The sequence below is a fragment of the Roseomonas sp. WA12 genome, assembly GCF_054165765.1.
The window spans coordinates 555431-608497 of record NZ_CM135108.1 but is presented as its reverse complement, the minus strand read 5'-3'; the positions used below and the strand labels follow the sequence as shown (position 1 = coordinate 608497).

Sequence of the window (53067 nt, the reverse complement as noted above, 5' to 3'; positions counted from 1 at the left end):
AGCACCCACCAGACCGGCGGCCCCGCCCGCTACGAGACGGTGCAGGAAACCGGCCGGCGCATCGGCTTCATCACGCCGATGACCCACAACTTCTGCGAGAGCTGCAACCGCGTGCGCCTGACCTGCACCGGCACGCTCTACATGTGCCTGGGCCAGGAGGACGCGGCCGACCTTCGCGCCCCGCTGCGCGACCCGTCGCTCGGCGATGCGGGCTTGCGGGACGCCATTCTCTCGGCCATTGCGCGCAAGCCGAAGGGGCATGATTTCGTCATCGGGCGGGAACAGCGTCCCTCGGTCGGCCGCCATATGAGCGTGACGGGCGGCTGAGCCGCACGGCAGAGCGACGGGCGGGGCAAAGAGCAGGAGAGCGAGGCGCGTGCTGGATTCGGAATTCGTCCACAGGCTGGCCATCCCCGGCCTTCCGGAATGGAGCGGACTGGTCGTCCTGCTGCTCGGCCTTCTCGTGCTCGCCGCCTTTCTGATGATGCCCTTCAGCGTAATCGGCCTGAAGTCGCGCCTCGATTCCATTGAGGCTCAGCTGGACGACGTGCAGCAGGAAATCCGCAGCCTCGCCCTGCGCCTGCCCGAGCCCGTGGCCCTTCGCCGCCGCCCGGCCGGCACGGAAGAAGCCTATGAGGAGCCGCTCCCCCCGCCCCGCCAGGAAATGGTGCTGCGGGAGGACCGGGCACCGCGCATGACGCCGCCCATCCCCCCGCCACCCGCCTGGCCCGAGGCCGGGCGCGCCCGAACCGAGCCGCGGCTCGGCGCCCCTCGGCGCTGAGGCGTCACCCCACCTCGATCTTCGCGCTGCGCACGATCTCGGCCATCGCCCGCCGCTGCGCCGCGACATAGGCCGCGAACTCGGCCGGATCGGTCCCCACCGGGATCGCCCCGAGGGCATCCAGCCGCTGGCGCACCGTCTCGTCGGCCAGCGCGGCGCGGGCGGCCTCGTGCAGCCGGGCGACCACCAGCGCGGGGGTACGGGCCGGCGCGTAGAGCCCGTTCCACTCGTTCAGCTCGTAACCCGGGTATCCCTGTTCCGCGATGGTCGGCACTTCCGGCAGCGGCGGGATGCGGGTAGCCGTCGTGACACCCAGCGCCCGCAGCCGCCCGTCCCGCACCAGTTGCAGCGAGGAGGAGACGGTGCCGAAGACGAAGGCCAGGGCTCCCCCCAACACGTCCTGCAGCGCCGCAGTGCCGCCGCGATAGGGGACATGCTGGATGTCCAGCTCCGCGCGCTGCAGGAACAGCGCGGCCGCCAGATGCGCGGCCGTCGCATTGCCCGAGGAGCCGTAGGAGAGGTCCTTGCCCTTCGCCCAGGCCACGAATTCCGGCACCGTCCGCGCCGGCACCTTCGTGGGGTCCACCACCAGCAGTTGCGGCAGCACCACCACTTGGCTGATCGGGGTAAAGGCGGTGCCGTAGTCGAAGGACAGGCCCTTCAGCACGAAGGGGTTCACCACATGGGCGAGCGCATCGACCATAATGGTGTGCCCATCCGGCTGTGCCCGGGCCAGCTCGCCGGCGCCGAGACTTCCCCCCGCGCCAGGCCGGTTCTCCACCACCACGGTCTGGCCGAGCGCGGCCCCCATGGGCCCGCCCAGCAGCCGCGCGGTCGTGTCCACCCCGCCGCCCGGGGTGTAGGGCGCCAGCAGGCGGATGGAGCGGCTGGGAAAGGGCGTCTGGGCCTGGGCCGGCCGGATCTGCAACGCCGGAAGTGCGAGCAGCGCGGCGCCGAGGGCGCGTCGGGTGTGGGGCATGGTGGGTCCTCCTGCGGGGCAACCTAGCCCGTCCGCAGGATGCGCGCGCGCGGGTTAACATCCACCCATCGGCCGCAGGCCCATCGAAGCGCGCCTCGCCATGCCCTATCCTGCCCGCATGCCGCCCCGCCGCCCTGCCGACGCCGCCCCGGACGACCTCTTTGGCACCCCCGATGCCCCGCCGGATGCCGGCGCGCCCGCCGCCACGGGGCCCCGCCCGCTGGCCGACCGCCTCCGCCCGAAGACCCTTTCCGAGGTCGTCGGCCAGGACCACCTCCTCGGCCCCGAGGGCGCGTTGCGCCGCATGCTGGATCGCGGGGCGCTGGCCTCCCTCGTCCTCTGGGGTCCGCCCGGGGTGGGCAAGACCACCATTGCCCGTTTGCTGGCCGAGGAGGCGAATCTTCGCTTCACCGCCCTCTCGGCCGTGTTCAGCGGCGTCGCCGACCTCAAACGGGCTTTCGACGAGGCCCGCGCCCGTCGCGCCAACGGCCGCGCCACCCTGCTCTTCGTGGACGAGATCCACCGCTTCAACCGCGCCCAGCAGGACGGCTTCCTGCCGGTGGTGGAGGACGGCACCGTGGTGCTGGTGGGCGCCACGACGGAAAACCCCTCCTTCGCCCTGAACGGCGCGCTTCTCTCGCGCTCCCAGGTAATGGTGCTCAAGCGGCTGGACGACCCCGCGCTCGACCTGCTGCTCACCCGCGCCGAGGCCGAGGCCGGCCATCCCCTGCCGCTCGACGAACCCGCCCGCGCCACGCTGCGCGCCATGGCCGATGGCGACGGCCGCTACCTGCTCAACATGGCCGAGCAACTGCAGGCCCTGCCCGCCGGCACGAAGCCGCTCGACCCCGCCGGGCTGTCATCCCTGCTGGCGAAGCGCGCCGCGCTCTACGACAAGGATCGGGAGGAGCACTACAACCTCATCTCCGCGCTGCATAAGTCGCTGCGCGGCTCCGATCCCGATGCGGCGCTCTACTGGTTCGCGCGGATGATCAAGGGTGGCGAGGACCCGCGCTACATCGCCCGCCGCCTGCTCCGCTTCGCCTCCGAGGATGTCGGCGCCGCTGACCCGGCCTCCCTCACCCTCGCCCTCGGCGCCTGGGAGAGCTACGAGCGCCTCGGCAGCCCGGAGGGCGAGCTGGCCCTGGCGCAACTGGTGCTGCATCTCGCCGCCGCGCCGAAGTCCAACGCCGCCTACACCGCATGGAAGGCCGCCCAGGCCCTGGCCGGCGAGACCGGCAGCCTCATGCCCCCGCCCAACATCCTCAACGCGCCCACCAAGCTGATGAAGTCCCTCGGCTACGGCCGCGACTACGCCTATGACCACGACACCGAGGAGGGCTTCTCGGGCGCGAACTACTTCCCCGAGGGCATGGGGCGCATGCGCCTCTATCGCCCGACCGAGCGGGGCGCCGAGGCCCGCGTGGCGCGGCACCTCGATCGGCTGGAGGAGTTGCGAGAGGAGCTTCGCCAGGGCCGCCGCTGAGGCGCTGCCTCAGCTCCGAGACGGCTTCTTCCCGTACGACACGTCCGGCGTGCCGCGGAACAGCGACATATGCGTGTGCGTCGCCACCCAGGGATCGCCCACCCTCTCGCGTGCCAGGGCAACGGTGGCGCGGCCCGGCCGGTCGAAGGGCGTCCCGTCCGGGTGGTATCCAGTCGAGTCCCACACGCCCATGCCCGTGGCCTGCAGCCGGTCGGGCGAGACCACGGCCAGCACATTGTCCAGCCGCCAGGTGAAGCCGTCGATGGTCGGCCACACCTTGCGCCACTGGTTCCGCTCGGCCTCGTCCCGACCCGGGACGAAGTCGCTGTAGGTACCGAAGGCGATGAAGTCCTCGGCGAACAGCACGCGGGCCGGGGCAAGATCCACCGCCCGCACATGCTCGGCCAGCAGCCGGAACCACTCCCGCACGAGGGCAAGGTCCTGCGGATCAACGGGGGCTGTGGCCCTGACGGACATGATGCGGTCTCCCTCTTGGCGCGCGAAGTTCGGGAACCCGCCCCGCCCGCGCAAGCCCCGGCCTGGCCTTAACCTTCCGAAAGCGTTCCCTGCGCCATCCTGCCCGCCCGAGCCGCAGGACGCAGCGCCATGGACATCCTCCCCGCCCAGGATCCCTTCGAGGCCAAGCCGCTGTCCTTCAGCGCGCGCGAATTCCGCCTGCGGAACCTGTTCCCGACGCCGCTCCTGATGGCCCCGGTGAATGACGCCGAGGACCTCAACGCCCGCCTGCGCCCGGCCATCCTCGCCCAGGCCGGCATGTCGGATGGCGTCACCCGCAACAACTGCGGGGGCTGGCAGTCGGACGATGACTTCTGGACCTGGTCCGGCCCCGCCGGTGCCTCGCTGCTGGATGCCGCAACCGGGTTGGTGAACGGCATCACCCGCCTGCGCACCGCCGAGGGTGCGGAGCGCGAGGGGATGCCGCGCTCGCGCAGCAACGCCTGGGCCAGCATCAACTGCACCGGCCACTCCAACCACCCGCACCACCATCCCGCCGCCTTCTGGTCCGGCGTACTGGGTGGATGCCGGCGACGGGCCGGGCGGCGAGTTCGAGATCCACGATCCCCGCGGCATCCTGCCGGGCTTCTTCGCCCCGCAACTCCGCATGGCCATCCCCGGCTGCCTCAGCGCCGGGCTCACGGATTACGTCACGGCGGAGAGCGGCATGATGATCGTCTTCCCGGCCTAGCTGGTGCATGGCGTGCGCGAGTACCGGGGCACGCGCCCGCGCATTTCGGTCGCCTTCAACTTCTCGGTCTGAGGACCGGGCGGCCGTCCCGCCTCACCTCCCAGACCACCACCCGCTCGTCCCGCCCGCGCGCGGCCGCGTGGATGAGGCGCTCGCCGCCCGGCTGCATCCCGAGGGCGCGCATGACCGCGAAGGAGGCATGGTTGTCGGGCTGCGCGGCGGCCTCGATCACCGGGACATCCAGCTCTGCAAAGGCCACGGGCAGAAGCGCGGCGGCGGCCTCCCGCAGGAAGCCCTGGCCCTGATGGGCCTCGGCGCACCACCACCCCATGGCGGCGCGGGCCCGGTTGTCGTGCCGGCGAAGGGCGTGAACCCAGCCGACCAGCGCGCCGTTCGGCCGCCGTTCCACCACGCAGGGCAGGCCGATCGGGCGCCAGCAGGCGATCCGGTCCGCCATCCGCTCCGCCGTCCAGGGCATTCCCCAGGAGGCCAGTCGGGCGGAGATGGTGCCGGTCATCAGGGCCGCGAGCGGTGCGGCATCGGCGCTCTCCGCCAGGCGCAGGGCCAGGCGCGGGGTGTGAATCGGCGAAAAATCCCTGCTCATCGCGCGAGCTTGCGGGAAGGCCGGCCGCCGGCGAAGGCCTGCGGGGTGCATGCCAGGGCCGAGGGGGTGCTAGACACGCCCTGCCATGACCATTGCCCTCATCACCGTCGCCGAAGGCGAGGCCGATCTCCGCCTCGACCGCTGGTTCCGCCGCCATCACCCCCACATCAACCAGGGGGCATTGCAGAAGATGCTCCGCACCGGCCAGGTCCGCGTGGACGGCAAGCGGGCGGAGACCGGCACGCGCCTCGTCCCCGGCCAGCAGATCCGGGTACCGCCCCTGCCCGATGCGCCGCCGCCTGCCCCGGCCCACCGCGCCTTTTCCGAGCGCGACGCGGCCATGCTCGAGCGGCTGATCATCTACCAGGACGATTCGGTGATCGCGATCGACAAGCCGCACGGCCTCCCCGTCCAGGGCGGCCCGGGCATCGAGCGTCATCTGGACGGCATGTTGGACGCGCTGCGCTTCGGCCATGAGGACCGCCCGCGCCTCGTCCACCGGCTGGACCGCGACACCTCCGGTGTGCTGCTGCTCGCGCGCAACGGCGCCGCCGCCGCGAAGCTCGCTGCCGCCTTCCGCGGGCGGGACGCGCGCAAGACCTATTGGGCGCTGGTTGTCGGCCGCCCCCACCCGCTCTCGGGGCGGATCAACATGCCCCTGACGAAGCAGGGCGGTCCCCGCGGCGAACGGACCGCCCCCGCGGAGGAGGGCGATGACGCCTCAGTCGCCATTACCGACTTCCGCGTGGTGGACAATGCCCGCAAGCACGTCTCCTGGCTGGAGATGAACCCGCTGACTGGCCGCACCCACCAGATCCGCGTCCATGCGGCCTCGGCGCTGAAGACCCCCATCCTGGGGGACGGCAAGTATGGCGGCGCGGCGGCCCATCTGGAGGGGATGTCGAACCTCCTCCACCTCCATGCCCGCGCGATCGAGCTGCCGCATCCCGAGGGCGGCACTCTTTCCGTCTCGGCACCGCTGCCGCCCCATATGAACGAGAGCTTCGCCTTCCTCGGCTTCGACCGTCCTCGCACCCCGCCCGCCGGGCGGACCCGCTGAACCGCACCCCGGGAACCGGATCATGACCGAGACCTCCGGCCCCTCTCCGGTCCCACGCAGCCGCCTGCGCCGGGCACGGCCCTGGCTGATCGCCCTTGCCCTTCTCGTCGTTGGGCTTCCCCTGGCCGGCTACGCTGCCCTGCTTGCCTTCCTCCGCACCGACTCGCTGCGCCCCCGCATCGAGGCGGCGGTGGAGGCGGCGACCGGGCGGGCCCTGACCCTCTCGGCCGTCACACTCCGCCCGGCCCTGGTGCCGACGCTCTCGCTGGAAGGGGCCGTCCTCGCCAACCCGCCCGGCTTCTCTCGCCCGGAGATGCTGCGGGTCCGGCGGATCGAGGTGGAGGTGGCCCTGGTGCCACTCCTCTCTCGGCAGGTGGAGCTCCGCCGCCTCACCCTGGTCGAGCCCGACCTTCTCCTCGAGACGGATGCCGGCGGCCGGGCCAACTGGCAATTCGCCCGGCCGCCGCAGCCGGACGCCCCGCCGCCCGGCGCGGCCCCGGCCGCACCCGCCGAACCCGCGCACCCCTTCGGCCTGGAGGTCGGCGCCGTCGCCCTCGAGCGCGGCCGCGTCACCTGGCGCAGTCCGGGCCGGGAGGAAGTGCTGGAGCTCCCCCGCCTCACTCTCCGCACGGCCGAGCGCGCCATTGTCGCTGAGGGTCAGGCGGTCGCGCGCGGCGTCACCGCCACCGTCAACGGCGGCACCGGGCCGCTCGCCACCCTGTTGGCCGGCGCGGCGGGGGACTGGCCGTTTCGCCTCGGCATCTCCGCCCCCGGCATGAACGCCGAGGCGAACGGAACCCTCGCGCTCCCCCTTCGGCCGGATGCCTGGCAGGCGCGGCTCGCGGCCACGGCCGACACCGCTGCACGCCTCGCCCCATTTCTTCCCGGCACAGCTCTGCCCGAGGCGCGAAACCTGTCCCTGGTGGCCGAGGCAACCGGTGCGGCGGGCCTGACCGCCCTGCACGTCTCTGTTGCGGAGGCGGCACTCGCCGTCGCAGGCCGTCCGCTACGGATAGGCCCCGCCCAGGTTTCCGCCACACCGGACGCGCCGATCTCGCTGGACGGCACGCTTCATCTTGGCGGGCTCCCGCTCACCCTCGCCGCCCAGGGTCCGCGGCTCGCCGAGGCTCGCGCGGGCGGCGCGATCCCGCTCGCCGTCACCATCACGGGCGAGGGCCTCTCGGCCACGGCTCGGGGCGCCCTTGCCGCAGGCGGCGGAATCGAGGGGACGGAGTGGCGCTTCGGGCTGCAGGCCGCCGATCTGCGCGCGCTCGGTGCCCGTGCCGGCACTGCCTTGCCCGGGCTGCACGATGCCGTGGTGGAGGGGCAGCTGCGTGTGGTGCCCGGAGGCGGACAGATCCCTGCCTTCACCCTCACCTCAAGGGAGGCGGCCGGGGAGGCGAGCGGGACATGGCGGCAGGACGGCGCCCTGCCCCGCATCACCCTCCGTGCCCGGCTGGAGCGCGTGGACGCCGACTCGCTCCTTGCGCCTGCTCCGGCGGCGTCCGCCGCAGAAGCGGCACTGGCCGCCCCCGCACCGAGCCCTGCCCCGCCGCCTCAGGCGGCACCGCCAGCGGCCCGGCCCGATGGCCGCGTCATTCCTGACACCCCGATCGACCTTTCCGCGATCCGCGATGCCCCCTTGGCCCTGGATGCCGAAGCCACCCTCGCCGCGCTGCGGTTGCGCGGCGCCGATTGGCGGGAGGTTTCGCTTCGCGCCGTGCTGGACGGACGCGCCCTGAAAGTCGAGCGGTTCGCCGGTACGACGCCGGGCGGTCCGATCAGCGGCAGCATCCTGGCCGAGGCCGGCGCTACCCCGCCACGCCTCGCGCTCGATCTCCGCAGCGGAGAGGGTGGCGTGGACCCGGCCCCGTTGCTCGCCTCCCTCGGCGCGCACTCCCCCGTCTCCGGCCACGCGGCACTCGATCTTTCCTTACGCGGCGCAGGCAGCGGGCTGCGCGCCCTGGCAGGGAGCCTGGAGGGCCATCTCGGCCTCGCGATGACCGGTGGGCGGCTCGACCCACGGCTGCTGGCCGGCGCCACCACCGCCCTGCGCGGCATCGTGCCGGAGGGCACGACCGCCAGTGCCGCCGAGATCCGCTGCCTCGCCCTGCGCTTCGATCTTGGCTCCGGCGTGGCGCAGTCTCGTGCCCTGCTGGTGCAGACCGGAGTGGCGAGCACCACCGGCGCCGGCGCGGCCAACCTGGCGGACGAAACCCTCGCCTTCCGCCTGCGCCCGGTAATTCGGGTGGGCGAGGTATCGCTGACCACCCCACTCGGCATCACCGGCCGCTTCGGCAGCCCGCGAGTCTCGGTGGATCCGAATGCCGCGACGGCAGCGGCGGCCGGTGTGCTGGGCGGCCTGGCCCAACGCTCCGGCGATGACAACGCGGCGGCAATCGGCAATCTGGTGGAAGGCCTGCTCGGCGGCCGCAACGCGCCCCCGCCGGCGGCGGATTGCGCGGGGCAGCTTGCCCTCGCCCGTGGGGCAGCCCCTGCGGTCGGCGCTCCACCGCCCCCGCCCGCCGAGGCCCCACGCGACCGCCGCCCGCAGGTGCAGGACCTGCTGCGGGGCTTGCTGGGGCGGTAGGGGTTCGCGGGATGGGCCGGGCAGGAATCGAACCCGCAACCAAGCCGTTATGAGCGGCCAGCTCTAACCGTTGAGCTACCGGCCCGTCCCAGGAGGCTCCTTAGATCACCCTGATGGCGTGAGAAAGCTCAGGGCGCGAGGAAGGCGCGAATCTGCGCCTCCGCCTTCGCCATCGCCGCGACGCCCTCGAGGTGACCGAGCCCGCCCTCGAGATCCACCACCTCGACCGGTCGCCCGGCGCGGCGCAGGGCCTCGGCGAGGTCGCGGTTGTAGGCGATGGGGAAGACCCGGTCCCCCGGCGCCGGCACCACGAGCCAGCGGGCCTGGCTACGGCCCAGGGCCGTTGCCGTATCCGGGTACTCGTTCAGGAACAGCTGGTTCGCGCGGGTGAGATAGAGGAAAGCATTGGCATCGGCGGTCTTCGCTCGGGCCGTGGCGGCGTCCTCCAGGAACTTCTCCACGGCGAAGCTGTCGTTGATGCGGCGGGCAGGGTCCTGGCCCTCCACGGGGCGGCGGCCGAACATCGCCATGGAGCCGCGATCGCGCGCCTGGAGGGTGACGATTTTCAGCGCCTCCGCCAAACCCCGCAGTGGCGGCTCGCGGCCCTGGCCGTAGTAGTCGCCGCCTCGCCAGTTGGGGTCCGTGCGGATGGGGGATTCCCACAGCTCCATCCAGCCGATCAGGAAGGCGTCGAACTCGCCGGTGCCGACGGCGGGCATCACGCGGTCGACCATCTCCGGATAGGCGCAGGCCCATTCGATGGCCTGCAGCGCACCCATCGACGGCCCGGCCACAAGCGCCAGGCGCTTGACGCCCAGGCTGTCCAGCAAACGCTTCTGCACCTCGATGAAGTCCCGCATCGAGACCACGGGGAAGTTCATCCCGAAGGGGCGGCCGGTGGAGGGGTCCAGCGTCGCGGGTCCGGTGCTGGTGGTCTGCGTATCGTTGAGGTTGAGGTTCACCAGCGTGTCGGAGGACACGACGAAGAATCGATTCGTGTCGATCGCCTTGCCCGGCCCGACGATGTCGTCCCAGTAGCCGGCCGGCCCGCTCGGGGCGTAGCGGCCGAAGGCGTGGCTGTTGGCCGAGAAGAAATGGGTGATGAGCACGGCATTGTCGCCGGCCGGGTTCAGCGTGCCCGCGGTCTGGTAACCGACGCGGGCGTTCGGCACGGTGCCGCCGCCGCGCGTACGGTACTCACCGGCCTCGAAGACCTGCTTGCGGACGATGAGGGCACCAGATCCTGGTGCTGCGGGGGCGGGAACCGGGGCCGGCGACTGGGCCTGGGCAACGGCGCGGCCTGCGGCGAACAGGGCCGGAACCGCTGGCAGGGCAGCGAGCAGCGCGCGGCGGGGCACGGCACGGGTCATGGCAATCTCTCCCCAGAATCATGGGCCCAGGGTTTCGGGCATGGTTCGCACCATGCTGCGGGGCGCCGGGCCGCCCCGCAAGCGCCCGGGCGGCGCACCCGAATTGCCGGGTCGCGCCACCACTGCTAGAGGCGCAGCGATACCCTCTTACACCCGCGCCGATGCGCTCCAACCCAGGACCGACGCATGAACCTCGAGAAGATCCCGACCGGCAAAGATGCGCCGCACGACATCAACGTGGTGATCGAGATCCCCGAGGGCTCCTCGGTGAAGTACGAGCTGGATAAGGACAGCGGCGCAGTGGTGGTGGACCGCTTCCTGTTCACCCCGATGAACTACCCGGCCGCCTATGGCTTCATCCCCGGCACGCTGGCCGATGACGGCGACCCGACCGACGCGCTGGTGCTGATCCCCGCCGCCGTGGTCCCGGGCTGTGTCATCCGCTGCCGCCCAATCGGCGTGCTGCTGATGGAGGACGAGGCCGGGCAGGATGAGAAGCTCGTCTGCGTGCCGCATGACAAGCTGCATCCCTACTTCACGGACATCCAGTCCTGCGACGACCTGCCCAAGATCACGCGCCAGCAGATCGAGCACTTTTTCGCCCGCTACAAGGACCTGGAGCCCGGCAAGTGGGTGAAGATCACGGGCTGGGGCACCAAGGCCCAGGCCGAGGAGCTGATCCTCAAGGGCATTGAGGCCGCCTCGAAGAAGTAGCCACCGTGGCCCCGCTGGCCGAGGCCCTCTCTCCCCGGCGGAGCTGGAGCTGGGGGCGCTGGATCCTCCTCGCCCTCACCCTGATCGGCTGGGCACCCACGGCCTTCTGGGCCGCGGGCCTGATCCTGGCAGACCATTACGGCTGCCGGATCGGCGGCTCGGCCGGCCCCTGCCCGACGCCCTTCGGCGATATCGGGTCCGGCCTCTACGGCATGACTATGGCGGGAGGCTGGTTAATGATCCCGGCCGCCCTCATCGCATTACCCACCGGCCTCGCCTGGGTGGTCATCTTCTTCCGCTGGCTCCTTCAGCGTCGGCACGGCCGGACAAACCCCTGACGCCACGCCTGCCCCCTGGGATCGGTCCGGGCCGTCCGATGAACAGGCTGGGGCTGCTGATCGGCCTCGGCCTCGTCACCCTGCTCGGCTGGGCGCCCTTCCTCTCCGTGCTGTTCACCTCGGCGGTGGCAGGAGCCCTGGACTGCCGGGTGGATGAGAGCAGCATCCACCCCTGCCCCGGCCCGTTTGGCACCGATCTCGGGGAGCTACTCTACACCACCGGCATAATGGGCTGGTTCATGCTGGTCACCTGGCCCATCGTCATCGGGACCACCATCGCCTGGGTCGTGATCCTGCTGCGCTGGATCTGGCAGCGTATCCGCAGACCCCGCGGCTAAGGGACGGCGCGTCCACCGCCCCTTCCGGCTCAACCAATCCCGGCAAGAAGGTCCACCACGCGCTGCGGGTCCGGGATCTCCACGTCATGCGGTACGGGCAGATCGACGTAGCGCCAGCCCTGCTTCGCCTTGGCCCGCTGCCGGCTCGGCTCGATCGAGGCGAGGGCAGGGTTGGTATAGGCGACATAGGTGACCGGCAGCCCGGCCCCCGCCGGCTTCGAGAGGCGCATCGGGCTCTCATAGGTGCCGATGGGGTGCGGGCGCAGGCGGCGCATGAACCAGTCCTTGTTGGGGCTGGCGGGGATGGGAAAGCCGTCGGGGCCGGGCACGGGCAAGGCCACGCCGCCGCCCTGCTCCCGCGCCACCTGCCGGCGGCCGTCGGCCATGCCGGTGGGCAGGATGTCGAAGACCTTCTCGCCGTTCTCCGGGATCAACGCGTCGAGATAGACGATGTGGCGGATGCGGTCGGTCAGCCGGTCCGCAACGCCGGTTACGGCCACGCCGCCGTAGGAATGGCCGACGAGGATGATGTCGCGCAGCTCGTCGGTCTGGATGACGTTGGCCACGTCTTCGATATGCGTGTCCACCGTGATCTGGCGGGACATGAGGTGACTGCGCTCGCCAAGGCCGGTCTGGGTGGGGGTACGGACCTCATGGCCCAGGCGGCGAAGGCCGGCGGCCACGTCGCGCCAGATCCAGCCGCCGCCATAGGCGCCATGGACGAGAACATAGGTCTTCGGGGCCGTAGGGGTCGCGGCAGGGGCCGGGGCCGTTTGCGCCTGCGCGAGGGTGGCCGCGGCCGGCGTGGCCGCGAGGGCGCCAAGCATGCTTCTGCGGTCCATGGCACAAATCCTCCGGTGTTTTGTTTGCCGGAAGGCTAGGTGCGCGCGCCCGGCCGGGTCAACCGGCGGGCGATGCGGGGATGGCTAGCCGGCGCGCGGCGGCAGGCGCAGCCCGAGATTCGTCGGCACCGGCCATTCCTCGCGCACCCGGCGCACCGGGCTGAAGCCGGCGGCGATGTAGTTGGGCAGGGCGCGCGGGTGGTCGGCCGTGCAGGTGTTCACGGTGAGAATGGAGCAGGGACCGGCCCAGGCGGTGTCAATCGCGTGGCGCAGGAAGAGGCGGCCCAGCCCGTGGCCGATCGCGTGTGGCATGAGACCGAAATAGGAGAGGTTGGTCGTGCCGTCCCAGCGCCGCTCCAGCTCATGGAAGCCGGCGGGCTCGCCATCCCGGTAGAGGACATGGATGGAGACGGCGGGATCGCGGAGAAGGACCGCGATCTTCTCGTCCGGCAGGGTGCGTCGCAGCCACCAGCAGTAGTCGCGCCCGACCGTGTCGTAGAGGTAGCGGTAAAACGGCACGGAGCAGCCCGTGACCTTCGCCACGGCCACCTCAGGCGGCAACACCGCCGGCGGGTCAGCCGGCGGGCGCTGCATGCGGAGGAAGGTGACTTCGACCTGAACCGGGGTCGTCGCGGACATCCTAGTTGTCCAGGAAGGATCGCAGCTTACGGCTCCGCGTCGGGTGCTTCAGCTTGCGGAGCGCCTTCGCCTCGATCTGGCGGATGCGCTCGCGGGTCACGTTGAACTGCTGCCCGACCTCTTCCAGCGTATGGTCCGTGTTCATGCCGATGCCGAAGCGCATCCGCAGGACGCGTTCCTCACGCGGCGTGAGGGAGGAGAGCACGCGGGTGGTCGCCTCGCGCAGGTTGGACTGGATCGCGGCATCCAGCGGGATGATGGCCGCCTTGTCCTCGATGAAGTCGCCGAGATGGCTGTCCTCCTCGTCGCCGATCGGCGTCTCGAGGGAGATCGGCTCCTTGGCGATCTTGAGGACCTTGCGGACCTTCTCTAGCGGCATGCCGAGCTTCTCGGCCAGCTCCTCCGGCTGCGGCTCGCGCCCGATCTCGTGCAGCATTTGCCGACTGGTCCGGACCAGCTTGTTGATCGTCTCGATCATGTGGACGGGGATACGGATGGTGCGCGCCTGGTCCGCGATCGAGCGCGTGATCGCCTGCCGGATCCACCAGGTGGCGTAGGTGGAGAACTTGTACCCGCGGCGATACTCGAACTTATCCACGGCCTTCATCAGGCCGATATTCCCCTCCTGGATCAGGTCCAGGAACTGCAGGCCGCGGTTCGTGTACTTCTTGGCGATGGAGATCACGAGGCGAAGGTTGGCCTCGATCATCTCCTTCTTCGCCTGCGTCATGTCGCGCTCGCCCCGGGACACGGTGGCGTAGACGCGCTTGTACTCGCCGACCGGCAGGCCGGTGAGGGAGGCGACCTTGCCGATCTCGGCGCGGATGTTCTCCGCATCCTCGCGCGAGTTGGCGACGAAGGCCTGCCAGCCCTTGCCCTTCAGCTTGCCAATGCGGTCGAACCACTGCGGGTCCATCTCGGCGCCGGCCCAGTGCTCCAGGAACTCGGCGCGCTTGACCTTGTGGCTCTCGGCAAGGCGCAGCACCTGGCCTTCCAGGCCCACCAGGCGGCGGTATAGGCCCTTGATCTGGTCGACCAGCTCCTCGATTCGGTTGTTGTGCAGATGCACCTTCTGCACGAGAGCCACGATCTCAAGGCGCTGCTTCTCGTAGGATTTCTCCGAACGGCCGGCCAGCTCACCACCGGTGGTGTAGGCCTCCATCCGCTTGTTCGACATCTTCTCGAGCCTGGCATAGCCCTGCTCGATCGCCTCGAAGGCAGCCAGCGCCTCGGGCTTCAGCTTCTCCTCAAGCGCGGAGAGGGAGAGGCCGACGCCCTCGCCCTCCTCGCCTTCCTCGAACTCCTCGGCCTCCGGCGGCGGGCCGTCAGGCATGTCCGCGTTGTTCGTGGCCTCGAGGTCGATAACGTCGCGTAGCAGCAGCTTGCCGCTCACCACGGCCTCATGCCAGCCGACAATAGCGCGGAAGGTCAGCGGGCTCTCGCAGAGGCCACCGATCATCATGTCGCGGCCAGCTTCGATCCGCTTGGCGATCGCGATCTCGCCTTCGCGAGAGAGCAGCTCCACGCTGCCCATCTCGCGGAGATACATGCGGACGGGGTCGTCGGTACGGCCGAGATTCGCCTCGTCGACGTTGCCGCCGGACTCCTCGTCCTCGGGCTTCTCCTTGCCCTCTTCCTCGTCTTCCTCGCCCTCGGCCTTGGCGGGCTTCTTCTCGGTGTCGTCGTCGGCGCTCTCTTCAGCCTCGACGAGGTTGATGCCCATCTCCGAGAAGAGGGCCATCGTGTCCTCGATCTGCTCGGAGGAGACCTGGCCGGAGGGCAGCGCGGCATTGAATTCGTCGTAGGTGATGTAGCCGCGCTCACGGCCCTTCGCCATGAGCTTCTTGACGGAAGCCAGCAGGCTGTCGAGCAGCGCGCCCTCGACCGCCTCGTCGCGGTGCTCCGCCGTCTCCGTGCCGTTCGCCACCTTCGTCGCCATGCCATTCTCCCGCCACGGACGGACCCACCGGAAGGCGCTCGGGCCGCCACCGGGAATCACATAAGCCTCTACCCTATGGAGCGACGCCTTCGACGTCCTCCTCCAGCCCCGTCTCGCCGCGGCGCAGCGCGGAAAGAGCCTGGGAGAGGCGAATGACGCGAGCCTGGGATGCGGCATCGTTCGCCGTCTCCAACTCGCGTCCCGCTGCCACCAGGTCCTCGACCAGCGCGCCCTCGCCCCGCAGGAAGCCGAAGAAATGCCACCAGCCCGAAAGGGTCTCGCCCGGCTGGGCATCCGGTCCCGCCTCCCGCGGGAGGCCGGTCGCGCGCATGACCCAGGCACGGGCCTCGCCGAGGCCGGTCGTGTCCAAGTGGGAGAGCAGATCAGCCGAGTCAAGCGAGCCGCTACCCTGATTTGACGCTTCCGTGAGGCCTTGTGCCTCCTCAGCCATGACCTGCCCGGCATGCCAGGCCAGCATCGCCGCCTGGATGGCCGAGGGATGGCCGTGAGGCAGTTCCAGCAGCGCGAAGGCCTCCTCCACCTCCCGCAAGAGCCAGGGATGGGCGAGGATGATGGCCAGCATGCACCGCGCCTGCTCCATCCGGGTGCTCTCGGCCTCCGGTGCCACACGGGGCGGCAGGCGGATGGGCGGCCTGAAGCCCGGGCGGTTCCCGCGCTTGAAGCCCCCCTCGCCGCCGCCGCTGACGGGCCGCTGCGGGCGCGGGGGCCGGGCGCTCTCGAAGAAGCGGTTCAGCAGGGCGCTGCGGTACTCGGAGGCGAGCGACTTGTCAGGGATGCGGCCGGCGGCGGCGGCCAGGTCGTTGCGAAAGGCCGCCCGCCCCTCGGGCGTGTCCAGCGGACGGCCGTCGGCCATCAGATCATAGAGAGCGACCGAGAGCGGCTTGGCCGCGTCCAGCACGGACTGGAAGGCGGCCGGGCCCTTGGCGCGGATCAGCTCGTCCGGATCCTTGCCGCCCAGCACGGTGGCGAAGCGCAGGGTCCGCTCCGTGCCGAGCAGCGGCAGCACCATCTCTGCCGACCGCGCCGCGGCCCGCAGCCCCGCCGCATCGGCATCCAGGCACAGCACGGGCTCTGGCGTGACACGCCAGAGTTCCTCCATCTGCTCGGGCGTCAGTGCCGTGCCGAGCGGGGCTACCGCGCCCTCGAATCCGGCTTGGTGGAGGGCGATGACGTCCATGTAGCCCTCGGCCACGATCAGCCGCGCCTTGCCGCGGAACACCGCCTCGCGCGCTATGTCCAGCCCGTAAAGGGTCCTGCGCTTGGAGAAGACGTCGGTCTCCGGCCCGTTCAGGTATTTCGGCTGTCCGTCGCCCAGAATCCGCCCACCGAAGGAGACAATGCGGCCGCGCTTGTCCCGGATGGGGAACATGACGCGGTTGTAGAAGAAGTCGTTGTAAACTCCGTCCCGCCCCTCGGCCGGCTTGGTCAGCCCGGCCTCGGCGAGCTGGCGGGGCTCAATGCCCGTCGGTTTCAGCTCCGCCGCCAGCGCCCCACGGCCGGCGCCGGACCATCCCAGGCCGAAACGGGTGATTGTGGCGTCCGTCAGGCCGCGGTCCTTCAGGTACTCCAGCGCCTGCCGGCCCTCGGGGGCATAGAGGGCGCGCTGCATGGTCTCGGCGGCGGCGCCAAGCACGTCGTGCAGGTCCCGCGCCTTCGCCTCCCGCGCCGCCTGGCGGGGAGATTCCTTTGGCACCTCCAGCCCGGCCTCATGGGCCAGCCGCTCCACCGCTTCCCGGAAGGGCAGGCCCTCGGTCTGCATGGTGAAGCCGATGGCATCGCCGTGCTGGCCGCAGCCGAAGCAGTGGTAGTGGTCGTCATAGACGTAGAAGGAAGGTGTCTTCTCGTTGTGGAAGGGGCAGCAACCCTTCCACTGGCGCCCGTTGCGCGCGAGCTTGACCTTGCGGCCGATCAGCGGCGGCAAGGGGGTGCGGGCGCGGAGCTCGTCGAGGAAGTTGGGCGGGAGGGCCATGGGTCGGCAGTATAGCGCGGCTACCCCACCTGCCGACCGGAGTTCAGCCGCCCAGCGCCGCCTTCACCATCGGCCCGGCCTTGGCCATGTCCAGCACAGCGGCATGTTTAGCCTTCAGCGCGGCCATCACCTTGCCCATCTCCTTGATAGAGCTGGCGCCGGTCTCGGCCACCGCGTCGCGCACGGCCGCTTCCATCGCCGCGTCATCCATCTGCTGCGGCAGGAAGGACTCAATGACCGCGATTTCGGCCTCCTCCTTCGCGGCCAGCTCCTCGCGCTTGCCCTGGCGGTACATCTCCACACTCTCGCGCCGGGACTTCACCATGCCGCGGAGGAGGGAGGTGATGGATTCCTCCGGGATCTGCTCCACACCGGTCGGGCGGGACGCGATGTCGGCGTCCTTCAGCTTGGCCATGACCATGCGGATGGTGGAGGTACGGAGGCTGTCGCCGGCGCGCATGGAGGCCTTGAGTTCCTCGGTGAAACGGGCGCGAAGGCTCATGGATGTGGTCTCCTGACTGGATTGGCGGTCTAGAGCGGATCGGGGCCCATGCGGAAGCCTGGGAAGTGAGTTCCCAGTCGAACATACCCTTCCCGCTTCCATTGGGAACCGGTTTCCCACATATAGGGAGCATGCGGACCGTCGAGCAGATTCTGACCCTGATGGGTGGCGCCAGCGCCGCGGCCGCTCATTGCGGCGTGGGCACGGAAGCTATCCGCAAATGGCGCCAGGCCCGAGCCATCCCACCTCGCCACTGGCCCGCCGTCCTCTCCGCCACCGGCCTTGCGCTCGATGACCTGCCCCGCGCGCCGATGCCGCACGATGCCGATCCGCTCACCCAACCCGCCGCGACCGCCGATGCCAACCTGGCCCAGGAGCCCTCGATGACCCCTGCCCCGCAAGCCAACCAGGCCGACACTGTGCCTGAGGGCGCGACCGCCTGCCTCGTGCTTGGCAACGGCCAGGTGATCTGGGGCTACGGCTTCGGTGCCACGGGCAAGCGCGTCGGCGAGGTCTGCTTCAACACGGGCATGACCGGCTACCAGGAGACGCTGACCGACCCCTCCTATGCCGGGCAGATCATCACCTTCACCTTCCCCCATATCGGCAATGTCGGCGCCAATGCGGAGGATACGGAGGCGACCAGCGCCGCCGCCCTCGGGCTGGTGGTGAAGGCGGACCTGACAGAGCCCTCCAACTACCGCGCCACGCGCGACCTGGACGACTGGCTGAAGAGCCACGGCCTGCCCGGCATCTCCGGCGTGGACACCCGCGCGCTGACGACCCTCATCCGAGAGGCCGGCGCCCCGAACGGGCTGATCTGCCACGCGCCCGACGGCAAATTTGACCTGCCCGCGCTGCGCGCCGAGGCGGCGGGCTGGCCGGGGCTGGAGGGGATGGACCTCGCGAAGGACGTCTCCTGCACCCAGGCCTATAAGTGGGACGAGGCGCTGTGGTCCTGGGGCCAGGGCTATGCGCGCCAGACAGCGCCGAAGCACCGGGTCGTCGCGGTCGATTACGGCGCCAAGCGCAACATCCTGCGCTGCCTGGCCGATGCCGGCTGCGAGGTGACCGTGGTGCCCGCCACCGCCACCGCGGAGGAGATCCTGCGCCACGGGCCGGACGGCGTGTTCCTCTCCAACGGCCCAGGTGACCCGGCGGCGACCGGCGAGTACGCGGTGCCGGCCATCCGCGGCGTGCTGGATGCGGGCAAGCCGGTTTTCGGCATCTGCCTCGGCCACCAGCTCCTTGCCCTGGCTCTGGGTGCGAAGACCTACAAGCTCGATCGCGGCCATCGCGGCGCCAACCAGCCCGTGAAGGACCTCGCCACCGGGCGCGTGGAGATCACCTCGCAGAACCATGGCTTTGCGGTGGACGACAAGTCGCTGCCCGAGGGGGTGACGGTAACCCATGTCAGCCTGTTCGACGGCTCGAACGAAGGCATCGCCTGCCCGTCGCGCAACGCTTTCTCCGTGCAGTACCACCCCGAGGCCTCGCCGGGCCCGAGTGACAGCCATCACCTATTCCACCGCTTCACCGGCATGATGGAAAAGGCGGCCGGGTGATCCGCCTCCTCTTTCTGGCGCTGCCCCTTTCGCTGCTGGCCTGGTGGACGCTGACCCGCGTGGGCCAGCCGCGCGACAGGGCCTGGATGGGTGGGGTGGCGATCTCCTTCCTTGCGCTCGGCGGCGTGGTCTTCTTCGCCGGGGAGGACCACGAGCCCGGCCGGGCGCTCGCCGCCGCGCTCTGGGCGGGCGTGCATGCGGTGCTGTTCCTGCTCGGCCGTCCCTTCCTGGGGCGCACTCGATGAGTAACCAGCTCGCGGTCGGTGCCGTGCTGATGATCGGCGTGCTCGCGCTGCTCTTCGACGTGCCATTCCTGCTGCCCGTCGTTGTTGCGCTGGTGGGCTACACGGCCGCCAGCGTCCTCTGCACGGTGACGACGCTTGTCATCCGTTGGGCGACCAAGCTGCTGCTCGCGCCGCTTCCGCGCGCCGTCACGGCGCTCGGCGTCTCGTTCCTCCTCCACGCCTTCGCCTGGTGGGACGGGTGGCATCCCTTCCGCGGCGTCTACCTGCTGGAGGAGGCGTTTCACGTCACCATCCTCCTCCTCTTCGCCCATCTGCCGGTGACGATCCTGCTGCTGCGCGATCTTGGGACCGACGCCTCCGAGGGAAACGCCAAGCCATGAGCACCGGCGATATCAACTTCGATCCGCTGTTCTACGGCGCCGGCAGCTCGCTGGCGGTCGCGGTGGTCGGGACAACGGTCGCATGGCGCGCGTTGGCCGCGCTTCCACGCCCGGCCCGCGTCCTCGCCGCCAGCCTGTCCTGCCTCGGTGCCGCAAGCATCGCCGCCCTGCTTCTCAGCGCCACCTCCCCCCGCCTCGGCGAGTTGGTGAGCGTGACCGTCACCCTTTCCGCCGTGCTCCAGGGCGCGGCCGCCATCATCCTCTTCCTGCTGCCCCGGAGGGCCTGAGCCATGCCGAAGCGCACCGACATCAAGTCCATCATGATCATCGGCGCGGGCCCGATCATCATCGGCCAGGCCTGCGAGTTCGACTACTCGGGCGCCCAGGCCTGCAAGGCGCTACGCGCTGAGGGCTACCGGGTGATCCTCGTGAATTCCAACCCCGCCACGATCATGACCGACCCCGAGCTGGCGGACGCCACCTATATCGAGCCGATCACGCCGGAGGTGGTGGAGAAGATCATCGCCAAGGAGCGGCCGGACGCCATCCTGCCGACCATGGGCGGCCAGACCGCGCTGAACACGGCGCTGAAGCTCGACGCCTCCGGCGCGCTGACTAAGTATGGCTGCGAGCTGATCGGCGCGAAGGCCGATGTCATCGACAAGGCCGAGGACCGGCTGAAGTTCCGCGATGCCATGACCAAGATCGGCATCGAGAGCCCGCGCAGCCACATCGCCCACACGATGGAGGAGGCGCGCGCCGGGCTCGAGCAGGTGAAGCTTCCCTGCGTCATCCGCCCCTCCTTCACGCTCGGCGGCACGGGCGGCGGTATCGCCTACAACAAGGAGGAGTTCGAGCAGATCGTCGCCTCCGGCCTCGATGCATCCATGACGACCGAGGTTCTGATCGAGGAGAGCGTGCTGGGCTGGAAGGAGTACGAGATGGAGGTGGTCCGCGACAGCGCGGACAACTGCATCATCGTCTGCTCCATCGAGAACCTGGACGCGATGGGCGTGCATACCGGCGACAGCGTGACGATCGCCCCGGCGCTGACGCTGACGGACAAGGAATACCAGCGCATGCGCGATGCGAGCATCGCCTGCCTGCGCGAAATCGGCGTGGATACCGGCGGCTCGAACGTGCAGTTCGGCATCAACCCCGCCGATGGCCGCATGGTGGTGATCGAGATGAACCCGCGCGTCTCGCGGTCCTCGGCGCTCGCCTCCAAGGCCACTGGCTTCCCCATCGCCAAGATCGCGGCGAAGCTGGCCGTCGGCTACACGCTGGACGAGCTGGCGAACGACATCACCAAGACGACCCCGGCCGCCTTCGAGCCGACGATCGACTACGTGGTGGTGAAGATCCCGCGCTTCACCTTCGAGAAGTTCCCGGGCACGCCGAACACGCTGACCACCAGCATGAAGTCGGTCGGCGAGACCATGGCGATCGGCCGCAGCTTCAACGAGGCGCTGCAGAAGGGCCTGCGCGGGCTGGAGACGGGCTTTTCGGGGCTGGACGAGGTTCCCGTGCCGGGCGACGGCTCGCCTGAGGCCTATTTCGCGGCGCTGGCCACGCCGACGCCGGACCGCATCCTCATGGTCGCGCAGGCCCTCCGCGCCGGGCTCGACATCGCGACCATCCACGATGCCTGCAAGTTCGACCCCTGGTTCCTCCGCGAAGTCGAAAAGCTCGTGCAGGCCGAGGCCGGCGTGATCCAGCACGGGCTGCCGACGGACGCCAACGGAATGCGCCGCCTGAAGGCGATGGGCTTCTCCGACCGTCGCCTGGCCAAGCTTGCCGGGCTGCACGCACCGGAGGTAGAGGCCCGCCGCACGCGGATGGGCGTGCTGCCGGTCTACAAGCGCATCGACACCTGCGCGGCCGAGTTCGCCTCGGGCACGCCCTACATGTACTCGACCTATGAGGGCGGCTTCGGCACGCCGGTCTGCGAGAGCGACCCGACCGACCGCACGAAGGTGGTTATCCTCGGCGGCGGCCCGAACCGCATCGGCCAGGGCATCGAGTTCGACTACTGCTGCGTCCACGCGGCCTATGCGCTGCGGGAGGCCGGGTTCGAGACCATCATGGTCAACTGCAACCCCGAGACGGTGTCCACCGACTACGACACCTCCGACCGGCTGTATTTCGAGCCGTTGACCGAGGAGGACGTGCTCGCCCTCATCCGCAAGGAACAGGGCAAGGGCACGCTGCTTGGCTGCATCGTGCAGTATGGCGGGCAGACCCCACTCAAGCTCTCCCAGGCGCTGGACAAGGCGGGCATCCCCATCCTCGGCACCTCCGCGGAGGCGATCGACATCGCCGAGGACCGCGAGCGCTTCCAGCAACTGCTGAAGGGCCTCGGCCTCAAGCAGCCGCAGAACGGCATCGCCCGCAACCTGGACGAGGCGGTGCATGAGGCGGAGCGGATCGGCTACCCGGTCGTGGTGCGCCCCTCCTACGTGCTCGGCGGCCGGGCCATGGAGATCGCCTATAACCACGAGCAGCTGCTGCGCTTCGGCAAGGAGGCGGTGAAGGTCTCGGGCGAGAACCCGATCCTTATCGACCAGTACCTGCAGGACGCCATCGAGGTGGATGTGGACTGCATCGCGGATGCCGCGGGCGAGGTCTATGTCGCCGGCGTCATGGAACATATCGAGGAGGCCGGCATCCATTCCGGCGACAGCGCCTGCTCCCTGCCGCCCTACTCCCTGCCGCCCGCCATCATCACGGAACTCAAGGCCGAAACCGAGGCGATGGCGCGTGCGCTGAAGGTGCGCGGGCTGATGAACGTGCAGTACGCGGTGAAGGACGGGGACATCTATGTCCTCGAGGTGAACCCGCGCGCGTCGCGCACCGTGCCCTTCGTCGCCAAGGCCACCGGCGTGCCGGTCGCCAAGATCGGCGCGCGGGTCATGGCGGGCGCGAAGCTGGCGGAGTTCCGGCTGGACGACACGGTCATCAACCGCCACGTCGCGGTGAAGGAGGCGGTGTTCCCCTTCAACCGCTTCCCGGGCGTGGACGTGCTGCTCGGGCCGGAGATGAAGTCCACCGGCGAGGTGATGGGCCTCGACCTCTCCTTCGAGCGCGCCTTCCTCAAGTCCCAGATGGGCGCGGGGGTAAAGCTGCCGGAGGGCGGGGCCGCCTTCATCTCGGTGAAGGATTCCGACAAGGCGGCGGCGGTGTCGCTGGCCCGGCGCCTGTCCGAGATGGGATTCGACATCCTGGCCACCCGGGGCACGGCGGTGCGGCTGCGCGAGGCCGGGCTGGCTGTGCGCGTGGTAAACAAGGTGCTGGAAGGCCGCCCGCACTGCGTGGACGCCATCAAGTCGGGCGAGATCCAGCTGGTGATCAACACCACCCAGGGCGGACGCTCGGTCAGCGATAGCTTCGACATCCGCCGCAGCGCCCTCACCCAGGGGGTTCCGCACTACACCACCCTCGCTGGCGCCAGGGCCGCGGTGCACGCCATCGCGGCGCTTCGGGCAGGTACCCTTGATGTGGCGCCACTCCAGGCGTATTTTCAGCCTTCGTTCTCGTAGCGGGTCCTCACCGGCCCGCGCCGAATAGGGGCGGGTCCGGCATCCCTTCAACGGGATGGCCGGTGCCCGCCCCAAGCGTTTCAACCCGCCGCGCCCCTTTGCAGGGGGCGCGGCGGCTGCATCTGGGCCACCTGACGCCGCCCTCGCCGAGGGGGCGTATGGGTGGCCTGCGTGAGCCGTGCAGTCGCAACTGGGGGGATACCCGCCCGTGCAGAAGTTCCCGATGACCGCCGAGGGCCTCGCCCGTCTCGAGGAGGAGCTCCGCGTTCTGCGCGTCGAGGAGCGCCCGGCCGTGATCCGCGCGATCGCCGAGGCGCGCGAGCATGGCGATCTCTCCGAGAACGCCGAGTACCATGCGGCGCGCGAGAAGCAGTCCTTCATCGAGGGCCGCATCGCCGACCTGGAGTCAGTGATTCCCTCGGTCGAGGTGATCGATGTCTCGAAGCTGGCCGGTGACCAGGTGCGCTTCGGCGCCCGTGTCACCGTCGTCGACGAGGAGACGGAGGACGAGAAGACCTACCGGATCATCGGCGCCTATGAGGCCGATATGAAGACGGGGTCGATCTCCATCTCCTCCCCGCTCGCCAAGGCCCTGATCGGGCGCAAGGTGGGCGACAGCGTCGAGGTGCCCGCGCCGGGTGGCGCGCGCTCCGTCGAGATCACCGCCGTCTCTTACAGCTGAGGCGGCCGATGTCGCTCGCCCGCGTGGTCCCGGTCGGCACGGCGCCCGCCGTCACCTTGGCCGATGTGCGGGCGGCGGCGGAGCGCATCCGCGGCGCCATCCTCCGGACGCCGCTGGTCGAGCCCCATGCGCTGGCGCGGATCACCGGCGCCGAGGTGCTGCTGAAGCTGGACAACCTACAGGCCACCGGCGCCTTCAAGGAGCGCGGCGCGGCCAACCGCCTCGCCCTCCTTACGGCGCGGGAGCGGGCGGCGGGCGTGATCGCCATGTCCGCCGGCAATCATGCTCAGGCCGTGGCGCGCCATGCCGCGCTGCGCGGGGTCGCCGCCACCATCGTCATGCCGCGCTTCACCCCGGCCACCAAGGTAGTCCGTACCGAGGGCTGGGGCGCCAACGTGGTCCTGCATGGCGAGACACTGGCCGAGGCCGCGGCCCATGCGCATGAGCTCGCGCTGCGCGACGGGCTGGTCTTCATCCATCCCTATGACGACCCTGCCGTGATCGCCGGCCAGGGCACCATGGCACTGGAGATCCTGGAGGACGCAGCGGAGCTGGATGCCGTCATCCTGCCCGTGGGCGGCGGCGGCCTTCTGGCCGGCTGCGCCGCCGCCATCGCCGAAGCGCGGCCGGGGCTGAAGGTCTATGGTGTCGAGGTCGAGGGCTATCCCGCCATGGCGCAGCGCCTGGCCGGCCGCCCGGTGATCGTCGGCGGCCCCACTGTCGCCGAGGGCATCGCCGTGCGCGACGTGGGCGAGCTGCCCTTTGCCCTGCTGCGGGACATGGAGATCGAGGTGCTGGTGGTGCCCGAGGCCACGGTCGAACAGGGCATCGCCGTTCTGGCCGAGAACGCCAAGGTGACCTCCGAGGGAGCCGGCGCCGCAGGGCTGGCCGCCGTGCTCGCCCGCCCCGATCTCTTTGCCGGCAAGCGCGTGGCGACCGCCGTCTGCGGCGGCAATATCGACCCGCGCATCCTGGCCAATGTGCTCTTGCGTAACCTGCTGCGGGACGGGCGGATCCTTCGCCTGCATCTCGAAATTCCGGACCGGCCGGGCGTGCTGGCCGACATCTCCACGCGCGTGGCCGCGGCCGGGGGCAATGTCATCGAGGTGAGCCACCAGCGCCTTTTTGCCGCCCCGTCCGTGCAGACGGCCGAGCTGGAATTGATGGTGGAGGTGCGGGACGCCGCCCAGGGCGCCGCCATCGTGGCCGCGCTGGAGGCAGGCGACTACGTGGTGCGGCGCGGCTGATCCGCAGTGGCCGGCGGGCGAAACCACCGCGGCGGGCCGGGGTTTCCTAGGTTAGTTCCGCGTGGAGAGCCCGACCTGTGCCTGCCCTGCCTCGCACCGCCCCTGTCCTTCTTGCCGTGCTGACCTCGGCCCTGCTGATTCCCTCCGAGGCCGAGGCACGCCGCCGCGGCGGTGGCGGCTGGCACCCGGAGCAGGTGCTCTCCAGCATCTTCAACTTCCGCATTTCTCCGCCCGCCCGCCCGCAGCCTGTCCGTCGGGCTCGCCGCTCCGCCCCGCCGCGGGCGGTGGCGCCGCAGCAGCAGATGGCCGCGGCCGAAGCACCCTCCCCCGCGCCGGCCGCACGGCCTCCGGTGCAGGAGGTCGCATCGGCTCCGCTGCCGCCCGCCCGACCTGCAGCGCCACTGGCGACCGCGGACTCCGCACCGGCTGCCCTCGTGACGCCGGCAGCCGCGGCCCAGCCCGCCTCCGTCCGGCCCTCCCCTGCCCCGGCCCGGGCGGCCGAGCGCAGCACCTGGATCGAACCGGTCCGCTGACCCGGATGCACGCCGTTCGACGACAGCGGCCCGCACGGCCATGAGCGCGGCCGACGGTGCAGGCCGCCCGCCCTTCGGCCCGAATGGCGTTGAGCAGGGGCTCTCGGCCCAGCATTCTGCCCTTCCGACAGGTCCTGCTCCGGCTGCCCGGCCCCGGCCGGCCACGCGGGCTCGCGTAGCCCGCGTTCTCCGCGCCCTGTTCCGCCCCACCCGCATCCTGCTCGCCCTTTCCCTGGCCGGACTGGCCGTGCTCGGATTTGTGGCCTGGGCGATGCTGCGCATTCCTGTCGGCGGCGGGATGTCGCCCGACGCAACCCCGGCCTCCCTCATCTTGGAAGCGCGGGATGGCGCCGCCTTCACGGCCCGCGGCGTACTGCGGGGCGACCCGATCGCGGCGGATGCCATCCCCAAGTCGCTGATGGATGCGATCATTGCTATAGAGGACAGACGCTTCCTCGACCATGGCGGAGTGGACCTGCGCGGCTTGCTCCGCGCCAGCCTCCTCAACCTGCAGGCCGGCCGCGCCCGCCAGGGTGCTAGTACCATCACCCAGCAGCTCGCCCGACTGATGTACCTGTCCCAAGACCGCTCCCTCACCCGCAAGGTTCAGGAGGCGGTGCTGGCTTTCTGGCTGGAGAGCCGGCTGAGCAAGGAGGAGATCCTCGCCCGCTACCTCAACGCCGCCTATTTCGGCGCCGGTGCCTGGGGCGCCGATGCCGCTGCCCGCCGCTACTTCGGCAAGGGTGCGGCGGAGATGACGGTGGCGGAGGCGGCGATGCTTGCCGGGCTGGTTCGCGCGCCCTCCAACCTCGCCCCTACCCGCAACCCCGAGGGCGCGCGGCGCCGGGCCGAGCTGGTCCTGGCCGTTATGCAGGAGACCGGCCGGATCACCCCGGAGCAGGCCGCCACCGCGCGCGCCGCACCGCCGACCTTGCGTGCCCCGCCGGAGATGACGGCTGGCCGCGGCTACTTCGCCGACTGGGCCGAGGCCGAGGCCCGCCGCCTTATCGGCCCCTTGCCGGTGGACCTCTCCGTCCGCACAACCCTCGACCCCGCCCTGCAGGACCTTGCGGAGCGCGTCGTCTCGGGCTGGCTGGATGGCGAGGGCCGCCGCGTGAACGCTGGCCAGGCCGCGCTTCTGGCCATGACGCATGATGGCGCCGTGCTGGCCGCCGTGGGCGGGCGGGATTACGAGGCCAGCCAGTTCAACCGCATCACCCAGGCGCGTCGCCAGCCAGGGTCGCTGTTCAAGCTATTCACCTATGCCGCCGCCCTCGAATCGGGCCTCACCGCCAACAGCCAGGTGGTGGACCGCCCTGTTCGCATCGGTGACTGGGAACCCGGCAATTACGGCGACCGATTCCGCGGCGCCATGTCGCTCCGCGACGCCTTCGCCCAGTCTGTGAACACGGTCGCCGTGCAGCTCTACACCCAGGTCGGCCGGGAGCGAGTGCTGGATACGGCCCGCCGCATGGGACTTCGCTCGGAAATGCCCAATGCACCGGCGGTGTCGCTCGGCGCCGGTGAGGCGACCCTGCTGGAGATGACCGCCGCCTTCGCCGCCGCCGCCAACAACCGTGCGGTCGAGCCGTACATCATCCGGGACGTGCGCGCCCGGGACCGCGCCCTGTTCCGCCGCCCCGACACCATCCCGGGCGGCACACCCATCCTCTCCCCCAATGCTCATGAGGAGCTGATGGACCTGCTTCTCTCGGTGGTGCGGACCGGTACGGGCTCTGCGGCCCGCCTCGATCGCCCCGTGGCCGGGAAGACCGGCACGACCCAGGACAGCCGCGACGCTTGGTTCATCGGCATGACGGCCGATGTCGTCGTCGGCGTCTGGGTGGGAAATGACGACAACTCGCCGATGCGGAACGTGACCGGCGGGGCCCTGCCCGCGCGAATCTGGCAGGATTTCGTCCGCAACGCCGACCGCGCCAAGACCACCGAGGCCCCGATGGCCGCCAGCACCCCGGCCCGCCCTGTTGAACCGAGCCGCGCCCCGCCGCTCCGCGGTGTGGCGAGCGTGGTGGACACGGCGACGCTTCGCATCGGCAACCGTGCCATTCAGCTGACCGGCGTCATCGGCATGCGCGGCGAGTTCGCCCGCCAGTTCGCCCTCTATCTCGGCGGGCGGGAGGTGGTTTGCGAGGCCGTGTCCGACGGCGCGCACCGTTGCAATCTGGAGGGGCGCGACCTCTCCGACCTCGTGCTGTTCAACGGCGGTGGCCGCGCCAGCGCGGATGCGGCACCGGCGCTCAGGGAAAGCGAGTCTCAGGCGCGGGCCGCCGGCCGAGGGATCTGGGCGGGGGGCTAGGCGCGCGGATTACCATAGGCCTACCTCACCCCCCGACAGGAACACCTGCTTCGTCCTTGGACGTCCGGATTGTCTGCAACGTGCGCACCAGCATGACGGTCGGTGCGCCGGTCAGCCGGTTGGTCAGCTCGTTCTCATGCGCGGGATTGCGGGCCACAAGGCGCAGCAGGAAGTCGCCGCCGCCGCGGATCATGTGGCACTCGCGCACCTCCGGCCATTCCCGCACCATGGCCTCGAACGCTTCTAGGACAGGCAGCTTCTGGCTCTCCAGCCCGACCACAGCGAAGAAGGTGATCTCCCATCCCAGGGCAGCGGGCTCGACATCGGCGTGATAGCCGCGGATCACGCCCGACTCCTCCAGCCGCCTAACTCGGCGCAGGCAGGGGGGCGCGGAGAGGCCGACGCGGGCGGCAAGTGCCACGTTGGTCATGCGGCCATCGGCCTGCAGCTCCCGCAGGATGTCGCGGTCCGTCGCATCCAGGGCGCCGGGCCCGAACTCTTTGCCGAGGTCTTTCAAGGGCGGTTCTTCTCTCGGGCCGTTCGGGCGGGACGCTTCGGGGCGGCTGACTATCCCCTGTGAGGGGCCCCGCCTTCAAGCCCGCAAGGCCCTGAGCCGGATGGAGGGCCTGTAAGGGGTGGTGCAACGCGTGCGCTGCACCGATATGGTGCGGCGACGACTCTGCATCCCACTCAGGACATGGACGTGGCCGAGACCCACCGCACGCGACTGCTAATCCTCGGGGCCGGGCCGGCCGGCTACACCGCCGCCATCTATGCGGCGCGGGCCGGGCTGGAACCCATTCTCGTCGCAGGGCTGCAGCCCGGCGGGCAGCTGACCATCACCACCGATGTCGAGAACTACCCCGGCTTCGCCGCCGCGGTGCAGGGGCCATGGCTCATGGACCAGATGCGCGCCCAGGCGGAGCATGTCGGCACGCGCATCGTCGGGGACGTCATCACCTCGGTCGACCTCGGGGCACGGCCGCTCCGCGCGGTCGGCGACTCCGGGGACACCTACGAGTCCTCCTCCATGGTGATCGCCACCGGCGCCCAGGCGCGCTGGCTCGGCATCCCCGGAGAGAAGGAGCTGTCCGGCTTCGGCGTCTCCGCCTGCGCGACCTGTGACGGCTTCTTCTTCCGCGGCCGGGAGGTCGCCGTAATCGGCGGCGGCAATTCCGCGGTCGAGGAGGCGCTGTACCTGGCCGGGCTGGCCAGCAAGGTGACGCTGATCCATCGCCGCGACAGCCTGCGGGCCGAGCGGATCATGCAGGAGCGGCTGTTCAACCACCCGAAGGTCTCCGTGATATGGAACACGGTGGTGGAGGAGGCGCTGGCGACCGAGGACAAGTTCCCGGCGCTGCGGGCCCTGAAGCTGCGCAGCCTGGAGGGCGGCGGCAGCTACGAGCTGCCCGTGCACGGCATGTTCGTCGCCATTGGGCATGATCCGGCCACCGCCCTGTTCCGCGGCCAGCTCGAGACCGACGCCGATGGCTACATCGTCACCGAGCCTGGCTCGGCCCGCACCAGCATCCCCGGCGTCTTTGCCGCGGGCGATGTGCAGGACCGCATCTATCGCCAGGCGGTGACCGCGGCAGGCAGCGGCTGCATGGCGGCGCTGGATGCCGAGAAGTGGCTGGCCCACATCCCGGACGATGCCCCGGCGGTCGCCGCCTATGACGCGGTGGACGGCTGATGCCGCTCGATTGGGACAAGCTCCGCGTCTTCCATGCGGTGGCCGAGGCCGGGTCCTTCACCCATGCCGGCGACACGCTGAACCTCAGCCAGTCCGCGGTCTCCCGCCAGATCCAGGCGCTGGAGGAGAGCCTGGCGGTCCCGCTCTTCCACCGCCACGCACGCGGCTTGATTCTGACGGAGCAGGGCGAGACGCTGAACAAGACGGTGCGCGAGGTCTTCGCCAAGCTGGCCATGACTGAGGCATTGCTGACCGAGAGCCGCGAGCGTGCCGCCGGCCGGCTGAAGGTGACCACCACCACCGGCTTCGGCTCCACTTGGCTGGCGCCAAGGCTTGAGAAGTTTCTGAAGCTGCATCCGGATGTGACCGTCACGCTGCTGCTGGACGACACGGAGCTGGACCTGGCGATGCGGGAGGCCGACCTGGCAATCCGCATGCACCCGCCCCGGCAGCCTGACCTGATCCAGCGCCATATCGCCACCTTCGGCTGGAAGGTCGTGGGGTCATCCGACTACCTGCGCGGGGCGGGCATCCCGCAACGGGCGGAGGACCTGGATGCACACCGCCTCATCATCTACGGCGACTACCACCCGCCCGTGGAGGACATTAATTGGCTGGTTGAGGCTGGGCGGCGTGCAGGGTCGCCCCGTCGGGCGGCCGTTGAGGTGAACTCGCTGCCGGCCATGCTGCGCGCGGTGCGCTCCGGCCTCGGTATCGCGGCCCTGCCGGACTATATGGGCGAGGACCTGGCCGAGTTGGTACCGGTGCTGCCGGAGCTGAAGACGCCCAAGATCGAAGCGTTCTTCGTTTATCCGGAAGAGATGCGGAACTCGAAGCGTGTGGCGGTCTTCCGGGACTTCCTGGTAGCCGAGCTCGCCGCCGTCTAAGGGTTGCTGCGCCGCGTCATGCCGATGCCGCATGGCGGATGGCCGTTCTTGACGCGTCCGGCAGGGAGAAGGCGGGCCTAGGCTTCGTTTGTTCGGCAATTTGGTCCGGACGGGGTCCCCGGATCCCCGCGTCTCCCTGTTTCAGTCGGGACGTGAAGCCTCCCTGTATGCACTTGCCCGGAAGGTCCAGGCTTCAGGCCAGGCTTTCCGGGCTTTCTTTTTCGCGCGCGCGATGCCACCTGACGGCCATCCCGCGACGCGGCCCGCGCCGGGCCCGACGAATGGCCGCCCCCCGGCGAAGACCACAGCAGAGAGCGACGATGCGAACCCTCAAGGGCACTGATTTCAACGACCGCAGCAAGAACTCCCTCGAAGCGAAGAAGGCGCTGCTCGAGCGCTTCAAGTCACGGCCGCCCGCCGACGACCCCGAGGTCCTGGCCCGCCAGGAAGAGCGCCGGCGCATTATCGAGGCCCGTGAGATTCGTGAGGCCGAGCGCCGGCGTCTCAAGGAAGAGGAGAAGGCCCGCCAGGAGGCCGAGCGCCTGCGGCTGATCGCTGAGGAAGAGGCCCGCCAAGCCGAGCTGGCCCGCCAGGCCGCCGAGGCTGCCGAGCGGGCGAAGCAGGAGTTGATCGAGGCGAAGCTCGAGCGTGATCGTCGCTACGCGGCGCGCAAGGCGCGCACGAAGGGCAAGAAGTAGGGCCTACGACGGCCGGCCTAGGCGGCCGGCATCTCTGCCCAGCGGAGGCCTCGCCTGCGATGGGCCTCTCCACCGGGGAGCCTGAGGCTCCCCGGGGTCTTCTCCTTGTTTTCGGCCCCGCTGGCAGGCTCGGGCGCAGCGCACAATGGCCTGTGCGGCCATCTACGCTACTTGGGCAGCATCTCTACGGCCAAAGTTGTCCCGGTCCGCCTGGCATGGGCGCGGATGATGCCGTTCAGTCCCACATCTACCAGCTCGTCCGAGAAAGCCGGATGCACCGTGCCCAGCCGCGTTGGCCAGCCGGCCACGAGTCGTTCAACCGCCGGGTCCGACGCGCAGGTGAGATAGGGCGCAGCGATGCCGCAGGCTTCAAGGGCGGCGCGAGCCGCGTCCGCCGATCCGGCCAGGGATGGCACGTGCAGGACCGATGCCGGTACCGGGCACAGGGCAGCGCGCAGTGCCAGGCCCAGCACCGCCTCCGCCGAGGCCACGGGAATTGCGTGCCCGGGCGCCAGAGGAGCAGTGAAGGCGCGCCCGCGCAGCGCCGAATCGATCAGGTCGGAGACGAAGCCCGCGCCCGGCGGGGCGGTGCGGGCCGCTGTGCGAACGACCGTGACGGGTAGGCGCAGCACCACGCCGTTCGCCTCGCGCCGACGAGTGGCATCGAGCAGCAGCCGCTCAGCAATCAGCTTGGTGGTGCCATAGGTCGAGCGGGGGTCGGGCGGCGTATCCTCGGTGGTGACCGGGTCGCCGCGCCCGAAGACGGCAACGCTGGAGAGGAACACGACGCGCGGCGGGGTTGGCTGCGCGCGGGCCCAGCGCAGGACAGCGCGCATCCCCTCCACATTGATCTGGAAGGCCAGATCGGGATCGGCCTCACTTGCCTGACTGGTAATGGCGGCAGCGTGGACCAGTACGTCGGCTTCGGGCGCCAGTTCGGGCAGGCGAGCGATGTCGGCCGTGATCGCCCGGTGAGCCGCGCCCAGAGGCGGCGTGGTCCGATCCAGGCCGGTCACCGCGGACACGCGCGAGTCCTCCGCCAGCATGGCCGCCAACTGCCCGCCGAGGAAGCCGGCGGCGCCGGTGACGAGGACTCGCATGACTACTCCGGCTTGACGTTCGCCACGCGGATCACCTCGGCCCAGCGCGCGATGTCCTCCCGCAGGAAGGCACCCATCGCGTCGGCGTTCCGGACATTGACGGTCATGCCCACCTCGGTGGTGCGGGCGCGCACGGGCTCGCGCGCCATCGCGGCCAGGGCGAGTTCCCGCAGCCGGGCCAGGGCCGGGGCGGGCACGGCAGCGGGGGCAAAGAGGCCGAACCAGGCATCCGCCTCCACCCCCTCCACTCCGGCCTGCGCCAGGGTGGGCAGTTCCGGCAGATGAGGCGAGCGGTTGGGAGAGGCGACCGCCAGGGCGCGCAGCCGCCCGGATTGAACCTGGGACAGCACCGTTGGCGCGGTGGCGAAGCTCGCCTGCACATGCCCGCCCAGCAGGTCGTTCAGCATGGGCGAGGAGCCGCGATAGGGCACATGCACCATGTCCGTCCCAGTCTTGGCGCGGAACAGTTCAAGGGTGAGGTGGGAAGCAGAGCCCTGGCCGGTGGAGGCGCAGGTGATCCTGCCGGGCTGCGCGCGCAGAAGGGCAAGCAGCTCGGCCACGCTGGCCGCGGGCACGTCCGGCCGCACCACCAGGATGTGTTGCAGGTCGGCCAGCCCGGCCAGCGGTGCGAAATCCCGCACCGGGTCATAGCCGCCGCCATCGGGCAGAAGGGAGATGTTGGTCGCGTGGGTCTGGTTGGAGGCGAGCATGACCAGCGTGCCGTCCCCCGGCCCCGTCGCCACTCGGCGGGAACCAATGGAACCGCCGCCCCCCGCGACATTTTCGACCACCACCGGAGAGCCAAGGTCCTTGGCCATCTCCGCAGCCACGAGCCGCGCCAGCACGTCCGTCGGCCCGCCGGCGGGATAGGGCACAACCAGCACAACGGGGCGGCCGGGCATCCAGGGCGCCTGGGCGCGCGCGGCCGAAATGGCGAGGCCAGGCAGGGCGCCCAGCAGCAGGGTCGCGTGGCGGCGCGTGATCATGATGGGGACCTCCCTTCCCGTTCGTGGCCGCGCCGAGCGCGGGTGTTGGCCGACGGGATGGCACGGATCGCAGCTTGGGGAAACGGCCGCGGGCTGACGCGAACCGTATCCCGGCGCAGGATGCGGGCGGCTAGATCCGAGGAGTCGCCATGTTGTTCGAGGGCTTCACGCTCCATACGCAGGAGGCGAATGGGGTGTCGCTGCGGTACAGGCGCGGCGGAAGCGGCCCACCGGTGCTGCTGCTGCACGGCAATCCGCAGACGCATTGCATGTGGCACAAGGTGGCGCCGGTGCTGGCGCGGCGCTTTACGGTGATCCTCCCGGACCTGCGCGGCTACGGGTACAGCAGCAAGCCGCCAGTCGCGCCCGGCAGTGCCGCCTTCGCCAAGCAGGAGATGGCGGCCGACATGGCCGCGCTCATGACCGGCCTGGGCTTCGAGCGCTTCGGCGTGGTGAGCCATGATCGCGGCGCGCGGGTGGCGCATCGGCTGGTGCTGGACCACGCCGCGCGCATCGAGCGGCTCTGCGTCATGGATATCGTGCCCACGCTCACGCACTTCGAGCGGACCGACATGGACTTCGCCATGGGCTATTATCACTGGTTCTTCCTGGCCCAGAAGCATCCCATCCCTGAGCGCATGATCCGCCGCGATGTGGAGGACTGGTTTCGCCTGCACACCTCGCGCGAGCCGAAGGATGACGGCTTCTTCCACCCGGAGGCGCAGGCCGACTACCTGGCGGCGCTGCGCCTGGACGGCACGGTGGAGTCCATCTGCGAGGATTACCGCGCCGCCACCGGCATCGACCTGGAGCATGACCGCGCCTCCCGCACCGAGGGCGTGAGGGTGCGCTGCCCGCTGCTCGTCCTTTGGGGCGCCAAGGGCAAGATCGGGCAGTGGTACGAGCCGATGAAGGTCTGGCGGGACTATGCGGATGGACCGATCATCGGCGGGCCGGTGAACAGCGGCCACTACCTGGCCGAGGAGGCGCCGGAAGAGGTGCTGGCGGCGCTGGAAGGTTTTCTCACCCCCTGACTCAGACCGTGAACTGCTCGGCCAGGATGCGCTCGGGCAGGCCCTGGTCGGGATCGAAGAGCATGGTCAGCCGCACGCGGCTGTCCTCGCAGATCTCGACGCGCCGGATGTCGCGCACCTCGGTGTAGTCGGCCACCGCGGCAACGGGGCGCTTGTCCGCCTCCAGGATCTCGAAGGCCACCGAGGCGTTGCCCGGTAGCAGCGCGCCGCGCCAGCGCCGCGGGCGGAAGGCGGAGATGGGAGTCATTGCCAGCAGGTTGGTGCCGAGCGGGATGATCGGGCCATGGGCGGAGAGGTTGTAGGCGGTGCTGCCCGCCGGAGTGGCGATGAGGATGCCGTCGCAGATCAGTTCCGCCATCCGGACCTTGCCGTCCACCAGGATGCGGATCTTGGCGGCCTGGCGCGTCTCCCGCAGCAGCGAGACCTCGTTGATGGCAAGGGCCTCCTTCACCTGCCCGGCCGCGTCGGTCGTCCGCATTCGCAGCGGCTGGAGCGAGGCGGCCTGGGCGGCTCTCAGCCGCTCGGCCAGTCCCTCCTCCCGGTAGGGATTCATCAGGAAGCCGACGCTGCCGCGGTTCATCCCGTAAATTGGAAGGTTCTGGCCGAGGAAGCGGTGCTGGGTCTCCAGCATCGCACCATCGCCACCCAGGGCCACGACCACGGCAGCCTCCTCGACCGGCGGGTCTCCGTAGCGTTTCACCAGCCCAGCCCGGGCGCTCGCCGCCTCCTCGGTCGCGGCCGCGACGAAGGCGATCCGGCCGGTCAGGTCGTCCGGCAATTCGCGGGCAGCGTCCGGGTCCGGCGCGCCGGCGAGGAGGGCCGCGGTCATTCGGCGGCCCGGTCCTGCTGTGAGGGGTTCTGCGGCAGGCTGTCGCAGGCAGCGAAGGGCAGGCGGCGATGCTCCAGCACGGGCATGTCGCGGCGGACGCGGGCAGTAACCTCATGGTCGATCCGCGCCGTGGCCCAGCCCGTGCCGTCCGAACACTTGGCGACGACATGGCCCCATGGATCGCAGATGAGAGAGTGGCCGAAGGTGTGGCGCGCTCCCTTGGGCTCCATGTGCTGGCCCCAGGTTGCGGGAGCAGCGAACCAGCACTGAGTCTCGATCGCCCGAGCCCGGATCAGCACCTCCCAGTGGTCCTTGCCGGTCTGAAGTGTGAAGGCGGCGGGCAGGAAGATCAGCTCTGCGCCGGCCTGGCGCAGGGAGAGGAACAGCTCGGGGAAGCGCACGTCGTAGCAGATGGCGAGGCCGCAGCGCGTATCGCCGGCACGTGCGGTAACCACGGCCTGGCCGCCGTCATAGGTGGAGCTCTCGCGGTAGCCGGTGCCGTCGGGTGCCGTGATGTCGAAGAGGTGGATCTTGCTGTAGCGCGCCAGTTCCCGCCCATCGGGGCCGAAGAGGAGGCTGGTGTTGCGCAGGCGGTCACCCACGCGCTCACCGATACTGCCGCCATGGACATGGATTCGGTTGGCCACCGCCATGGCGCGCAGGGCCTCATAGGCCTCGCCGCCATGGGCGTTGCTGCCGGGCTCGGGCAGCATCTCGGCGGCGGCCATCTTGGTGGCGCGGTCGCCGCCGAGGCAGGTCCAGATCTCGGGCAGGGCGATAACGTCAGGCCGGTCGGCCACGAGGGCGCCCTCGGCCAGGCGGCTGGCCTGGGCGATATTGGCGGCCTTGTCGGCGCCGGGATTCATCTGCACGACCGTGACGCGCATGGGATGCTCCGGAAGGGGCTTGGATTGGCGGCACCGAGTTGGGCCAGGCTTCGGGAACGCATGAAGCGCGCGCACCGTGTGCGCTGCAAGCGCGGGGGTTGACGCAACGCGCGGCCATGGCCTCCATCCCTGCAACGTCCCAGGCACCAAGAAGGAAGCCACCGCATGTTCCATCGCCGCATGCTCCTGGGCGCTGCAGGACTGGGCGCAACGGGGGCGCTGCCCGCCCCGGCGCTGCGGGCGCAGCCGGCTTGGCCGAGCCGGCCGATCCGGCTGGTCGTCGCCTTCGCCGCCGGTGGCGCGGCGGACAGCGTGGCGCGGGTGCTGGCGCCGAAACTGGGCGAGCGGCTCGGCGTCAGCGTGGTGGTGGAGAACCGCACCGGCGGTAGCGGATCCAACGGCGGAGCGGCGGTCGCGCAAGCAGCCCCGGACGGGCATGTGCTGCTCTGGGACGCATCTTCGCATCTGGTAAACCCCAGCCTGCTCCGTGGCCTTTCCTTCGACTACACGACCGCCTTCCTGCCGGTGACGCTGGCCGCCACCTTTCCCCAGGTGCTGGCCGTAAAGGCAGGGAACCCGGCGCGGAGCGTCGCCGACTTCGTCGCACAGGCGAAGGCGCGGCCGGGGGCGCTGAGCGTCGGCACCCAGGGCAATGCAACGGCCGGGCATCTGGCGCTGGCGCAATTCCAGCGGCTGGCCGGGATCGAGGTAACGCACGCCGCTTATCGCGGCGGGACAGACGCGGCGCGCGACCTGGCCGCGGCCGTGCTGGACGCGACATTCATCACGGCGCTTTCGGCCGGCCCCATCGCCGATTCGGGCCGGGCACGGCTGCTGGCCGTGGCAACCGAGGCACGCCTGCCTTCCCGCCCGGATCTGCCGACCTTCGCCGAAGCGGATGTTCCCGGCCTGACAATTGCCGAATGGTGCGCCCTGTTCGCGCCGGCCGGAACGCCGATGACAGTCGCCGAGCGACTCCATGCCGCGACCACCGCGGCACTGGCCGATGCAGAGGTGAAGGCACGCCTGGACCAGCTGGTCGCGGTGCCCGTCGGCTCCTCGCCGGAGGCCTTCGCGCGCTATGTCCGCGAGGCCCGCGCGACGATGGCGGCGCTGGTGAGGGATGCGAACATCCGGCTGGAATAGCGGATCAGCGCGTCGTGTCGGGCGGCCCGCTGCGGGCTGTCGCGCGCCCCATCAGCCCAGTTACGAGCGCGGCGACGAGGGCAAGACCGGCGACGACCAGCAGTGCCAGCGAGAAGCCGAATTGCAGGATGCGCGCCAGCAGAGCCAGCAGCGCGAAGACGATGGCAAGGCCGAGCGCCCAGCGAAGCATGGAGAGGTTCCTTCCCGATCCGTCCCAGGAACGGCGGCGCGACACGGGCGTTGCCCCCTGCCCTATTCGGCGCGGAAGTTCCGCAAGCCGGGCTTCACTGCCAGCACCGCCTCGGCGAGCGGGCCAGGCCAAGGGGCGCCGCGAGTCGGAACGGTAAGGCTTGCCGTGCCCTCGTCCAACAGGAGGAGGTAAAAGCGCTCCGTCCGGCTGTCATAGCCCAGGAAGAGACCCGCCTCGGAGCAGTCGGACCCGTCGCAGGTCCAGCCGAAGATGTAGCGGTTTTCGGCCACCCGCAGCGCGCCAGGATCGGCGGCCCGAAGGTGGCGCAGGACATAGGTCTGGCGCCCGCGGCTCACGGAGCGGAAGCCGATCGAAAGGTCAGGATGTGCCGCCAAATCGGCCACGGGTCGACCGGCGAGGGTGAGCGGAGACGGGTCCCGCACGGGTTGCGCGGCGACGGGCGCCGCGATCAGACCCAAGAAAAGCAGAAGGGCGAGTGGTTGCCCACCCGCCCTCTGCCAGACCTTCCGGAGAAGCGTTTTCACGCCTCCGCCGTCTCTTCCTCCGCCACCTCGGCCACCGGACCGCTGTCCAGACCCTTGGCGGCCACATCACGCTCGACCAGCTCGATCACCGCCATCTGAGCGGCATCGCCGTAGCGAATGCCGGCGCGAAGCACGCGGGTGTAGCCGCCGGTGCGCGCGGCGTAACGCGGCGCCAGCGTGTCGAACAGCTTGCGGACCACCGCCTCATCGCGAATCTGCGCGGCCGCCTGACGGCGGGCATGCAGGTCGCCACGCTTGCCGAGCGTGATGATGCGCTCGACATACGGGCGCAACTCCTTCGCCTTGGGCAGCGTGGTCGTGATCTGCTCATGCTTGAGCAGGCTGGCCGCCATGTTCCGGAACATGGAGATCCGGTGGGCGGAGGTGACGTTGAGCTTCCGCCCTGCCATTCCGTGACGCATTGTCTCTACCTTTCCCGGACGGCCGTCAGAACGGCTCGTCCACCTTCCGCGCCAGATCTTCGATGTTCTCGGGCGGCCAGCCCGCGACGTTCATGCCGAGCTGCAGACCCATGGAGGTGAGGACCTCCTTGATCTCGTTCAGAGACTTGCGCCCGAAGTTCGGCGTGCGCAGCATTTCCTGCTCGGACTTCTGAACGAGGTCGCCGATATAGACGATGTTGTCGTTCTTCAGGCAGTTCGCGGAGCGGACAGAGAGCTCGAGCTCGTCCACCTTGCGGAGCAGGTTGCGGTTGAACGGCAGGTCGTCCTCGACCTCGGCGGCACGCGCCTCGCGCGGCTCGTCGAAGTTGATGAAGAGCTGCAGCTGGTCCTGCAGGATGCGTGCGGCGAGTGCCACGGCATCATCCGGCGTGACCGTGCCGTCGGTCTCCACAGTGAGAACCAGCTTGTCGTAGTCCGTACGCTGGCCGACGCGGGTCGGCTCCACGCGATAGGCCACGCGGCGCACAGGGGAGTAGATGGCATCCACCGGGATCAGGCCGATCGGCGCGTCCTCGGGGCGGTTCTCGGAGGCCGGGACATAGCCCTTGCCCGTGGCAACGGTCAGCTCAGCGTTCAGCTTTGCACCGTCGTCCAGCGTGCAAATCACCAGTTCCGGATTGGCGATCTCGATGTCGCCGCTTACCTGGATCTGGCCGGCGGTTACCTCGCCCGGGCCGGTCGCGGTCAAGGAAAGGCGCTTGGAGCCCTCGCCCTGCATACGGATGGCCAGGCGCTTAATGTTCAGGACGATGTCCGTCACGTCCTCGCGCACGCCGGGCAGGCTGCTGAACTCGTGCAGCGCGCCCTCGATCTGCACCGCCGTCACCGCCGCACCCTGGAGGGAGGACAGCAGGATACGGCGCAAGGCGTTGCCGAGCGTCATGCCGAAGCCGCGCTCCAGCGGCTCCGCGACGATGGTCGCGTTGCGGGAGGGGTCGTTGCCCCCCTCCACGTCCAGACGCTCGGGCTTGATCAGGGAACGCCAGTTGCGATCCATCGCGCCACTCATGGTGGTATGTCCCCCTTAGACGCGGCGCCGCTTGCGGGGGCGGCAGCCATTATGCGGGATCGGCGTCACGTCCTTGATGGCGGTGACGTAGAAGCCGACGGCCTGGAGCGCACGCAGCGCGCTCTCGCGGCCCGACCCGGGACCGGAGACCATGATCTCCAGCGTCTCCATGCCGTGCTCGCGCGCCTTCTTTCCCGCATCCTCCGCGGCCACCTGGGCCGCGTAGGGGGTGGACTTGCGGCTGCCCTTGAAGCCCTGGGAGCCCGAGGACGACCAGGCGATCGCGTTGCCCTGGCTGTCCGTGATCGTCACGATCGTGTTGTTAAAGGAGGCGAGCACATGGGCCACGCCGGAAGAGATGTTCTTCCGTTCCTTCTTGCGCGGACGAGAGCCCGCGTTCGGCTGACGCGCCATCTTACTTGGTAACCTTCTTCTTGCCGGCGATCGCCACGGCCTTGCCCTTACGGGTGCGGGCGTTCGTGTGCGTGCGCTGACCGCGCACCGGCAGGCCGCGACGATGACGCAGGCCGCGGTAGCAGGCCATGTCCATCAGGCGCTTGATGTTCATCGCGACTTCACGACGGAGGTCGCCCTCGACGCGGTAGTCGTTGTCCAGCGTGGAGCGGAGGCGGAGCAGCTCATCCTCGGAGAGCTGGTTCACGCGGCGCTCCTCGGGGATGCCGAGCTTCGCGCAGATATCGGCCGCATTCTTGGGGCCAATACCGAAGATATAGCGCAGCGAGATATGCACGCGCTTGTTGTCGGGGATGTTCACGCCGGCGATGCGCGCCACGTTGCTCTCCTGGAGCCTTGAGCTCCGTTCGGGCCGGTCGGTGGTGCCGTCCGGCGAGGTGATCCTGGCCTGTCGCAAAGGCGACCTGCCAATGAGACATCTATGCAAGCGGAAACGCGGCTGGGTTGGACCCCGCCGCGAAGAGGGGCGATTTACGGTCGCACCCGTCCGGAGTCAAGGCCCAACTCGGCGCGAAGGTCATGCCCCATTGAGGATTGCCTCAATCTGGGATGATACGGTGGCCATCTCGGCCATGCCGTCGACATGGCGAAGCTTACCCTGAGCCGAGTAGTACGGGAGCAGCGGCGCCGTTTGACGGTGGTAGGCATCAAGGCGCGCGGCCACAGTCTCGGCCTTGTCGTCTGCCCTGCGCGTAAAGTCGTGGCTGCCGCACACATCGCAAATGCCGGGGGTCTGGATCGGCTTGAAGCGGTCGTGGTAGCCGGTTCCGCAGGACGAGCAGGTAAACCGCCCGGCAATGCGCTCGACCAGCGCTCCATCGTCGACCTTCAACTCGATCACATGGTGCAAGGCTAAGCCCATTTCCTCGAGCATGACGTCCAGCGCTTCGGCCTGAGGCACGGTGCGCGGGAAGCCATCGAGGATGAAGCCGCGCACGCAGTCGGGTTTCTGCACGCGCAGCGCCAGCATGGCTGTGATGATCGCGTCCGGGACAAGGTCCCCCCGCTCCATGATCGCCTTTGCCTCGTTGCCGATGTCGGAACCCGACCTCACCTCGGCGCGGAGCATGTCACCGGTCGAGATCTGGGCGATCCCGTGCCGGTCCTGCAGCATCTTCGCCTGGGTCCCCTTCCCCGCCCCCGGCGGGCCCAGAAGAATCAGGTTCATCGGCGGGGGCTCCCTCCGCGCGGGGTGACGGGCGCGGGGCCGGCACCCCGGCCACCCACGCGGGCCTTCCGAATCAGGCCCTCATACTGGTGCGCGAAGAGATGGGACTGCACCTGCGCCACCGTGTCCATGGTGACCGAGACAATGATGAGTAGGCTGGTGCCGCCGAAGTAGAAGGGCACGCCGTACTGACTGATCAGGAATTCTGGGATCAGGCAGACGATGCAAAGGTAGACAGCACCGACCAGTGTCAACCGCGTAAGCACACGATCGAAGTAGTCGGCCGTCGCCGCGCCAGGGCGGATACCCGGGACGAAGCCACCATACTTCTTCAGGTTGTCTGCGGTCTCTACCGGGTTGAACACCACGGCCGTGTAGAAGAAGGCGAAGAAGATGATCAGGGCTACATAGAGGGCCATGTAGAGCGGCTGACCGTGCGCCAGGAGCGCGGCCATGCGGGTAATCCAGGTGTCCTCGCCCTGGGTGGTGGCGAAACCGGAAAAGGTGGCAGGGAGAAGCAGCAGCGAGGAAGCGAAGATCGGCGGGATGACGCCGGCGGTGTTCAGCTTCAACGGCAGGTGGGTCGAGTCGCCGCCGAACATCCTCTGGCCGACCTGGCGCTTGGGGTACTGCACCGGGATCTTCCGCTGCGCCCGCTCGATGAACACCACGAAGGCAATCACGGCCAGGGCTAGGATCAGGAAGAAGATAATGAAGAAGGCCGACAGGGCCCCGGTGCGCCCCAGCTCGAGGGTGGAGACGAGCGCATGGGGCAGGTTCGCCACAATGCCTGCAAAGATGATGAGGGAAATGCCGTTCCCCACGCCCCGCGCAGTGATCTGCTCACCTAGCCACATCAGGAACATCGTCCCGCCGACGAGGGTGGTGACGCAGGAGACCCGGAAGAGCAGACCTGGATCCAGCACCGCTGCCCCGAAGTTCCCGCGCATCCCTTCCAGCCCCACAGCGATGCCATAGGCCTGGAAGAAAGCGATCAGGACAGTGAGGTAACGCGTGTACTGGTTCAGCCGCTTGCGGCCGGACTCGCCCTCCTTCTTGAGGGCCTCCCAGGCCGGGATCGCCGCGGACATCAGCTGCACGATGATCGACGCAGAGATGTAGGGCATAATGTTCAGGGCGAAGACGGTCATCCGCCCCAGCGCGCCGCCGGTGAACATGTCGAACATGCCCAGAATGCCGCCGCCGTGCTGGTTCAGGATCTCGGCCATGACGGCCGCATCCACACCCGGCACCGGGATGTAGGTACCCAGGCGGTACACGATCAGAGCACCTAGGGTGAACCAGAGCCGCTTCTTCAGCTCGGTCGCGCGCGAGAGCACGCCGAGGTTCAGATTGGCCGCGAGCTGCTCGGCGGCGGAAGCCATGGAAACGCCCCTCTTCTCACGACTGCGGCGCCGGGGGAGAGCCCGCGGCGCCGCAGCACACTACATCAAGTCAGGTAGAGGTCGCAGCAACGGCGATCAAGCCGCCGGCGCGTCCTCGGCGACCGCCGGCTCGCGCACGGTGACGCTGCCACCAGCGGCCTGGATCGCCGCAATGGCCGCCGCCGAAGCCCCAGCAACCGAGATGGTCACCGCACGGGTGATCGTGCCCTTGGCAAGGAGGCGAACGCCGTCCTTCTTGCCGACGCGGACCAGACCAGCCTTCACCAGCGCCGCCTCATCCACCGTCCCATCCGCGGGAAGCACACCGGCCTCGATCGCCTTGTCCAGCGAGCCGAGATTGATAACGGCGTATTCCTTGCGGAACAGGTTGTGGAAGCCGCGCTTCGGCAGACGGCGGTACAGCGGAAGCTGACCACCCTCGAAACCGTTCAGGGACACGCCGCTGCGGGCCTTCTGGCCCTTGACGCCGCGACCACCGGTCTTGCCCTTGCCGGAGCCAATACCCCGGCCGATGCGCTTGAACTTCGGGCGAGCGCCCGAGTTGTCGCGCAGTTCGTTCAGCTTCACCATCGGTTCAGCCCACCTTCACCAGATGCGCGACCTTGCGGATCATGCCCTGCACGGCAGGGGTATCCTCAAGCTCGCGCGACCGGCGCAGCTTGTTGAGGCCGAGCCCGATCAGCGTCTCGCGCTGACCCGGCTTGCGGCCAATAGGCGACCCAATCTGGGTCACCTTCACGGTCTTCTTGGTCGACTCAGACATGGGCGGCCTCCGCCGTCGTCTCCGCCGTGCCGCCGCGGGGCGGGTTGGGGAGCAGGTCGGCCACCTTCTTGCCGCGGCGAGCCGCAACCGCCCGGGGGGAGGTGCAGCGCGCCAGGCCGGCGAAGGTCGCCTTGACCATGTTGTGCGGGTTCGTGGTGCCGGTGCACTTGGCGACGACGTCGCCCATACCCAGCACCTCGAACACGGCGCGCATCGGTCCACCCGCGATGATCCCCGTACCGGCCGGAGCCGCACGAAGGAGCACACGGCCGGCGCCGAACTCGCCGATCACGTCGTGATGCAGAGTACGGCCCTCGCGCATCGGCACGCGGATCAGGCCGCGCTTGGCCCGCTCCGTCGCCTTGCGGATCGCCTCGGGAACCTCGCGCGCCTTGCCGGCGCCCCAGCCGACCCGACCCTTCTCATCGCCAACAACGACCAGCGCGGCGAAGGAAAAGCGACGGCCACCCTTCACCACCTTGGCCACGCGGTTGATGGTAACGAGCTTGTCCTTGAACTCGTCCTGCTCGCGATCGCCGCCACGGTTGTCGCGGTTGTCGTCGCGGCGGCCGCGGCCACGGCGGCGGTCGGCGTCGCCGCCGCCCTCACCACCCGGACGCGGCGCGTTGGAACGCGGTGCGTATGCCATTCTATCGGCTCCTCAGAACGACAGCCCGCCCTCACGGGCGCCGTCCGCCAGGGCCTTGACCCGGCCATGATAGAGATAGGGACCGCGGTCGAAGACCACCTCGGTCACGCCAGCGGCGAGCGCGCGCTCAGCCACCAGCTTGCCGATGGCCACCGCCGCGTCGAGATCGGCGCCAGTGCGGGCACCCTCGCGCACGGTCTTCTCCAGGGTGGACGCGGAAGCGAGCGTACGGCCCGCCTTGTCGTCGATCACCTGAGCGTAGATGTGCCGGCCCGAGCGATGGACGGAAAGGCGCACGCGCCCGCCGCCCTTCAGCTTGATCTGGTAGCGCGTGCGCGAGCGGCGCCGCTGCGTCAGTGCGAGCTTGTTCGACATTACTTCTTCTTACCCTCCTTCCGGAGGATCGTCTCGTTGTCGTACTTGATGCCCTTGCCCTTGTAGGGCTCGGGACCACGATACGCCCGGATCTCCGCCGCAACCTGGCCGACGCGCTGCTTGTCGGAACCCTCGACCTTGATGGCCGTGGGCCGCTCGGTCGTGATCTTGATGCCCTCGGGGATCGCGTAACGGATCTCGTGGCTGTAGCCGAGGTTGAGCACCAGCTCCTTCCCCTGCACCGCCGCGCGGTAACCCGTGCCGGTGATCTCCATGGACTTCGTGAAGCCGGTCGACACGCCGACCACCATCCCGTTGATGAGAGAGCGCGTCGTGCCCCACATCGTGCGGGCGGCGCGATCATCGCCACGCGGCGCCACCGCAACTTCACCATCGGAGACGGTTACGTCGACCTTGTCGGTCAGCGGCAGGCGCAGCTCGCCGAGCTTGCCCTTCGCCACGATCACGTTGTCCTGAACGGTGATGGTGACGCCGGAGGGCACCTTCACCGGATACTTGCCTACGCGAGACATGCTTCCCTGCCCTCCGTCAGAACACGCGGCAGAGAACCTCGCCGCCAACATTGGCAGCGCGGGCCTCGAGGTCGCTCATCACGCCACGGGGCGTGGAGAGGATGGAAATGCCAAGCCCGTTGTAGAACTTCGGCAGCTCCTTGATCTTGGAGTAGACCCGGCGGCCCGGCTTGGACACGCGGGTGATCTCCTTGATGGCGGGCTCACCCTCAGCGTACTTGAGCTCGATCTCCAGCACCTTGATGCCGGGACGAAGCTCTTCGCCGCGGTAGCCGCGGATGTAGCCCTCGCGCTTCAGAACGTCGAGGACGTCCGAACGCAGCCGAGAGGCGGGCGACACCACGCGCGACTGGCGCGCGCGCATGCCGTTACGGATGCGGGTGAGCATGTCACCCAGCGGATCGGAAAGCTGCATCTGTGTTCCCCTCCCTTACCAGGAGGCCTTGGTCAGGCCGGGGATCTGCCCGCTCGACGCAAGCTCCCGCAGCATGTTCCGGCTGAGCTTGAACTTGCGGTAGTTGCCGCGTGGACGGCCGGTCAGCTCGCAGCGCAGGCGGACGCGGATCTTCGCCCCATTGCGCGGCAGCTGCGCCAGCTTGATCGTCGCCTCAAAGCGATCCTCAACCGGCAGCTCGCGGTCCATCACCACCTTCTTCAGGGCCGCACGCTTCGCAGCATGGGCCTTCGAGAGATGAATGCGGTGCTTATTCTTCTCGACTGACGAAGTCTTGGCCATTCGATCAGTATCCTCCGGAACCTGTCCGGCTCCGGCGCAGGGCGCCGTGCCGGTGGTTTTCCAAGATCAGTTGACGAAGGGAAGCTGGAAGCCCTTGAGCAGGGCCTTCGCTTCCTTGTCCGTCTTCGCCGTCGTGACGAAGACGATGTCCATACCGCGGATCGCGTCCACTTTGTCGTAGGCGATCTCGGGGAAGATGATCTGCTCCTTCAGGCCCATGGCGTAGTTGCCACGTCCATCGAAGCCCTTGCCCGAAACGCCACGGAAGTCGCGCACGCGCGGCAGCGCGATAGTGACCAAGCGGTCCAGGAACTCGTACATCCGGGCGCGCCGCAGCGTCACCTTCGTGCCGATCGCCTGGCCCTCGCGGATCTTGAAGCCCGCGATCGCCTTCTTCGCCTTCGTCTTCACCGGCTTCTGGCCGGCAATGACGGTCAGCTCGGCCACGGCGGCGTCCAGCTTCTTCTGGTCCCCGGCGGCCTCGCCGACACCCATGTTGATGACGATCTTCTCCAGCTTCGGAACCTCCATCGGGTTCTTGTAGCCGAACTCGTCCATCAGGGCCTTGCGGATGGTCGCGAAGTATTCCTGCTGCAGGCGCGGCTGCTCGGCGGCGACGTTCTCGCCCTTGGCCGCGGCCCCCTGCTCCTGGGTCTCGCTCATGCGATCACCTCGCCGGAGGCCTTCGCCACCCGGACCTTCTTGTCACCCTCGATGCGGAATCCGACTCGGGTCGGCTTGTCGCTCTTCGGGTCGATGAGAGCCAGGTTCGAGAGGTTGATCGACGCCTCCTTCTCCTGGATGCCACCGGGCTGGTTCATGCCCTGCGCCTTGGTGTGGCGCTTAACGACATTTACACCCTGCACCACGGCGCGATTCTCGGTTGGAAGGACCGAGAGAACCTCGCCGCGCTTGCCCTTGTCCTTACCGGTGAGGACTTGGACGCGATCGCCCTTGCGGATCTTCGCAGCCATCACAGCACCTCCGGAGCCAGGGAGATGATCTTCATGTACTTGCGGGCGCGAAGCTCGCGCACCACCGGGCCGAAGATGCGGGTCCCAATCGGCTCGTTCTGCTTATTGATCAGAACCGCCGCGTTGTTGTCGAACCGGATCGCGGTGCCGTCCTGACGGCGCACGGCATAGGCCGTCCGCACGATCACGGCACGATGCACCTCGCCCTTCTTCACCTTGGCGCGCGGGATGGCATCCTTGACCGACACCACGATGATGTCGCCCACGGACGCGGTCTTGCGCTTGGAGCCGCCCAGCACTTTGATGCACTGGACGCGACGGGCGCCGGAGTTATCGGCGACGTCGAGATTGGACTCAACCTGGATCACGCCGTCACCTCAGCCGTCTTGTCCTCGGGCAACTCGATGTTCTCGAGCAGCTCGTAGGCGGCAGGACGCGCGACGGTCTCACCATTACGCTGGACAACCAGCCAGGACTTGCGCTTCGAAATGGGCCGGCACTCCTCGATCGACACCGTGTCGCCCTCGCGGCACAGGTTCGTCTCGTCATGCGCGGCGTACTTCTTCGAGCGCCGGATGAACTTCTTATAGAGCGGGTGCATGATGCGACGCTCGACCAAGACCGTCACGGTCTTGTCCTGCTTGTCGCTCGTCACTCGCCCGGTGAGGACTCGCTTCGGCATATGCCGCGGTCTCCTCTCTCAGGACTTCTGGGAAGCGCGGGCCTGCTGGCCCAGCACCGTCTTAACACGAGCAATATCGCGCCGAACAGCACGAATACGACCCACGGCCTCCAACTGACCGGTCGCCCGCTGGAAGCGCAGGTTGAACTGCTCCTTCCGGAGGTCGAGCAGCATGGTCTTCAGCTCATCCGCGGTCTTGCCGCGGACATCCGCGATCTTCGTCATCGCCTTCAGGCCTCCGCCGCGCCCAGGCGGGCCACGACCTTCGTCTTGATCGGCAGCTTGGCCGCACCGAGAGCCAGCGCCTCGCGGGCCGTCTCCTGGCTCACGCCGTCGATCTCGAACATAATGCGGCCCGGCTTGATCCGGACCACCCAGTACTCAGGGGCACCCTTGCCGGAGCCCATACGGACCTCGGCAGGCTTTGTCGAGACGGGTACATCCGGGAAGATCCGGATCCACACGCGCCCCTGGCGCTTCATGGCGCGGGTGATCGCGCGGCGGGCCGCCTCGATCTGCCGGGCGGTCACCCGCTCCGGCTCCAGCGCCTTCAGGCCAAAGCCGCCGAAGGAGAGAGTGAACCCACCCTTGGCCAGGCCCTTGATGCGGCCCTTATGGGCCTTACGATACGTCGTGCGCTTCGGCGACAACATGTTGCGTGTTCCTCAACCGTCGCTTAGCGCTGCGGGGCCTGCTCGGCGGCGCGCTTGTCCTGCGCCATCGGGTCATGCGCCATCACTTCGCCCTTGAAGATCCAAACCTTCACACCGCAGGTGCCGTAGGTGGTCTTCGCGGTCGCCACGCCGAAGTCGATATCGGCGCGAAGCGTGTGCAGGGGCACCCGGCCCTCGCGATACCACTCCATGCGCGCGATCTCGGCCCCGCCGAGACGGCCACCGCAGTTGATGCGGATGCCGCCCGCGCCAAGGCGCATGGCGGACTGCACGGCGCGCTTCATGGCGCGGCGGAAGGCCACCCGGCGCTCCAGCTGCTGCGCGATGCTCTCTGCCACCAGGGTGGCGTCCAGCTCGGGCTTGCGGATCTCGACGATGTTCAGCGAGACCTCGGCCCCGGCCATCTTCGCCAGGTCCTTGCGCAGCACCTCGATGTCCGCGCCCTTCTTGCCGATCACGACACCCGGGCGGGCGGCGTGGATTGTCACGCGAGGCTTCTTGGCCGGGCGCTCGATCACGACCTTGGCCACGCCGGCGCCCTTCAGCCGCTCACGCAGCTTGGTGCGCAGCTTCAGGTCGTCATGGAGCAGGCCGGCATAGTCGGCGTCGCCGGCGTACCAGCGGCTGTCCCAGGTGCGGTTGATGCCGAGCCGAAGCCCGATCGGATTGACTTTATGACCCATCTTACGCGGCCTCCTCGGCCACCGGCGCCAGCTGCTGCTCGGCGACGACGATCTTCAGGTGGCTGAACCACTTCTCGACGCGGGCGGCCTTGCCGCGGCCACGCGCCTGGAAGCGCTTCATGACGATCGAACGACCCACCTCAACGCGCGCCACCACCAGCTTGTCGACATCGAGGCTGTGGTTGTTCTCGGCGTTGGCGATGGCGCTCTCGAGCGTCTTCTTCACCGTGTCGGAAATACGACGCTTGCTGAAGGTCAGCACGGCGACCGCGTCGGACGCAGCGCGCCCGCGGATCAGGCCGGCGGCCAGGTTCAGCTTGCGCGGCGAAACCCGGATGTTCCGGGTGACGGCCTGGGCCTCGCTCTCGGCGAGGCTGCGCTCATGCTTCGGCTTGCTCATCGGATCAGCCCCGCTTGGCCTTCTTGTCCGAGGAGTGGCCGGTGAAGGTCCGCGTCGGCGAGAACTCGCCGAACTTGTGGCCCACCATGTTCTCGGACACCTGGACGGGAATGAACTTCTTGCCGTTATAGACGCCGAAGGTCAGGCCCACGAACTGCGGAAGGATCGTGCTGCGGCGCGACCAGATCTTGATGATCTCGTTGCGCGTGGAGGCACGGGCGGCTTCCGCCTTGTTGAGCAGGTAGCCGTCGACGAACGGCCCCTTCCATACGCTGCGCGACATGGCGATCAGCCCTTCTTCGCGGTGCGGCGACGGACGATGAGACGATCCGTGCGCTTGTTGGTGCGGGTCTTGTAACCCTTGGTCGGCTTGCCCCAGGGCGTGACCGGGTGACGGCCGCCCGAGGTCCGGCCCTCGCCACCACCATGCGGGTGATCGACCGGGTTCATGACGACGCCGCGGTTATGCGGACGGAAGCCCATCCAGCGACGGCGCCCGGCCTTGCCGAGCTGCTGGTTGGAGTTGTCCGGGTTGGACACCGCACCGATCGAGGCCAGGCACTCGGCGCGGAGCAGCCGCACTTCGCCGGACATCAGCTTCACCTGGGCGTAGCCAGCGTCCTTGCCGACCAGCTGGCAATAGGTGCCAGCAGACCGAGCGATCTTCGCGCCGGCTCCGGGCTTCATCTCCAGCGCGTGCACGATCGTGCCCACGGGAATGGAGGCCAGCGGCATAGCATTGCCGGGCTTGATGTCCACGCGGTCGCCCGCGATCACCGTGTCGCCGGCTTTCAGGCGCTGCGGCGCGATGATGTAGGACAGCTCGCCGTCCTGGTACTTCAGCAGCGCAATCCAGGCCGTGCGGTTCGGGTCGTACTCGAGCCGCTCAACCGTCGCCGGCATGTTGAACTTCGTACGCCGCTTGAAATCCACATAGCGGTAGGACTGCTTGTGTCCACCGCCCCGGAAGCGAACCGTGGTGCGGCCGTGGTTGTTACGGCCACCCGAGTGGCTCTTGCCCTCGGTCAGCCCCTTGACCGGCTTGCCCTTCCACAGCTCGGACTTGTCGACGAGGACAGTCCCGCGGAGGCTGGGGGTAACCGGGTTAAATTGCTTCAGCGCCATGACTTACGCGAGCCCCGTCGTCAGATCGATGCTCTGGCCCTCGGCCAGGCTGACGATCGCCTTCTTCCAGTCGGAGCGCTGGCCGGGACGGCCGCGGAACCGCTTGGACTTGCCCTTCACCACGATCGTGTTCACGGCCGTGACGTTCACCCCGAACAGACCCTCGACCGCCGCCTTGATCTCGGGCTTCGTCGCGTCCGAAGTCACCTTGAAGGTCACCTGGCCGGTCTCGTTCAGCAGCGTCGCCTTCTCCGTGATCACCGGGGCGACCACGATCTGATACATCCGCTCCTGCGAGATGATCGGCTTCTTGCTCTGCGCCTCGCTCACGACAGACGCTCCTTCAGGGCCTCGACGCCCGCCCGGGTCACGACGAGGACGTCGTGGCGGACGATGTCGTACACATTGGCGCCAACGGTCGGCATCACCTGCACGCGCGGCAGGTTGCGGGCGGCGCGAAGCAGCCCTTCATCCGGCGTCGCGTCGAACAGCAGCGCGCTCGTCCAGCCGAACGCCTTCACCTGCACGGCGAGGGTCTTCGTCTTGGCATCCTGGCCCGGAGCGGCGGCATCAAGCACCACCAGCTTGCCGGACGCGGCCTTCTCGCTCAGCGCGCTGATCAGGCCCAGGCGACGGACCTTCTTCGGCAGGCTGTACTCGTAGCTGCGAACCACCGGGCCATGGACAGCACCACCGCCGCGGAACTGCGGCGCACGGAGAGAGCCCTGACGGGCGTTGCCCGTGCCCTTCTGGCGATAGGGCTTCTTCGTGGTGCCGGAGACCTCACCGAGGCCCTTGACCTTGTGCGTGCCGGCGCGGCGCTTGGCCAACTGCCAGTGCACCACCCTCGCCATGATGTCGGCGCGCGGCTCGGCGCCGAAAACCTCGGCAGGAAGCTCGATCTCGCCGGCCTCGGCGTTGTCGAGCGTGATGACCTTGACTTGCATCACCCGATCCTCAAGCCGTCGCCGTCGGATACGGCGCATCGGCATGGCGCTTCCGCTTCACGGCGTCGCGCACCATCACCCATCCGTTCGCGGCACCGGGAACGGCACCCTTCACGAACAGAAGGCCCTTTTCCACGTCCACAGCGGCCACTTCCAGGTTCTGGGTGGTGACGCGCTCAACACCAAGATGGCCGGCCATCTTCTTATTCTTGAAGACCTTGCCCGGGTCCTGGCGGTTACCCGTCGAACCGTGCGAACGGTGGCTGATCGACACGCCGTGCGAGGCTTCAAGGCCCGAGAAGTTCCAGCGCTTCATCGCGCCGGCAAACCCCTTACCCTTGGTCACGCCGGTGACGTCGATCTTCTGGCCCTTCACGAAGTGGGCCGGAGAGAGCTTGGCGCCCGCCTCCAGCACCGCGCCGTCGGCCGTGCGGAACTCCATCACCTTCGCCGGCGCTTCGACGCCAGACTTGGCGAAATGCGCGCGATTAGGCTTGGAAACGTTTTTCGCCTTGGCGTGCCCAACGCCCAGCTGCACCGCAGTGTAGCCGTCCTTTTCGACGGAGCGCACTGCCACGACGCGAACGTCATCCACGTGCAGCAGCGTCACCGGCACGGTGGAGCCGTCCTCGTTGAAGAGCCGGGACATGCCCAGCTTCCGGGCGATCAGGCCAGTGCGGCCATCTTTCGCGGACATGGTGTGTGCGCCCCTCGAACTCAGATCTTGATCTCGACGTCCACACCGGAGGCCAGGTCGAGCTTCATCAGCGCGTCCACGGTCTGCGGGGTGGGGTCGACGATGTCCAGAAGGCGGCGATGAGTCCGGATCTCGAACTGCTCGCGCGACTTCTTATCGACATGCGGCGAACGGTTCACAGTGAACCGCTCGATGTGGGTCGGAAGCGGGATAGGACCCCGCACCCGAGCACCGGTCCGCTTCGCGGTGTTTACGATCTCCCGCGTGCTGCCATCCAGCACGCGGTGATCGAACGCCTTGAGGCGGATCCGGATATTCTGCGCGTCGCCGGCCATCTTACTTCTCGATGCTCGCGACGACGCCGGCGCCGACGGTGCGACCACCCTCGCGGATGGCGAAGCGCAGGCCCTGGTCCATGGCGATTGGCGCGATCAGCTCGACCGTCATCGCCACGTTGTCGCCCGGCATCACCATCTCCACGCCCTCGGGCAGCTGCACCACGCCCGTCACGTCGGTCGTGCGGAAGTAGAACTGCGGGCGGTAGTTGGTGAAGAACGGCGTGTGGCGACCGCCCTCCTCCTTCGTCAGGATGTAGGCCTCGGCCTTGAACTGCGTGTGCGGCGTGATCGCGCCCGGCTTGCACAGCACCTGGCCGCGCTCGACGTCCTCGCGCTTCGTGCCGCGCAGCAGCGCGCCGATGTTGTCGCCGGCCATCCCGCTGTCCAGGAGCTTCCTGAACATCTCGACGCCGGTCACCGTCGTCTTCACGGTGTCCTTCAGGCCGACGATCTCGACCTCCTCGCCCACCTTGACGATGCCGCGCTCGACGCGACCGGTCACCACCGTGCCGCGGCCCGAGATCGAGAACACGTCCTCGACCGGCATCAGGAACGGCAGGTCAACCGCGCGCTCCGGCTGCGGGATGTAGGCGTCGACCGCCTCCATCAGCTTCAGGATCGCCTGCTCGCCGATCTCGGGGGACTTGTCCTCCAGCGCCATCAGCGCCGAGCCCTGGATGATCGGGATGTCGTCGCCCGGGAACTGGTAGGAGGAGAGCAGCTCGCGCACCTCCATCTCGACCAGCTCCAGCAGGTCGGGGTCGGCCATGTCCACCTTGTTCAGGAACACGACCAGCGCCGGCACGCCGACCTGGCGGGCGAGCAGGATGTGCTCGCGCGTCTGCGGCATCGGGCCGTCGGCCGCCGACACCACGAGGATCGCGCCGTCCATCTGCGCCGCACCCGTGATCATGTTCTTCACGTAGTCGGCGTGGCCGGGGCAGTCCACATGCGCGTAGTGGCGGTTGGCCGTCTCGTACTCGACATGCGCGGTCGAGATCGTGATGCCGCGCGCCCGCTCCTCGGGGGCCTTGTCGATCTGGTCATACGCCGTGAAGGACGCACCACCCGACTTCGCCAGGATCTTC

At 69.1% G+C, this 53067-nt stretch carries 67 protein-coding genes and 1 tRNA gene (2 of these 68 only partly in view); 23 read left to right on the top strand and 45 right to left on the bottom strand.

The features are described from left to right. Positions 1–327, top strand: partial view of a GTP 3',8-cyclase MoaA gene (gene moaA, locus ACVBD7_RS03000; protein ID WP_458096034.1) — the 3' portion only. Its footprint begins 663 nt before the window's first position; the window shows 327 of its 990 coding nt (coding positions 664–990); its start codon lies off the left edge, out of view; it ends in the stop codon at positions 325–327. Positions 328–376: 49 nt separating this feature from the next. Further along, positions 377–781, top strand: coding sequence for a hypothetical protein (locus ACVBD7_RS02995; RefSeq protein WP_458096033.1), 405 nt, complete (start codon positions 377–379; stop codon positions 779–781). 4 nt (positions 782–785) lie between these two features. Here ACVBD7_RS02995 and ACVBD7_RS02990 read toward each other — a convergent pair whose 3' ends face one another. Beyond that, positions 786–1760, bottom strand: coding sequence for a Bug family tripartite tricarboxylate transporter substrate binding protein (locus tag ACVBD7_RS02990; RefSeq protein WP_458096032.1), 975 nt, complete (start codon positions 1758–1760; stop codon positions 786–788). 118 nt (positions 1761–1878) lie between these two features. On the opposite strand from ACVBD7_RS02990, the gene ACVBD7_RS02985 reads away from it, so the two are divergent. Continuing rightward, entirely contained in the window at positions 1879–3246 is a 1368-nt protein-coding gene (locus ACVBD7_RS02985; RefSeq protein ID WP_458097622.1) for a replication-associated recombination protein A, read from the top strand. Positions 3247–3255: 9 nt separating this feature from the next. Here the strand turns inward: ACVBD7_RS02985 and ACVBD7_RS02980 are convergent, their stop codons facing one another. Then, positions 3256–3723: a YybH family protein gene (locus ACVBD7_RS02980; RefSeq protein ID WP_458096031.1), complete on the bottom strand. Its 468-nt coding sequence runs from the start codon at positions 3721–3723 to the stop codon at positions 3256–3258. Between the two features lie 559 nt (positions 3724–4282). On the opposite strand from ACVBD7_RS02980, the gene ACVBD7_RS02975 reads away from it, so the two are divergent. Beyond that, the gene (locus ACVBD7_RS02975) at positions 4283–4453 is read left to right on the top strand and encodes a hypothetical protein (RefSeq protein ID WP_458096030.1); all 171 of its coding nucleotides are present in this window, start codon (positions 4283–4285) and stop codon (positions 4451–4453) included. A 55-nt stretch (positions 4454–4508) separates the two neighbouring features. On the opposite strand, the gene ACVBD7_RS02970 is transcribed toward ACVBD7_RS02975, so the two are convergent. Next, positions 4509–5057, bottom strand: a complete 549-nt coding sequence (locus ACVBD7_RS02970; RefSeq protein WP_458096029.1) for a GNAT family N-acetyltransferase — start codon at positions 5055–5057, stop codon at positions 4509–4511. Positions 5058–5142: 85 nt separating this feature from the next. Here ACVBD7_RS02970 and ACVBD7_RS02965 point away from each other — a divergent pair, with 85 nt between their 5' ends. Together ACVBD7_RS02965 and ACVBD7_RS02960 are read left to right on the top strand one after the other, a co-directional pair. Beyond that, a complete protein-coding gene (locus tag ACVBD7_RS02965) occupies positions 5143–6117 on the top strand; it encodes an RluA family pseudouridine synthase (protein ID WP_458096028.1) in 975 nt (324 codons plus the stop codon). A gap of 22 nt (positions 6118–6139) precedes the next feature. Beyond that, positions 6140–8707: an AsmA family protein gene (locus ACVBD7_RS02960; protein ID WP_458096027.1), complete on the top strand. Its 2568-nt coding sequence runs from the start codon at positions 6140–6142 to the stop codon at positions 8705–8707. Positions 8708–8719: 12 nt separating this feature from the next. Here ACVBD7_RS02960 and ACVBD7_RS02955 read toward each other — a convergent pair. Further along, a tRNA-Ile gene (locus tag ACVBD7_RS02955) sits at positions 8720–8792 on the bottom strand. A 43-nt stretch (positions 8793–8835) separates the two neighbouring features. Then, positions 8836–10077 carry an E22 family MetX-like putative esterase gene (locus ACVBD7_RS02950; protein WP_458096026.1) on the bottom strand — a complete coding sequence of 414 codons (1242 nt, stop codon included), beginning with the start codon at positions 10075–10077 and terminating at the stop codon, positions 8836–8838. Between the two features lie 186 nt (positions 10078–10263). Between ACVBD7_RS02950 and ppa the strand changes: the two genes are divergently transcribed. From ppa to ACVBD7_RS02935, 3 genes are read left to right on the top strand one after another with little or no spacing between them, the layout of a single operon-like run. Next, positions 10264–10791 carry an inorganic diphosphatase gene (gene ppa / locus ACVBD7_RS02945; protein ID WP_458096025.1) on the top strand — a complete coding sequence of 176 codons (528 nt, stop codon included), beginning with the start codon at positions 10264–10266 and terminating at the stop codon, positions 10789–10791. Between the two features lie 5 nt (positions 10792–10796). Next, positions 10797–11129 carry a hypothetical protein gene (locus tag ACVBD7_RS02940; protein ID WP_458096024.1) on the top strand — a complete coding sequence of 111 codons (333 nt, stop codon included), beginning with the start codon at positions 10797–10799 and terminating at the stop codon, positions 11127–11129. A 38-nt stretch (positions 11130–11167) separates the two neighbouring features. Further along, positions 11168–11467, top strand: a complete 300-nt coding sequence (locus ACVBD7_RS02935; protein WP_458096023.1) for a hypothetical protein — start codon at positions 11168–11170, stop codon at positions 11465–11467. A 29-nt stretch (positions 11468–11496) separates the two neighbouring features. Here the strand turns inward: ACVBD7_RS02935 and ACVBD7_RS02930 are convergent, their stop codons facing one another. From ACVBD7_RS02930 to ACVBD7_RS02910, 5 genes are all read right to left on the bottom strand, one after another. After that, the gene (locus tag ACVBD7_RS02930; RefSeq protein WP_458096022.1) at positions 11497–12309 is read right to left on the bottom strand and encodes an alpha/beta fold hydrolase; all 813 of its coding nucleotides are present in this window, start codon (positions 12307–12309) and stop codon (positions 11497–11499) included. 84 nt (positions 12310–12393) lie between these two features. Beyond that, positions 12394–12948 carry a GNAT family N-acetyltransferase gene (locus ACVBD7_RS02925; RefSeq protein WP_458096021.1) on the bottom strand — a complete coding sequence of 185 codons (555 nt, stop codon included), beginning with the start codon at positions 12946–12948 and terminating at the stop codon, positions 12394–12396. Position 12949: 1 nt separating this feature from the next. Beyond that, positions 12950–14887, bottom strand: a complete 1938-nt coding sequence (gene rpoD, locus ACVBD7_RS02920) for an RNA polymerase sigma factor RpoD (RefSeq protein ID WP_458096020.1) — start codon at positions 14885–14887, stop codon at positions 12950–12952. A 73-nt stretch (positions 14888–14960) separates the two neighbouring features. Continuing rightward, on the bottom strand, positions 14961–16877 hold the full coding sequence (gene dnaG / locus ACVBD7_RS02915; protein ID WP_458096019.1) for a DNA primase: 1917 nt from the start codon (positions 16875–16877) through the stop codon (positions 14961–14963). A gap of 43 nt (positions 16878–16920) precedes the next feature. Next, positions 16921–17379, bottom strand: coding sequence for a GatB/YqeY domain-containing protein (locus ACVBD7_RS02910; RefSeq protein WP_458096018.1), 459 nt, complete (start codon positions 17377–17379; stop codon positions 16921–16923). Positions 17380–17510: 131 nt separating this feature from the next. Here ACVBD7_RS02910 and carA point away from each other — a divergent pair, with 131 nt between their 5' ends. From carA to ACVBD7_RS02865, 9 genes are all read left to right on the top strand, one after another. After that, entirely contained in the window at positions 17511–18944 is a 1434-nt protein-coding gene (carA, locus tag ACVBD7_RS02905) for a glutamine-hydrolyzing carbamoyl-phosphate synthase small subunit (protein ID WP_458096017.1), read from the top strand. Continuing rightward, positions 18941–19189 carry a hypothetical protein gene (locus ACVBD7_RS02900; RefSeq protein WP_458096016.1) on the top strand — a complete coding sequence of 83 codons (249 nt, stop codon included), beginning with the start codon at positions 18941–18943 and terminating at the stop codon, positions 19187–19189. Before carA ends, ACVBD7_RS02900 begins: the two co-directional genes overlap by 4 nt. Then, positions 19186–19569: a hypothetical protein gene (locus tag ACVBD7_RS02895; RefSeq protein ID WP_458096015.1), complete on the top strand. Its 384-nt coding sequence runs from the start codon at positions 19186–19188 to the stop codon at positions 19567–19569. Before ACVBD7_RS02900 ends, ACVBD7_RS02895 begins: the two co-directional genes overlap by 4 nt. Continuing rightward, positions 19566–19856, top strand: a complete 291-nt coding sequence (locus ACVBD7_RS02890) for a hypothetical protein (protein WP_458096014.1) — start codon at positions 19566–19568, stop codon at positions 19854–19856. The genes ACVBD7_RS02895 and ACVBD7_RS02890 overlap by 4 nt, the downstream gene beginning before the upstream one ends. Before the next feature lie 3 nt (positions 19857–19859). Further along, positions 19860–23108: a carbamoyl-phosphate synthase large subunit gene (gene carB, locus ACVBD7_RS02885; protein WP_458096013.1), complete on the top strand. Its 3249-nt coding sequence runs from the start codon at positions 19860–19862 to the stop codon at positions 23106–23108. A 208-nt stretch (positions 23109–23316) separates the two neighbouring features. Beyond that, entirely contained in the window at positions 23317–23790 is a 474-nt protein-coding gene (gene greA, locus ACVBD7_RS02880) for a transcription elongation factor GreA (protein ID WP_458096012.1), read from the top strand. 8 nt (positions 23791–23798) lie between these two features. Next, entirely contained in the window at positions 23799–25037 is a 1239-nt protein-coding gene (locus ACVBD7_RS02875) for a threonine ammonia-lyase (protein WP_458096011.1), read from the top strand. A gap of 77 nt (positions 25038–25114) precedes the next feature. Then, positions 25115–25570, top strand: a complete 456-nt coding sequence (locus tag ACVBD7_RS02870; protein ID WP_458096010.1) for a hypothetical protein — start codon at positions 25115–25117, stop codon at positions 25568–25570. Between the two features lie 40 nt (positions 25571–25610). Beyond that, complete coding sequence (locus ACVBD7_RS02865) at positions 25611–27887, top strand: PBP1A family penicillin-binding protein (protein WP_458096009.1); 2277 nt, start codon at positions 25611–25613, stop codon at positions 27885–27887. Between the two features lie 25 nt (positions 27888–27912). On the opposite strand, the gene ACVBD7_RS02860 is transcribed toward ACVBD7_RS02865, so the two are convergent. Next, entirely contained in the window at positions 27913–28404 is a 492-nt protein-coding gene (locus ACVBD7_RS02860; protein WP_458096008.1) for an Lrp/AsnC family transcriptional regulator, read from the bottom strand. 186 nt (positions 28405–28590) lie between these two features. On the opposite strand from ACVBD7_RS02860, the gene trxB reads away from it, so the two are divergent. The 3 genes from trxB (at position 28591) to ACVBD7_RS02845 (ending at position 31165) form a co-directional block, all read left to right on the top strand. Then, positions 28591–29580: a thioredoxin-disulfide reductase gene (trxB, locus tag ACVBD7_RS02855; RefSeq protein ID WP_458096007.1), complete on the top strand. Its 990-nt coding sequence runs from the start codon at positions 28591–28593 to the stop codon at positions 29578–29580. Further along, on the top strand, positions 29580–30467 hold the full coding sequence (locus ACVBD7_RS02850) for a LysR family transcriptional regulator (protein WP_458096006.1): 888 nt from the start codon (positions 29580–29582) through the stop codon (positions 30465–30467). Before trxB ends, ACVBD7_RS02850 begins: the two co-directional genes overlap by 1 nt. Positions 30468–30787: 320 nt before the next feature. Then, positions 30788–31165, top strand: coding sequence for a DUF6481 family protein (locus tag ACVBD7_RS02845; protein WP_458096005.1), 378 nt, complete (start codon positions 30788–30790; stop codon positions 31163–31165). Between the two features lie 167 nt (positions 31166–31332). Here the strand turns inward: ACVBD7_RS02845 and ACVBD7_RS02840 are convergent, their stop codons facing one another. Together ACVBD7_RS02840 and ACVBD7_RS02835 are read right to left on the bottom strand one after the other, a co-directional pair. Beyond that, entirely contained in the window at positions 31333–32265 is a 933-nt protein-coding gene (locus ACVBD7_RS02840; protein ID WP_458096004.1) for an NAD-dependent epimerase/dehydratase family protein, read from the bottom strand. A gap of 2 nt (positions 32266–32267) precedes the next feature. After that, positions 32268–33251 (bottom strand): Bug family tripartite tricarboxylate transporter substrate binding protein, encoded by a 984-nt coding sequence (locus ACVBD7_RS02835; protein WP_458096003.1) that lies wholly within the window; start codon positions 33249–33251, stop codon positions 32268–32270. Between the two features lie 149 nt (positions 33252–33400). Between ACVBD7_RS02835 and ACVBD7_RS02830 the strand changes: the two genes are divergently transcribed. Further along, a complete protein-coding gene (locus tag ACVBD7_RS02830) occupies positions 33401–34285 on the top strand; it encodes an alpha/beta fold hydrolase (RefSeq protein WP_458096002.1) in 885 nt (294 codons plus the stop codon). A 1-nt stretch (position 34286) separates the two neighbouring features. Here ACVBD7_RS02830 and ACVBD7_RS02825 read toward each other — a convergent pair whose 3' ends face one another. Next, a complete protein-coding gene (locus ACVBD7_RS02825; RefSeq protein WP_458096001.1) occupies positions 34287–35114 on the bottom strand; it encodes an NAD kinase in 828 nt (275 codons plus the stop codon). After that, positions 35111–36001: a carbon-nitrogen hydrolase family protein gene (locus tag ACVBD7_RS02820; protein ID WP_458096000.1), complete on the bottom strand. Its 891-nt coding sequence runs from the start codon at positions 35999–36001 to the stop codon at positions 35111–35113. The genes ACVBD7_RS02825 and ACVBD7_RS02820 overlap by 4 nt, the downstream gene beginning before the upstream one ends. A 165-nt stretch (positions 36002–36166) precedes the next feature. Here ACVBD7_RS02820 and ACVBD7_RS02815 point away from each other — a divergent pair, with 165 nt between their 5' ends. After that, positions 36167–37147 carry a Bug family tripartite tricarboxylate transporter substrate binding protein gene (locus ACVBD7_RS02815; protein WP_458095999.1) on the top strand — a complete coding sequence of 327 codons (981 nt, stop codon included), beginning with the start codon at positions 36167–36169 and terminating at the stop codon, positions 37145–37147. A 4-nt stretch (positions 37148–37151) separates the two neighbouring features. Here the strand turns inward: ACVBD7_RS02815 and ACVBD7_RS02810 are convergent, their stop codons facing one another. The 30 genes from ACVBD7_RS02810 to tuf all read right to left on the bottom strand — a co-directional run. Then, positions 37152–37337, bottom strand: coding sequence for a hypothetical protein (locus ACVBD7_RS02810; protein ID WP_458095998.1), 186 nt, complete (start codon positions 37335–37337; stop codon positions 37152–37154). Between the two features lie 62 nt (positions 37338–37399). Further along, the gene (locus ACVBD7_RS02805; RefSeq protein ID WP_458095997.1) at positions 37400–37882 is read right to left on the bottom strand and encodes a hypothetical protein; all 483 of its coding nucleotides are present in this window, start codon (positions 37880–37882) and stop codon (positions 37400–37402) included. Next, positions 37879–38304 (bottom strand): 50S ribosomal protein L17, encoded by a 426-nt coding sequence (rplQ, locus tag ACVBD7_RS02800; protein ID WP_458095996.1) that lies wholly within the window; start codon positions 38302–38304, stop codon positions 37879–37881. Before rplQ ends, ACVBD7_RS02805 begins: the two co-directional genes overlap by 4 nt. A gap of 25 nt (positions 38305–38329) precedes the next feature. Further along, a complete protein-coding gene (locus ACVBD7_RS02795) occupies positions 38330–39355 on the bottom strand; it encodes a DNA-directed RNA polymerase subunit alpha (RefSeq protein ID WP_458095995.1) in 1026 nt (341 codons plus the stop codon). A 15-nt stretch (positions 39356–39370) separates the two neighbouring features. Beyond that, entirely contained in the window at positions 39371–39769 is a 399-nt protein-coding gene (rpsK, locus tag ACVBD7_RS02790) for a 30S ribosomal protein S11 (protein ID WP_043835425.1), read from the bottom strand. Between the two features lies 1 nt (position 39770). Further along, on the bottom strand, positions 39771–40148 hold the full coding sequence (gene rpsM, locus ACVBD7_RS02785; protein WP_458095994.1) for a 30S ribosomal protein S13: 378 nt from the start codon (positions 40146–40148) through the stop codon (positions 39771–39773). 198 nt (positions 40149–40346) lie between these two features. Next, positions 40347–40997 (bottom strand): adenylate kinase, encoded by a 651-nt coding sequence (locus ACVBD7_RS02780; protein ID WP_458095993.1) that lies wholly within the window; start codon positions 40995–40997, stop codon positions 40347–40349. Further along, positions 40994–42382 (bottom strand): preprotein translocase subunit SecY, encoded by a 1389-nt coding sequence (secY, locus tag ACVBD7_RS02775; protein ID WP_458095992.1) that lies wholly within the window; start codon positions 42380–42382, stop codon positions 40994–40996. Before secY ends, ACVBD7_RS02780 begins: the two co-directional genes overlap by 4 nt. Positions 42383–42478: 96 nt before the next feature. Then, positions 42479–42970 carry a 50S ribosomal protein L15 gene (gene rplO, locus ACVBD7_RS02770; RefSeq protein WP_458097621.1) on the bottom strand — a complete coding sequence of 164 codons (492 nt, stop codon included), beginning with the start codon at positions 42968–42970 and terminating at the stop codon, positions 42479–42481. A 7-nt stretch (positions 42971–42977) separates the two neighbouring features. After that, positions 42978–43166 carry a 50S ribosomal protein L30 gene (gene rpmD / locus ACVBD7_RS02765; protein ID WP_458095991.1) on the bottom strand — a complete coding sequence of 63 codons (189 nt, stop codon included), beginning with the start codon at positions 43164–43166 and terminating at the stop codon, positions 42978–42980. Beyond that, complete coding sequence (gene rpsE, locus ACVBD7_RS02760; protein WP_458095990.1) at positions 43159–43815, bottom strand: 30S ribosomal protein S5; 657 nt, start codon at positions 43813–43815, stop codon at positions 43159–43161. The genes rpmD and rpsE overlap by 8 nt, the downstream gene beginning before the upstream one ends. A gap of 12 nt (positions 43816–43827) precedes the next feature. Further along, the gene (rplR, locus tag ACVBD7_RS02755; RefSeq protein WP_458095989.1) at positions 43828–44190 is read right to left on the bottom strand and encodes a 50S ribosomal protein L18; all 363 of its coding nucleotides are present in this window, start codon (positions 44188–44190) and stop codon (positions 43828–43830) included. Further along, positions 44190–44723 carry a 50S ribosomal protein L6 gene (gene rplF, locus ACVBD7_RS02750; protein ID WP_458095988.1) on the bottom strand — a complete coding sequence of 178 codons (534 nt, stop codon included), beginning with the start codon at positions 44721–44723 and terminating at the stop codon, positions 44190–44192. Before rplF ends, rplR begins: the two co-directional genes overlap by 1 nt. 16 nt (positions 44724–44739) lie before the next feature. Beyond that, on the bottom strand, positions 44740–45138 hold the full coding sequence (gene rpsH, locus ACVBD7_RS02745) for a 30S ribosomal protein S8 (protein ID WP_458095987.1): 399 nt from the start codon (positions 45136–45138) through the stop codon (positions 44740–44742). A 15-nt stretch (positions 45139–45153) separates the two neighbouring features. After that, complete coding sequence (gene rpsN, locus ACVBD7_RS02740) at positions 45154–45459, bottom strand: 30S ribosomal protein S14 (protein WP_458095986.1); 306 nt, start codon at positions 45457–45459, stop codon at positions 45154–45156. Between the two features lie 66 nt (positions 45460–45525). After that, positions 45526–46122: a 50S ribosomal protein L5 gene (rplE, locus tag ACVBD7_RS02735; RefSeq protein WP_458095985.1), complete on the bottom strand. Its 597-nt coding sequence runs from the start codon at positions 46120–46122 to the stop codon at positions 45526–45528. Then, positions 46119–46433 carry a 50S ribosomal protein L24 gene (gene rplX / locus ACVBD7_RS02730; protein ID WP_458095984.1) on the bottom strand — a complete coding sequence of 105 codons (315 nt, stop codon included), beginning with the start codon at positions 46431–46433 and terminating at the stop codon, positions 46119–46121. Before rplX ends, rplE begins: the two co-directional genes overlap by 4 nt. Continuing rightward, on the bottom strand, positions 46433–46801 hold the full coding sequence (gene rplN, locus ACVBD7_RS02725; RefSeq protein ID WP_073130847.1) for a 50S ribosomal protein L14: 369 nt from the start codon (positions 46799–46801) through the stop codon (positions 46433–46435). Before rplN ends, rplX begins: the two co-directional genes overlap by 1 nt. Beyond that, complete coding sequence (rpsQ, locus tag ACVBD7_RS02720) at positions 46798–47115, bottom strand: 30S ribosomal protein S17 (protein ID WP_458095983.1); 318 nt, start codon at positions 47113–47115, stop codon at positions 46798–46800. The genes rplN and rpsQ overlap by 4 nt, the downstream gene beginning before the upstream one ends. An 18-nt stretch (positions 47116–47133) precedes the next feature. Next, complete coding sequence (rpmC, locus tag ACVBD7_RS02715; RefSeq protein ID WP_263966713.1) at positions 47134–47340, bottom strand: 50S ribosomal protein L29; 207 nt, start codon at positions 47338–47340, stop codon at positions 47134–47136. A 5-nt stretch (positions 47341–47345) separates the two neighbouring features. Further along, positions 47346–47768 carry a 50S ribosomal protein L16 gene (gene rplP, locus ACVBD7_RS02710; protein WP_458095982.1) on the bottom strand — a complete coding sequence of 141 codons (423 nt, stop codon included), beginning with the start codon at positions 47766–47768 and terminating at the stop codon, positions 47346–47348. Positions 47769–47791: 23 nt separating this feature from the next. Next, positions 47792–48472, bottom strand: a complete 681-nt coding sequence (gene rpsC / locus ACVBD7_RS02705) for a 30S ribosomal protein S3 (protein ID WP_458095981.1) — start codon at positions 48470–48472, stop codon at positions 47792–47794. Position 48473: 1 nt separating this feature from the next. Next, positions 48474–48872 (bottom strand): 50S ribosomal protein L22, encoded by a 399-nt coding sequence (gene rplV / locus ACVBD7_RS02700; protein WP_458095980.1) that lies wholly within the window; start codon positions 48870–48872, stop codon positions 48474–48476. A gap of 4 nt (positions 48873–48876) precedes the next feature. Continuing rightward, positions 48877–49155 carry a 30S ribosomal protein S19 gene (gene rpsS, locus ACVBD7_RS02695; protein ID WP_007004406.1) on the bottom strand — a complete coding sequence of 93 codons (279 nt, stop codon included), beginning with the start codon at positions 49153–49155 and terminating at the stop codon, positions 48877–48879. 5 nt (positions 49156–49160) lie between these two features. After that, complete coding sequence (gene rplB / locus ACVBD7_RS02690; RefSeq protein WP_458095979.1) at positions 49161–49997, bottom strand: 50S ribosomal protein L2; 837 nt, start codon at positions 49995–49997, stop codon at positions 49161–49163. A 3-nt stretch (positions 49998–50000) separates the two neighbouring features. Continuing rightward, positions 50001–50297, bottom strand: a complete 297-nt coding sequence (locus ACVBD7_RS02685) for a 50S ribosomal protein L23 (protein WP_458097620.1) — start codon at positions 50295–50297, stop codon at positions 50001–50003. Positions 50298–50323: 26 nt separating this feature from the next. Next, positions 50324–50944 (bottom strand): 50S ribosomal protein L4, encoded by a 621-nt coding sequence (rplD, locus tag ACVBD7_RS02680; protein WP_458095978.1) that lies wholly within the window; start codon positions 50942–50944, stop codon positions 50324–50326. A gap of 10 nt (positions 50945–50954) precedes the next feature. Continuing rightward, a complete protein-coding gene (rplC, locus tag ACVBD7_RS02675; protein WP_458095977.1) occupies positions 50955–51641 on the bottom strand; it encodes a 50S ribosomal protein L3 in 687 nt (228 codons plus the stop codon). Between the two features lie 20 nt (positions 51642–51661). Next, complete coding sequence (gene rpsJ, locus ACVBD7_RS02670; RefSeq protein WP_159347997.1) at positions 51662–51976, bottom strand: 30S ribosomal protein S10; 315 nt, start codon at positions 51974–51976, stop codon at positions 51662–51664. A 1-nt stretch (position 51977) separates the two neighbouring features. Further along, positions 51978–53067: the 3' portion of an elongation factor Tu gene (gene tuf / locus ACVBD7_RS02665; protein ID WP_458095963.1), read on the bottom strand. Its footprint extends 98 nt past the window's final position; only the last 1090 of its 1188 coding nucleotides appear in the window; its start codon lies beyond the right edge, outside the window; it ends in the stop codon at positions 51978–51980.

Coding starts and splice junctions, on each gene's coding strand:
- ACVBD7_RS02990 (WP_458096032.1), bottom strand. CDS start 1,760: ATGCCCCACACCCGACGCGCCCTCGGCGCCGCGCTGCTCGCACTTCCG.
- ACVBD7_RS02985 (WP_458097622.1), top strand. CDS start 1,879: ATGCCGCCCCGCCGCCCTGCCGACGCCGCCCCGGACGACCTCTTTGGC.
- ACVBD7_RS02980 (WP_458096031.1), bottom strand. CDS start 3,723: ATGTCCGTCAGGGCCACAGCCCCCGTTGATCCGCAGGACCTTGCCCTC.
- ACVBD7_RS02970 (WP_458096029.1), bottom strand. CDS start 5,057: ATGAGCAGGGATTTTTCGCCGATTCACACCCCGCGCCTGGCCCTGCGC.
- ACVBD7_RS02965 (WP_458096028.1), top strand. CDS start 5,143: ATGACCATTGCCCTCATCACCGTCGCCGAAGGCGAGGCCGATCTCCGC.
- ACVBD7_RS02960 (WP_458096027.1), top strand. CDS start 6,140: ATGACCGAGACCTCCGGCCCCTCTCCGGTCCCACGCAGCCGCCTGCGC.
- ACVBD7_RS02950 (WP_458096026.1), bottom strand. CDS start 10,077: ATGACCCGTGCCGTGCCCCGCCGCGCGCTGCTCGCTGCCCTGCCAGCG.
- ppa (WP_458096025.1), top strand. CDS start 10,264: ATGAACCTCGAGAAGATCCCGACCGGCAAAGATGCGCCGCACGACATC.
- ACVBD7_RS02935 (WP_458096023.1), top strand. CDS start 11,168: ATGAACAGGCTGGGGCTGCTGATCGGCCTCGGCCTCGTCACCCTGCTC.
- ACVBD7_RS02930 (WP_458096022.1), bottom strand. CDS start 12,309: ATGGACCGCAGAAGCATGCTTGGCGCCCTCGCGGCCACGCCGGCCGCG.
- ACVBD7_RS02925 (WP_458096021.1), bottom strand. CDS start 12,948: ATGTCCGCGACGACCCCGGTTCAGGTCGAAGTCACCTTCCTCCGCATG.
- rpoD (WP_458096020.1), bottom strand. CDS start 14,887: ATGGCGACGAAGGTGGCGAACGGCACGGAGACGGCGGAGCACCGCGAC.
- dnaG (WP_458096019.1), bottom strand. CDS start 16,877: ATGGCCCTCCCGCCCAACTTCCTCGACGAGCTCCGCGCCCGCACCCCC.
- ACVBD7_RS02910 (WP_458096018.1), bottom strand. CDS start 17,379: ATGAGCCTTCGCGCCCGTTTCACCGAGGAACTCAAGGCCTCCATGCGC.
- carA (WP_458096017.1), top strand. CDS start 17,511: ATGCGGACCGTCGAGCAGATTCTGACCCTGATGGGTGGCGCCAGCGCC.
- ACVBD7_RS02895 (WP_458096015.1), top strand. CDS start 19,186: ATGAGTAACCAGCTCGCGGTCGGTGCCGTGCTGATGATCGGCGTGCTC.
- ACVBD7_RS02890 (WP_458096014.1), top strand. CDS start 19,566: ATGAGCACCGGCGATATCAACTTCGATCCGCTGTTCTACGGCGCCGGC.
- carB (WP_458096013.1), top strand. CDS start 19,860: ATGCCGAAGCGCACCGACATCAAGTCCATCATGATCATCGGCGCGGGC.
- ACVBD7_RS02875 (WP_458096011.1), top strand. CDS start 23,799: ATGTCGCTCGCCCGCGTGGTCCCGGTCGGCACGGCGCCCGCCGTCACC.
- ACVBD7_RS02865 (WP_458096009.1), top strand. CDS start 25,611: ATGAGCGCGGCCGACGGTGCAGGCCGCCCGCCCTTCGGCCCGAATGGC.
- ACVBD7_RS02850 (WP_458096006.1), top strand. CDS start 29,580: ATGCCGCTCGATTGGGACAAGCTCCGCGTCTTCCATGCGGTGGCCGAG.
- ACVBD7_RS02845 (WP_458096005.1), top strand. CDS start 30,788: ATGCGAACCCTCAAGGGCACTGATTTCAACGACCGCAGCAAGAACTCC.
- ACVBD7_RS02840 (WP_458096004.1), bottom strand. CDS start 32,265: ATGCGAGTCCTCGTCACCGGCGCCGCCGGCTTCCTCGGCGGGCAGTTG.
- ACVBD7_RS02835 (WP_458096003.1), bottom strand. CDS start 33,251: ATGATCACGCGCCGCCACGCGACCCTGCTGCTGGGCGCCCTGCCTGGC.
- ACVBD7_RS02830 (WP_458096002.1), top strand. CDS start 33,401: ATGTTGTTCGAGGGCTTCACGCTCCATACGCAGGAGGCGAATGGGGTG.
- ACVBD7_RS02825 (WP_458096001.1), bottom strand. CDS start 35,114: ATGACCGCGGCCCTCCTCGCCGGCGCGCCGGACCCGGACGCTGCCCGC.
- ACVBD7_RS02820 (WP_458096000.1), bottom strand. CDS start 36,001: ATGCGCGTCACGGTCGTGCAGATGAATCCCGGCGCCGACAAGGCCGCC.
- ACVBD7_RS02815 (WP_458095999.1), top strand. CDS start 36,167: ATGTTCCATCGCCGCATGCTCCTGGGCGCTGCAGGACTGGGCGCAACG.
- ACVBD7_RS02810 (WP_458095998.1), bottom strand. CDS start 37,337: ATGCTTCGCTGGGCGCTCGGCCTTGCCATCGTCTTCGCGCTGCTGGCT.
- rplQ (WP_458095996.1), bottom strand. CDS start 38,304: ATGCGTCACGGAATGGCAGGGCGGAAGCTCAACGTCACCTCCGCCCAC.
- ACVBD7_RS02795 (WP_458095995.1), bottom strand. CDS start 39,355: ATGAGTGGCGCGATGGATCGCAACTGGCGTTCCCTGATCAAGCCCGAG.
- rpsK (WP_043835425.1), bottom strand. CDS start 39,769: ATGGCGCGTCAGCCGAACGCGGGCTCTCGTCCGCGCAAGAAGGAACGG.
- ACVBD7_RS02780 (WP_458095993.1), bottom strand. CDS start 40,997: ATGAACCTGATTCTTCTGGGCCCGCCGGGGGCGGGGAAGGGGACCCAG.
- secY (WP_458095992.1), bottom strand. CDS start 42,382: ATGGCTTCCGCCGCCGAGCAGCTCGCGGCCAATCTGAACCTCGGCGTG.
- rpmD (WP_458095991.1), bottom strand. CDS start 43,166: ATGTCTGAGTCGACCAAGAAGACCGTGAAGGTGACCCAGATTGGGTCG.
- rpsE (WP_458095990.1), bottom strand. CDS start 43,815: ATGGCATACGCACCGCGTTCCAACGCGCCGCGTCCGGGTGGTGAGGGC.
- rplR (WP_458095989.1), bottom strand. CDS start 44,190: ATGTCGAACAAGCTCGCACTGACGCAGCGGCGCCGCTCGCGCACGCGC.
- rplF (WP_458095988.1), bottom strand. CDS start 44,723: ATGTCTCGCGTAGGCAAGTATCCGGTGAAGGTGCCCTCCGGCGTCACC.
- rpsH (WP_458095987.1), bottom strand. CDS start 45,138: ATGCAGCTTTCCGATCCGCTGGGTGACATGCTCACCCGCATCCGTAAC.
- rpsN (WP_458095986.1), bottom strand. CDS start 45,459: ATGGCCAAGACTTCGTCAGTCGAGAAGAATAAGCACCGCATTCATCTC.
- rplE (WP_458095985.1), bottom strand. CDS start 46,122: ATGAGCGAGACCCAGGAGCAGGGGGCCGCGGCCAAGGGCGAGAACGTC.
- rplX (WP_458095984.1), bottom strand. CDS start 46,433: ATGGCTGCGAAGATCCGCAAGGGCGATCGCGTCCAAGTCCTCACCGGT.
- rpsQ (WP_458095983.1), bottom strand. CDS start 47,115: ATGCCGAAGCGAGTCCTCACCGGGCGAGTGACGAGCGACAAGCAGGAC.
- rpmC (WP_263966713.1), bottom strand. CDS start 47,340: ATGACGAAGATCGCGGATGTCCGCGGCAAGACCGCGGATGAGCTGAAG.
- rplP (WP_458095982.1), bottom strand. CDS start 47,768: ATGTTGTCGCCGAAGCGCACGACGTATCGTAAGGCCCATAAGGGCCGC.
- rpsC (WP_458095981.1), bottom strand. CDS start 48,472: ATGGGTCATAAAGTCAATCCGATCGGGCTTCGGCTCGGCATCAACCGC.
- rplV (WP_458095980.1), bottom strand. CDS start 48,872: ATGAGCAAGCCGAAGCATGAGCGCAGCCTCGCCGAGAGCGAGGCCCAG.
- rpsS (WP_007004406.1), bottom strand. CDS start 49,155: ATGTCGCGCAGCGTATGGAAGGGGCCGTTCGTCGACGGCTACCTGCTC.
- rplB (WP_458095979.1), bottom strand. CDS start 49,997: ATGGCGCTGAAGCAATTTAACCCGGTTACCCCCAGCCTCCGCGGGACT.
- rplD (WP_458095978.1), bottom strand. CDS start 50,944: ATGCAAGTCAAGGTCATCACGCTCGACAACGCCGAGGCCGGCGAGATC.
- rplC (WP_458095977.1), bottom strand. CDS start 51,641: ATGTCCGCGAAAGATGGCCGCACTGGCCTGATCGCCCGGAAGCTGGGC.
- rpsJ (WP_159347997.1), bottom strand. CDS start 51,976: ATGGCCGGCGACGCGCAGAATATCCGGATCCGCCTCAAGGCGTTCGAT.